At 73.8% G+C, this 56447-nt stretch carries 58 protein-coding genes (2 of these 58 only partly in view); 45 read left to right on the top strand and 13 right to left on the bottom strand.

The genetic code is table 11. The features are described 5' to 3' along the window. Positions 1–453, top strand: the end of a protein-coding gene (locus RB614_RS04645; protein WP_308711080.1) for a CaiB/BaiF CoA transferase family protein. It extends 753 nt beyond the left edge of the window; 453 of the gene's 1206 nt are visible here — the last part of the coding sequence; its start codon lies off the left edge, out of view; it ends in the stop codon at positions 451–453. 7 nt (positions 454–460) lie between these two features. Here RB614_RS04645 and RB614_RS04640 read toward each other — a convergent pair whose 3' ends face one another. Beyond that, positions 461–1228, bottom strand: a complete 768-nt coding sequence (locus RB614_RS04640; RefSeq protein ID WP_308711079.1) for an SDR family NAD(P)-dependent oxidoreductase — start codon at positions 1226–1228, stop codon at positions 461–463. Between the two features lie 38 nt (positions 1229–1266). Between RB614_RS04640 and RB614_RS04635 the strand changes: the two genes are divergently transcribed. From RB614_RS04635 to RB614_RS04625, 3 genes are read left to right on the top strand one after another with little or no spacing between them, the layout of a single operon-like run. After that, positions 1267–2487, top strand: coding sequence for an acyl-CoA dehydrogenase family protein (locus RB614_RS04635; protein ID WP_308711078.1), 1221 nt, complete (start codon positions 1267–1269; stop codon positions 2485–2487). A gap of 2 nt (positions 2488–2489) precedes the next feature. Then, a complete protein-coding gene (locus tag RB614_RS04630) occupies positions 2490–3500 on the top strand; it encodes an LLM class flavin-dependent oxidoreductase (protein WP_308711077.1) in 1011 nt (336 codons plus the stop codon). Between the two features lies 1 nt (position 3501). Continuing rightward, entirely contained in the window at positions 3502–4266 is a 765-nt protein-coding gene (locus tag RB614_RS04625) for an enoyl-CoA hydratase/isomerase family protein (protein WP_308711076.1), read from the top strand. 224 nt (positions 4267–4490) lie between these two features. Here the strand turns inward: RB614_RS04625 and aceB are convergent, their stop codons facing one another. From aceB to RB614_RS04610, 3 genes are read right to left on the bottom strand one after another with little or no spacing between them, the layout of a single operon-like run. Further along, complete coding sequence (gene aceB, locus RB614_RS04620) at positions 4491–6056, bottom strand: malate synthase A (RefSeq protein ID WP_308711075.1); 1566 nt, start codon at positions 6054–6056, stop codon at positions 4491–4493. 53 nt (positions 6057–6109) lie between these two features. Then, positions 6110–6838: an IclR family transcriptional regulator gene (locus RB614_RS04615; protein ID WP_308711074.1), complete on the bottom strand. Its 729-nt coding sequence runs from the start codon at positions 6836–6838 to the stop codon at positions 6110–6112. After that, on the bottom strand, positions 6831–7502 hold the full coding sequence (locus tag RB614_RS04610) for a TetR/AcrR family transcriptional regulator (RefSeq protein WP_308711073.1): 672 nt from the start codon (positions 7500–7502) through the stop codon (positions 6831–6833). The genes RB614_RS04615 and RB614_RS04610 overlap by 8 nt, the downstream gene beginning before the upstream one ends. 176 nt (positions 7503–7678) lie before the next feature. On the opposite strand from RB614_RS04610, the gene RB614_RS04605 reads away from it, so the two are divergent. The 19 genes from RB614_RS04605 (at position 7679) to RB614_RS04515 (ending at position 24874) form a co-directional block, all read left to right on the top strand. Next, positions 7679–7885: a ferredoxin gene (locus RB614_RS04605; protein WP_308711072.1), complete on the top strand. Its 207-nt coding sequence runs from the start codon at positions 7679–7681 to the stop codon at positions 7883–7885. Beyond that, positions 7882–9156: a cytochrome P450 gene (locus RB614_RS04600; protein WP_308711071.1), complete on the top strand. Its 1275-nt coding sequence runs from the start codon at positions 7882–7884 to the stop codon at positions 9154–9156. The genes RB614_RS04605 and RB614_RS04600 overlap by 4 nt, the downstream gene beginning before the upstream one ends. Before the next feature lie 10 nt (positions 9157–9166). Beyond that, positions 9167–10009 carry an acetoacetate decarboxylase family protein gene (locus RB614_RS04595; protein ID WP_308711070.1) on the top strand — a complete coding sequence of 281 codons (843 nt, stop codon included), beginning with the start codon at positions 9167–9169 and terminating at the stop codon, positions 10007–10009. Between the two features lie 95 nt (positions 10010–10104). Beyond that, positions 10105–11394 carry a cytochrome P450 gene (locus tag RB614_RS04590; RefSeq protein WP_308711069.1) on the top strand — a complete coding sequence of 430 codons (1290 nt, stop codon included), beginning with the start codon at positions 10105–10107 and terminating at the stop codon, positions 11392–11394. 19 nt (positions 11395–11413) lie between these two features. Then, positions 11414–12607, top strand: coding sequence for a cytochrome P450 (locus RB614_RS04585; RefSeq protein ID WP_308711068.1), 1194 nt, complete (start codon positions 11414–11416; stop codon positions 12605–12607). Positions 12608–12611: 4 nt separating this feature from the next. Then, positions 12612–13817: an NAD(P)/FAD-dependent oxidoreductase gene (locus RB614_RS04580; protein WP_308711067.1), complete on the top strand. Its 1206-nt coding sequence runs from the start codon at positions 12612–12614 to the stop codon at positions 13815–13817. Between the two features lie 47 nt (positions 13818–13864). Further along, on the top strand, positions 13865–14092 hold the full coding sequence (locus RB614_RS04575; protein WP_308711066.1) for a ferredoxin: 228 nt from the start codon (positions 13865–13867) through the stop codon (positions 14090–14092). After that, positions 14089–14928: an SDR family NAD(P)-dependent oxidoreductase gene (locus RB614_RS04570; RefSeq protein WP_308711065.1), complete on the top strand. Its 840-nt coding sequence runs from the start codon at positions 14089–14091 to the stop codon at positions 14926–14928. The genes RB614_RS04575 and RB614_RS04570 overlap by 4 nt, the downstream gene beginning before the upstream one ends. Then, on the top strand, positions 14928–15878 hold the full coding sequence (locus RB614_RS04565; protein ID WP_308711064.1) for a ketopantoate reductase family protein: 951 nt from the start codon (positions 14928–14930) through the stop codon (positions 15876–15878). Before RB614_RS04570 ends, RB614_RS04565 begins: the two co-directional genes overlap by 1 nt. Positions 15879–15985: 107 nt before the next feature. Continuing rightward, positions 15986–16873, top strand: coding sequence for a branched-chain amino acid ABC transporter permease (locus RB614_RS04560; RefSeq protein WP_308711063.1), 888 nt, complete (start codon positions 15986–15988; stop codon positions 16871–16873). Next, positions 16870–17817, top strand: coding sequence for a branched-chain amino acid ABC transporter permease (locus RB614_RS04555; RefSeq protein ID WP_308711062.1), 948 nt, complete (start codon positions 16870–16872; stop codon positions 17815–17817). The genes RB614_RS04560 and RB614_RS04555 overlap by 4 nt, the downstream gene beginning before the upstream one ends. Further along, entirely contained in the window at positions 17814–18608 is a 795-nt protein-coding gene (locus RB614_RS04550) for an ABC transporter ATP-binding protein (protein WP_308711061.1), read from the top strand. Before RB614_RS04555 ends, RB614_RS04550 begins: the two co-directional genes overlap by 4 nt. Continuing rightward, on the top strand, positions 18595–19326 hold the full coding sequence (locus RB614_RS04545; RefSeq protein WP_308711060.1) for an ABC transporter ATP-binding protein: 732 nt from the start codon (positions 18595–18597) through the stop codon (positions 19324–19326). Before RB614_RS04550 ends, RB614_RS04545 begins: the two co-directional genes overlap by 14 nt. Positions 19327–19493: 167 nt before the next feature. Next, complete coding sequence (locus RB614_RS04540; RefSeq protein ID WP_308711059.1) at positions 19494–20669, top strand: ABC transporter substrate-binding protein; 1176 nt, start codon at positions 19494–19496, stop codon at positions 20667–20669. Next, entirely contained in the window at positions 20669–22039 is a 1371-nt protein-coding gene (locus RB614_RS04535; RefSeq protein WP_308711058.1) for a phenylacetate--CoA ligase family protein, read from the top strand. The genes RB614_RS04540 and RB614_RS04535 overlap by 1 nt, the downstream gene beginning before the upstream one ends. Then, entirely contained in the window at positions 22032–22763 is a 732-nt protein-coding gene (locus RB614_RS04530; protein WP_308711057.1) for a VOC family protein, read from the top strand. The genes RB614_RS04535 and RB614_RS04530 overlap by 8 nt, the downstream gene beginning before the upstream one ends. 4 nt (positions 22764–22767) lie before the next feature. Then, positions 22768–23964, top strand: a complete 1197-nt coding sequence (locus RB614_RS04525; RefSeq protein WP_308711056.1) for a CaiB/BaiF CoA transferase family protein — start codon at positions 22768–22770, stop codon at positions 23962–23964. Then, positions 23961–24455: a MaoC family dehydratase gene (locus tag RB614_RS04520; RefSeq protein WP_308711055.1), complete on the top strand. Its 495-nt coding sequence runs from the start codon at positions 23961–23963 to the stop codon at positions 24453–24455. Before RB614_RS04525 ends, RB614_RS04520 begins: the two co-directional genes overlap by 4 nt. Continuing rightward, on the top strand, positions 24452–24874 hold the full coding sequence (locus tag RB614_RS04515) for a hotdog family protein (RefSeq protein WP_308711054.1): 423 nt from the start codon (positions 24452–24454) through the stop codon (positions 24872–24874). Before RB614_RS04520 ends, RB614_RS04515 begins: the two co-directional genes overlap by 4 nt. 83 nt (positions 24875–24957) lie before the next feature. Here RB614_RS04515 and RB614_RS04510 read toward each other — a convergent pair whose 3' ends face one another. From RB614_RS04510 to RB614_RS04485, 6 genes are all read right to left on the bottom strand, one after another. Further along, entirely contained in the window at positions 24958–25722 is a 765-nt protein-coding gene (locus RB614_RS04510) for a FadR/GntR family transcriptional regulator (RefSeq protein ID WP_308711053.1), read from the bottom strand. 66 nt (positions 25723–25788) lie between these two features. Then, positions 25789–26256: a nuclear transport factor 2 family protein gene (locus RB614_RS04505; RefSeq protein WP_308711052.1), complete on the bottom strand. Its 468-nt coding sequence runs from the start codon at positions 26254–26256 to the stop codon at positions 25789–25791. Between the two features lie 110 nt (positions 26257–26366). Further along, positions 26367–27431 carry a Gfo/Idh/MocA family protein gene (locus RB614_RS04500; protein ID WP_308711051.1) on the bottom strand — a complete coding sequence of 355 codons (1065 nt, stop codon included), beginning with the start codon at positions 27429–27431 and terminating at the stop codon, positions 26367–26369. A gap of 82 nt (positions 27432–27513) precedes the next feature. Further along, complete coding sequence (locus RB614_RS04495) at positions 27514–28719, bottom strand: alanine racemase (protein WP_308711050.1); 1206 nt, start codon at positions 28717–28719, stop codon at positions 27514–27516. Continuing rightward, on the bottom strand, positions 28709–30286 hold the full coding sequence (locus RB614_RS04490) for an N-acyl-D-amino-acid deacylase family protein (protein WP_308711049.1): 1578 nt from the start codon (positions 30284–30286) through the stop codon (positions 28709–28711). The genes RB614_RS04495 and RB614_RS04490 overlap by 11 nt, the downstream gene beginning before the upstream one ends. A gap of 49 nt (positions 30287–30335) precedes the next feature. Continuing rightward, complete coding sequence (locus RB614_RS04485) at positions 30336–31100, bottom strand: IclR family transcriptional regulator (RefSeq protein ID WP_308711048.1); 765 nt, start codon at positions 31098–31100, stop codon at positions 30336–30338. Positions 31101–31278: 178 nt separating this feature from the next. Here RB614_RS04485 and RB614_RS04480 point away from each other — a divergent pair, with 178 nt between their 5' ends. The 13 genes from RB614_RS04480 (at position 31279) to RB614_RS04420 (ending at position 46514) form a co-directional block, all read left to right on the top strand. Continuing rightward, a complete protein-coding gene (locus RB614_RS04480; protein WP_308711047.1) occupies positions 31279–32766 on the top strand; it encodes a M81 family metallopeptidase in 1488 nt (495 codons plus the stop codon). Positions 32767–32914: 148 nt separating this feature from the next. Next, positions 32915–34114 (top strand): sugar ABC transporter substrate-binding protein, encoded by a 1200-nt coding sequence (locus RB614_RS04475; protein ID WP_308711046.1) that lies wholly within the window; start codon positions 32915–32917, stop codon positions 34112–34114. A gap of 19 nt (positions 34115–34133) precedes the next feature. Next, on the top strand, positions 34134–36044 hold the full coding sequence (locus tag RB614_RS04470) for an ABC transporter permease subunit (protein ID WP_308711045.1): 1911 nt from the start codon (positions 34134–34136) through the stop codon (positions 36042–36044). A gap of 1 nt (position 36045) precedes the next feature. Continuing rightward, a complete protein-coding gene (locus tag RB614_RS04465) occupies positions 36046–36819 on the top strand; it encodes an SDR family NAD(P)-dependent oxidoreductase (protein WP_308711044.1) in 774 nt (257 codons plus the stop codon). 66 nt (positions 36820–36885) lie between these two features. Beyond that, positions 36886–38163, top strand: a complete 1278-nt coding sequence (locus RB614_RS04460) for an aspartate aminotransferase family protein (protein ID WP_308711043.1) — start codon at positions 36886–36888, stop codon at positions 38161–38163. A gap of 2 nt (positions 38164–38165) precedes the next feature. Then, the gene (locus tag RB614_RS04455) at positions 38166–39374 is read left to right on the top strand and encodes an enolase C-terminal domain-like protein (RefSeq protein ID WP_308711042.1); all 1209 of its coding nucleotides are present in this window, start codon (positions 38166–38168) and stop codon (positions 39372–39374) included. After that, a complete protein-coding gene (locus tag RB614_RS04450; protein ID WP_308711041.1) occupies positions 39374–40144 on the top strand; it encodes an SDR family NAD(P)-dependent oxidoreductase in 771 nt (256 codons plus the stop codon). Before RB614_RS04455 ends, RB614_RS04450 begins: the two co-directional genes overlap by 1 nt. Then, positions 40144–41631 carry a M81 family metallopeptidase gene (locus RB614_RS04445; RefSeq protein ID WP_308711040.1) on the top strand — a complete coding sequence of 496 codons (1488 nt, stop codon included), beginning with the start codon at positions 40144–40146 and terminating at the stop codon, positions 41629–41631. The genes RB614_RS04450 and RB614_RS04445 overlap by 1 nt, the downstream gene beginning before the upstream one ends. Next, complete coding sequence (locus RB614_RS04440) at positions 41628–42689, top strand: class I mannose-6-phosphate isomerase (protein ID WP_308711039.1); 1062 nt, start codon at positions 41628–41630, stop codon at positions 42687–42689. Before RB614_RS04445 ends, RB614_RS04440 begins: the two co-directional genes overlap by 4 nt. A 3-nt stretch (positions 42690–42692) precedes the next feature. Continuing rightward, positions 42693–43685 (top strand): zinc-dependent alcohol dehydrogenase, encoded by a 993-nt coding sequence (locus tag RB614_RS04435; RefSeq protein WP_308711038.1) that lies wholly within the window; start codon positions 42693–42695, stop codon positions 43683–43685. Continuing rightward, on the top strand, positions 43682–44779 hold the full coding sequence (locus RB614_RS04430; RefSeq protein WP_308711037.1) for a zinc-binding dehydrogenase: 1098 nt from the start codon (positions 43682–43684) through the stop codon (positions 44777–44779). The genes RB614_RS04435 and RB614_RS04430 overlap by 4 nt, the downstream gene beginning before the upstream one ends. Continuing rightward, the gene (locus RB614_RS04425; RefSeq protein WP_308711036.1) at positions 44779–45777 is read left to right on the top strand and encodes an alcohol dehydrogenase catalytic domain-containing protein; all 999 of its coding nucleotides are present in this window, start codon (positions 44779–44781) and stop codon (positions 45775–45777) included. Before RB614_RS04430 ends, RB614_RS04425 begins: the two co-directional genes overlap by 1 nt. Next, positions 45774–46514 carry an SDR family NAD(P)-dependent oxidoreductase gene (locus RB614_RS04420; RefSeq protein WP_308711035.1) on the top strand — a complete coding sequence of 247 codons (741 nt, stop codon included), beginning with the start codon at positions 45774–45776 and terminating at the stop codon, positions 46512–46514. The genes RB614_RS04425 and RB614_RS04420 overlap by 4 nt, the downstream gene beginning before the upstream one ends. A gap of 17 nt (positions 46515–46531) precedes the next feature. Here RB614_RS04420 and RB614_RS04415 read toward each other — a convergent pair whose 3' ends face one another. The 3 genes from RB614_RS04415 to RB614_RS04405 all read right to left on the bottom strand — a co-directional run bounded on the left by RB614_RS04415 (position 46532) and on the right by RB614_RS04405 (position 49884). Further along, complete coding sequence (locus RB614_RS04415; protein WP_308711034.1) at positions 46532–48004, bottom strand: MFS transporter; 1473 nt, start codon at positions 48002–48004, stop codon at positions 46532–46534. A 38-nt stretch (positions 48005–48042) separates the two neighbouring features. Next, positions 48043–49203 carry an acetyl-CoA C-acyltransferase gene (locus RB614_RS04410; RefSeq protein WP_308711033.1) on the bottom strand — a complete coding sequence of 387 codons (1161 nt, stop codon included), beginning with the start codon at positions 49201–49203 and terminating at the stop codon, positions 48043–48045. 87 nt (positions 49204–49290) lie between these two features. Further along, positions 49291–49884: a TetR/AcrR family transcriptional regulator gene (locus RB614_RS04405; protein WP_308711032.1), complete on the bottom strand. Its 594-nt coding sequence runs from the start codon at positions 49882–49884 to the stop codon at positions 49291–49293. Positions 49885–50049: 165 nt separating this feature from the next. On the opposite strand from RB614_RS04405, the gene RB614_RS04400 reads away from it, so the two are divergent. The 9 genes in view from RB614_RS04400 to RB614_RS04360 are tightly spaced (at most 60 nt apart) and all read left to right on the top strand, a layout consistent with a single transcriptional unit that may run on beyond the window. Beyond that, on the top strand, positions 50050–50898 hold the full coding sequence (locus RB614_RS04400; RefSeq protein WP_308711031.1) for a CoA transferase subunit A: 849 nt from the start codon (positions 50050–50052) through the stop codon (positions 50896–50898). Continuing rightward, positions 50895–51653, top strand: coding sequence for a CoA-transferase subunit beta (locus RB614_RS04395; RefSeq protein WP_308711030.1), 759 nt, complete (start codon positions 50895–50897; stop codon positions 51651–51653). Before RB614_RS04400 ends, RB614_RS04395 begins: the two co-directional genes overlap by 4 nt. A 2-nt stretch (positions 51654–51655) precedes the next feature. After that, complete coding sequence (locus tag RB614_RS04390; RefSeq protein WP_308711151.1) at positions 51656–52741, top strand: NAD(P)H-dependent flavin oxidoreductase; 1086 nt, start codon at positions 51656–51658, stop codon at positions 52739–52741. A gap of 60 nt (positions 52742–52801) precedes the next feature. After that, the gene (locus RB614_RS04385) at positions 52802–53560 is read left to right on the top strand and encodes an SDR family oxidoreductase (protein WP_308711029.1); all 759 of its coding nucleotides are present in this window, start codon (positions 52802–52804) and stop codon (positions 53558–53560) included. Between the two features lie 13 nt (positions 53561–53573). Further along, positions 53574–54002 (top strand): FAS1-like dehydratase domain-containing protein, encoded by a 429-nt coding sequence (locus tag RB614_RS04380; RefSeq protein WP_308711028.1) that lies wholly within the window; start codon positions 53574–53576, stop codon positions 54000–54002. Beyond that, positions 53999–54397 (top strand): MaoC/PaaZ C-terminal domain-containing protein, encoded by a 399-nt coding sequence (locus RB614_RS04375; protein ID WP_308711027.1) that lies wholly within the window; start codon positions 53999–54001, stop codon positions 54395–54397. Before RB614_RS04380 ends, RB614_RS04375 begins: the two co-directional genes overlap by 4 nt. Then, positions 54394–55125: an enoyl-CoA hydratase family protein gene (locus tag RB614_RS04370; protein ID WP_308711026.1), complete on the top strand. Its 732-nt coding sequence runs from the start codon at positions 54394–54396 to the stop codon at positions 55123–55125. The genes RB614_RS04375 and RB614_RS04370 overlap by 4 nt, the downstream gene beginning before the upstream one ends. Next, positions 55122–56270 (top strand): acyl-CoA dehydrogenase family protein, encoded by a 1149-nt coding sequence (locus RB614_RS04365; protein ID WP_308711025.1) that lies wholly within the window; start codon positions 55122–55124, stop codon positions 56268–56270. The genes RB614_RS04370 and RB614_RS04365 overlap by 4 nt, the downstream gene beginning before the upstream one ends. Position 56271: 1 nt before the next feature. Continuing rightward, a protein-coding gene (locus RB614_RS04360) for an acyl-CoA dehydrogenase family protein (RefSeq protein ID WP_308711024.1) crosses the window boundary here: on the top strand, positions 56272–56447 show its beginning. It continues 802 nt past the right edge of the window; 176 of the gene's 978 nt are visible here — the first part of the coding sequence; the start codon lies at positions 56272–56274; its stop codon lies off the right edge, out of view.

Below are 56447 nucleotides of genomic sequence, written 5' to 3'. Positions count from 1 at the left end.
TCCAACCAGACCATCGCCGAACGCCTCTTCGCCGCGATGGGCCGCCCGGACCTGCTGCTCGACCCGCGGTTCGCCACCAACGTCGCCCGGATGGCCAACAACGACGCGATCCAGGCCGAGGTGAGCGCCTGGGTGGCGAGCCGCCCGCGGGACGAGATCCTGGCCGTACTGGAGAAGCACGAGGTGGTCACGTCCGCGGTCAACGACGCGCGGGACATCGTGGCCGACCCCCACTTCCGCGAACGCACGCTCGTCGAGCTGACCGGCAACGACGTGCTCGGCCGCGTCCTGATGCCCGGCCCGGTGTTGCACCTGGCCGGCTCGGCACCGCCCGGGTACGACGGCGTCCCGGAGATCGGCCAGCACACCGACGAGATCCTGGCCGAACTGCTCGGCCTGGACGAGGGGGAGCGGGCCACCCTCCGCGCCGCCGGCGTAACCGCCCCGGCGTGACGCGGCCTCAGGGTTGGCCGCCGTCGACGGTGATGAGGGCGCCGGTGGTGAAGCTGGAGGCGGCCGAGGCGAGGTAGAGGACGGTGCCGACGATCTCCTCGGGCTGCCCGCCGCGGCGCAGGGCGAACGTGGCGGCCCGCGCGGCGAACGCCTCCGGGTCCCAGTGCCGGCTGACGTCGGTGAGGAACGTGCCGCAGACGACCGCGTTGCAGCGCACCGACGGGCCGTACGTGTGGGCCAGCCCGACGGTGAGGTTGTTGAGCCCCGCCTTGGCCGCCGCGTACGGCAACACGCCGGCCCGCGGCCGTACGCCGACGCCGCTGGAGACGTTGACGATGCTGCCGCCCGCGCCGGCGGCCATCCTCGCGCCGACCAGGGCGGAGAGGCGGAACGGGCCCTTGAGGTTGACCCCGATCACCTTGTCGAACAGCTCCTCGCTGACCGATTCGAGGGTGTCGTAGACCGGTGACATCCCGGCGTTGTTGACCAGCACGTCGATCCGCCCGAACCGCTCGTACGCGGCGTCGACCAGGCCGGGCAGCTCGGCCCAGTGTCCGACGTGGACGCCGTACGGCAGCGCCGCCCGCCCGGTCTCGGCGGTGATCCGCTCGGCCTGGTGCCGGCACGAGTCCAGGTCGCGGCTGGCCACCACGATGTCGGCACCGGCCCGGGCGAGGCCCAGCCCGATCCGCGCGCCCAGGCCGCGGCTGCCGCCGGTGACCAGCGCGACCTTCCCGGTGAGGTCGAAGGGGGTGCCGGCGTACGGCGCGGTCATGGCTCTCCTTCCGGCCGGTATTCCTTGTTATGGTAATCATGATTCGCGTCGAGGCACAGCAAGCGGCCGGCCCGGACGGGCGGCAGCCCGCCGCGATCGGCGTCACGTCGAAAGGGGATGGGGTGCTCTTCGAGCTGCCGGAGCCGTACCTGGCGCTGCGGGCCGAGGCCCGGGCCCTCGCCGACTCGGTGCGCGACCGGGCCGCCGAGGCGGACGAGCGCGACGACGTCGACCCGCACATGCGCGCCGCCCTCGCCGGGAGCGGCCTGGTCGCGCTGACCGTCCCCGGGGAGTACGGCGGCCGCGCCGAGCGGGTCGACTCGCTCGCCGTCACCGTGGTCCGTGAACAATTCGCCGCGACCAGCGCCCACCTCGACTCGCTCTTCGTGATGCAGGGCATCGGCAGCCACGCGATCGGCGTCGGCGGCTCCCCGGCGGTACAGCGGCGGTGGCTCGGCCCGATCGGGCGGCTCGACGCGATCGCCGCCCTCGGGCTGACCGAGCCGGACGTCGGCTCCGACCTGCGCGCGATCACCACCACCCTGACCCGGGACGGCGGCGAGCTGGTGGTCGAGGGGCGCAAGTCGTTCATCACCAACGCCGGCGACGCCGACCTCTACACGGTGCTCGCCCGCGACGGCGACGGGTACTCGCTCGTGGCGGTTCCCGCGCGGACCCCCGGCGTCACCGTCGAGAGGCCGCACCAGATCATCGCCCCGCACGTGCTCGGCGACGTCGTCCTGGACCGGGTACGGGTCCCGGCGGACCACCTGGTCGGCACGGCGGGCAAGGGGTTCCGGCCGGTGCTCGACACGCTCGCCACGTTCCGGGTCTCGGTCGCCGGGGCCGCGGTCGGGCTCGCCGAGGCGGCGCTGCGCGAGGCGGTGCGGCACACCGCCGGCCGGGAGCAGTTCGGCACGCCGCTGGCCCGGCTCGGCCCGGTACCCGCGATGCTCGCCACCTGCTGGACGGAGATCGAGATGGCCCGGGCGCTCACCTACCGCGCGGCCGCCGCGGCGGCCCGCGACCCGCGCGAAGGGCTGCACCTCTCCTCGATGGCCAAGGTCGGCGCGACCGAGGCCGCCGGCCGGGTGGTGGACCGCTGCGTACAGGTGATGGGGCGCTTCGGGCTGGTCCGCGGCTCGGCGATCGAACGGCTCTACCGCGAGGCCCGCCCGATGCGCGTCTACGAGGGCTCGACCGAGGTGCTGCTGGACTCGCTCGCCAAGCAGCTGATCCGCCGGTACACGGAGGTGTAGGCGTGCGCTTCGGACTGGCGATCCAGAACGACTTCCCCCCGAACCTGCGCCCGGCCGACCGGGTCGGCCCGATGCGCGAGCAGGTGGCGGCGGCCGCCGAGGCCGGGTTCTCCTCGGTCTGGATGCTGCAGCACTACCTGGGCAACCTGCCGACGCTGCAACCGATCCCGACGCTCGCCGCGATCGCCGCGGAGGCCGGCGACATGGCGGTCGGCACCAACATGCTCATCCTCCCGCTGCACCACCCGGTCGAGGTCGCCGAGACGTACGCGACGCTCGACCACCTCAGCGGCGGCCGGGCCGTGGCCGGGTTCGGGCTGGGCTACCGGGAGAACGAGTTCGAGTCCTTCGGCGTGCCGCTGTCCGAGCGGGTCACCCGGTACGAGGAGTCGGTGGCGATCGTCCGTGCACTGTGGACGGCCGAGCCGGTCGACTTCACCGGGCGGCACTACGCGCTGAAGGGGCAGCGGATCAGCCTCCCGCCGGTACGCCCGGGCGGGCCGCCGATCTGGGTCGGCGCCGGCGCGCACCGCACCGGGGCCCGGCGGGCGGCCCGGCTCGGCGACGCCTGGATCGTCCCGCCGCACGTCACCCCGGAGCGGCTGACGACCGTGCTGCGCTGGTACCGCGACGCCGGCGGCCAGGACGTGGTCGTACGCCGGGAGCTGGTGCTCGACCCCGACCCGGAGCGGGCGATGGCGGTCGGCCGGGCGGCGCGGGGTGCCCTGACCCGGGCCTACAGCGCGTTCAACGCGCCGGACGCGACCGAGAGCTACCGGCAGCTCTCCGACGCCGGGGCGGCGCAGGACGTGGCCGCCCACTCGTACCTGTTCACCACGCCGGAGGAGTGCGTGCGCCGGCTCGGCGAGCTGGCCGACCTCGGCGTCACCTACGTGATCCTGCGCATGCAGTGGTACGACCTGCCGCAGGAGCGGATGCTCCGCACGCTCGCCCTGTTTCGGGACGAGGTGCTGCCCCACTTCCAGACGACCTTCCCGAAGACCGGAGGCTGACGTGGCGGATGTCGAGGTCGAGCGGCGCGGCTCGGCGGTGTGGATCCGGCTCAACCGGCCCGAGCGGCGCAACGCGTACGACGCCCCGATGGCCCACGCGGTCGCCGACGCCCTGGAGGCGGCGAGCGGCGCGCGTTCGGTGGTCGTCACCGGCTCGGGCGGCAGCTTCTGCGCCGGCGGCGCCCTCACCGGCCTGGCCCGCCCGACCGTCGCGGAGATGCGCGGGCTGTACCGGGCCTCGCTGCGCCTCTTCGACGCCGTCCGGCAGTGCCCGCGCCCGGTGATCGCCGCGGTCGGCGGGGCGGCGGCCGGCGGCGGCAACGAGCTCGTCGTCGCCTGCGACCTGGCGGTGGCGGCCCGCTCGGCGACGTTCGGGCAGACCGGCCCGCGGGTGGGCAGCGCCCCGGTCACCGGCGCCACCAACGTCCTGTCGCTGCAGATCGGCGAGAAGCGGGCCAAGGAGATGGCCATGCTGTGCCGCCGGTACAGCGCCGAGCAGGCCCTCGCCCTCGGCCTGGTCAACGAGGTGGTCGACGACGGCGCGCTGGAGGAGCGGGTCGCCGAGATCTGCGCCGAGCTCGAGGCGCTCAGCCCGCGCTACCTGGAGATCACCAAGACCAGCTCGAACGTCTGGTGGAACGCCGCCCGCGACTCGTTCAGCACCGGCGTGGGCATGCTGATCCAGGCCGTGGGTAGCCCGGACATGGTCGAGGGCGCCAACGCCTTCCTGGAGAAACGCCCGCCCCACTTCCCCGACCCCGAGTGAGCTCCAGGCCCGCGGAGCCCGGGTCCAGCCGGTGATCGTGGTATTTCAGTGCCTCTCCGGGGGCTGTTGAGTCTCTCCGGGGGCAGTTAGGTACCACGATCTCAACGACCGCGCGGACCGCAGGTTGGGGGGTCTTGTGACGCGGAGGGTGACGTGGCGGGAGCAACGGTCCGGACCACGACGGGCGTCGCGGTAGCTCAGATCTTTGTCCTTGAACGGGCTTGTCAGGGCATGCGCTCGTAGGCGGGGATGGTGAGGAACTCGGCGAAGTCGTCGGCGAGGGCCATCTCGGTGAAGAGGGCGCGGGCGTCCGCCCAGCGGCCGCCCTCCTGGGGGAACCGGGCCAGCTCCTCGTCGAGCAGCCGCTCCACCAGGTCGCGGGTCACGACCTGGCCGCTGTCCAGCCGCACCCCGTTGTGCAGCCACTGCCACACCTGGGAGCGGGAGATCTCGGCGGTGGCGGCGTCTTCCATCAGGTTGTCGATGCCGACCGCGCCGGTGCCGCGCAGCCAGGACTCCAGGTAGCGCACGCCGACGCCGATGTTGCCGCGCAGGCCGGCCTCGGTGACCGCGCCCGGGGTGGCGCGCACGTCGAGCAGCTGCTCGGCGCTGACGCGGACGTCGTCGCGGGTGTTGCCGATCTGGTGCGGCCGGTCGCCGAGCACGGCGTCGAAGACCTCGGTGCAGAGGCCGACCATCGCCGGGTGCGCGACCCAGGAGCCGTCGAAGCCGTCGCCGGCCTCGCGGGTCTTGTCGGCGCGTACCTTCTCGAACGCGGCCGCGTTGACCGCCTCGTCCTTGCTCGGGATGAACGCCGCCATGCCGCCGATCGCGTGCGCGCCGCGGCGGTGGCAGGTGTGCACGAGCAGCTCGGTGTACGCGCGCATGAACGGCACGGTCATCGTCACCGAGTTGCGGTCGGGGAGCAGGAAGTCGGCGCCGCGGGTGCGGAACTTCTTGATGACCGAGAACATGTAGTCCCACCGGCCCGCGTTGAGGCCGGCGGAGTGGTCGCGCAGCTCGTACAGGATCTCGTCCATCTCGAACGCGGCCGGGTACGTCTCGATCAGCACGGTGGCGCGGATCGTGCCGTGCGGGATCCCGAGCGCGGACTGGGCGAAGACGAAGACGTCGTTCCAGAGCCGGGCCTCGCGGTGGCTCTCCAGCTTGGGCAGGTAGAAGTAGGGGCCGGCGCCGGCGTCGACCAGCCGGCCGGCGCAGTGGAAGAAGTGCAGCCCGAAGTCGACCAGCGCGCCGGCCATCCGCTCGCCGTCGACCAGGAGGTGCTTTTCGGTGAGGTGCCAGCCGCGCGGGCGGACCACGATCGTGGCGGGCTCGCCGCGCAGCTCGTAGACCTTCCCCTCGGGCGAGGTGAAGCCGATCGTGCGGTCGATGGCGTCGCGCAGGTTGAGCTGCCCGTCGATCATGTTTTCCCAGAGCGGGGTGTTCGCGTCCTCGAAGTCGGCGAGCCAGACCCGGGCGCCGGAGTTGAGCGCGTTGATCGCCATCTTGCGGTCGGTCGGGCCGGTGATCTCGGCGCGCCGGTCGACCAGGCCGGGCGCGTACGGCGCGACCCGCCAGGAGCCGTCCTCGCGGATGTCCTTGGTCTCGGGCAGGAAGTCGAGGGTGCCGCCGGCGGCCAGCTCCGCGTACCGCCGGTCACGCCCGGCCAGCAGCTCCCGGCGCCGCGGGTCGAAGCGGCGGTGCAGCTCGCCGAGGAACGCCAGCGCGTCGGGGGTGAGGATCTCGTCGTACCGGTCGTGGAGGGGGGCGGCAACCTGAGCGGACATGCCCCCATCCTCAGGGACGCCACACTTTTCCGCAACGAGGAACCACTTTTCCGCTACGTGGAAAACTCGATGCCCAGGGCGGATGCGGCCGACGCCAGCACCGGTACGGCCGAGCGGACCAGGTCGTCGGTCATCCGGGTCACCGGGCCGGAGATCGACACCGCCATCGGCACCGCCAGGTCGACCGGGGGCAGCGCCACGGCCACGCACTTGACCCCGGGCTCCTCTTCCTCGTCGTCGATCGCGAAGCCGTCGCGGCGTACCCGGTCGAGCTCGGCCCGGAGCGACTCGGGTGACCGCGGCCCGTGCGCGACCAGCGTGCGGGCCCGGCGCTCGGGCAGCTGGGCGAGCATCGCCTTGCCGACCGCGGTGGTGTGCACGCCGGCGTGCCGCCCGACCTCGGTGAACATGCGCATCGAGTGGCGGCCGGGCACCTGCGCGACGTACACGACCTGGAGGCCGTCGAGCTTGGCCAGGTTGGCGCTCTCGTCCAGCTTGTCGACGACGCGCTGCAGGTGCGGGGTGGCCCAGCGGGCGATCAGGTGGCCGGAGGCCTCGCCGAGCCGGGCCGCCTTCATGCCCAGCGCGTACGTCCGGTTGGCCTCCTGCCGCACGTACCCGGCGGCGACCAGCGTGCGCAGCAGGCGGTGGATGGTGGCGACCGGCAGGCCGGTCGCGTCGCGCAGCCCGGTGACCGAGGCCCGGCCGCCGGCCGACGCGAGCGCCTCCAGCAGCTGGAACGCGCGCAGGATCGACTGGACCGGCGCGGCGTCCTCAGGCATCGGCCACGCTCGGGTCGAGGTGGGCCTGCGGAACCCGGCGCGGCGGCAGCAGCTCGTCGGGCACGCCGAGTCCGATGAGGACGAACCGCGCGCTGCGCCGCCAGTCGTCCTGCGTGGTCGCGTGGTCGGTGGCCAGCCGCCAGGACATGCCGCTGCAGAAGAGCGCGACGTCTTCGTCGGTCACCTCGGGGCGGATCACGCCGGCCGCCCGGCTCTCGTCGGTCAGCTCGGCGATGGTGCGCCGCGAGGCGGTGTGCACGTCGAGCATCTCGGCCGTCGGGCGCCCCTCGAAGAGCTCCAGGTAGAGCCGGTTGGCCTGGTTGTACTCGAACGCGCCGAAGACGAAGTCGACCAGGCCGACCCCGCTGCCGGCCGAACGCTCCTGGGCGAGCAGGGCGATCCGGTGGATCTGCGCGAACTGGCTGGTCGCCACCGCGATCTGCAGGGCGCGGCGGGTGGGAAAGCTGCGGTACACGGTGGTGCGGCTGACGCCGGCCCGGGTCGCGATCTGCTCGACGGTGCCCAGCATGCCGTTTTCGCCGAAGATCTCCAGCGCGGCGCGGACCACCTGGTCGCGGTTGCGCTGCCCGTCGCTGCGCAGCAGGCGGCCGTCGCCGTTCGCGATGCTCCGCATGACGCCCTCGGCCGTGGCGCTCCGTTTCATGCCGTGAAGTATGGCCCACCCGCCGCCGGCCAGCGCGGCTCCGCCGATCGCCGCCGCTCCGGGTGGCCGTCGCGATCCGGCCCGGGGCTGGCGCGATCCGGCCCGGGGCTATTGCCCCGAACGGATCTTCCTCGTAGTCTCCGAAACGTACGGCTGTGTTCGTTTAGGGGGACGCGGTGAGAGTTCGTGTGGAGACCGAGCGCTGCCAGGGCCACGGCGTCTGCGTCGTGACGGCCCCCGCGCTCTTCGACTTCCAGGACGACGGCAAGGCGGTCGCCGCCGAGCGGGAGCTGAGCGCCGCCGACCTGGACGGGGCGCGCGCCGCCGAGGCGAGCTGCCCGGAGCTGGCGATCGTCATCGAGGGAAAGCTGAGGACGCGATGACCGAGGTGATCGAGGAGCACGCCGGGATGACCCGGGTCAGCGCTTACCACGAGGTGCAGGAGGTGCTGCGCTCGTCCGGGTTCTGGCCGTCGATGTTCGTGCGGGTCAGCGGGCCGCTGCTGGAGGGGACGCTGATGACGCTGAGCGTGGAGGAGCACCTCAAGCGCCGGCGTACCGAGGTGGTGATGTTCTCCCGGGCCCAGCTCATGGAGTACGAGCTGCGCACGGTGGTGCCGGCGCTGCGGGAGCGGCTCGACGCGGCGTTCGCCGGGCCGGACGCGCTGCCCCGGGTCGACATCATGCACGTCATGCGGGACGCGCTGCTGCGGGTGACCGCCAAGATCGTCGGGATCGACCACCTCTTCGGCCCGGCCGACGTGGACGAGCTGCGCGACCTGGCCGAGCACTTCGGCGAGGGCTCGTCCGCCGAGTGGGCCATCCACGACCGCGAGGCCGTCGTGGCCGCCGCCGTGGCCGCCAAGGACCGGTTCGGCGAGCGCTTCTTCGAGCCCGCCCGCCGGCGCCGCGCCGCCCTGCTGGCCGCCGCCGCGCGGGGCGAGATCGCCGACGCCGAGGTGCCGAACGACCTGATCACGCTGCTGCTGCGCAACTACGGCGACTGGGAGCCGGAGAAGCTGCTGCGCGAGGTGGTCTTCTACGTCACCGCCTCGGCGAACACCACCACCCACCTCGCCCCGCACGTGCTGCAGGAGGTGCTGCGGCACTTCGCCCGCAACCCCGGCGACCGGGCCAAGGCGGGCGACCTGTCGTTCCTGCAGCGGGCGGTGAGCGAGGGGCTGCGGCTGCACCCGACCGTACCGGCGCTGCTGCGGCTGGCGCTGGAGGACGTCACGCTGCCCGGCGGGCGCGCGTTCGCGGCGGGGGAGCAGCTCCTGCTCGACCTCAACGCGGCCAACCGGGACGAGCGCGTCTTCGGGCCGACCGCGGGGGAGTTCGACCCGTACCGGCCGCTGCCGCCGCGCACCACCGCGTACGGGCTGGCCTTCGGCGACGGCGCGCACACCTGCCTCGGCCGGCAGGTCGCGGTCGGCGCCGGCAACGGCTCGGTCGAGCGCGACGACGTCCCGGCCGGCGTGCTCACCCGGCTGCTGCAGGAGGTGCTGCGGTACGCGCCCGCCCTCGACCCCGCCGACCCGCCGATCTTCCGCGACAACACCGCCACCATGCGGTTCGCCCGCTTCCCGGTCGTGCTGCACGGCCGCCCGTCCGCCTCCGGCCGCAGCGGCGGTCGCTGCCCGGTGCACGTCTAGGAGGTACGCCATGACCGAGATGTACCGGATGCCGATCGGGTTCGGCCCGTCGCTGGGACCGCGGCAGGGGCCCGAGGGGCGGCGGTTCACCGGCGAGCCGATCCGCACCAACCTGGTCACCTGCGCGTACCGGACCGACCCGGCCGCCCTGGCCCGGGTGCTGCCGGCGCCGTTCGTACCCGCCCCGGACCCGGTGGTGACCGTGCGGGTGCTGCACAACCTCGGCTTCCCGTGGCTGGCCGGGCGCGGCTACAACTACTTCGAGGTGCTCTTCCGGGCCGTCCACCGGGGCGTCGCCGGCGAGACCGAGGGGGACTTCGCCGCGGTGATGTGGGAGAGCAAGGCCGACCCGATCATCGTGGGGCGGGACGAGGCCGGCCACCCGAAGCTCTTCGCCGACGTCCCCGCACCGGCCAATGTGGACGGTGACCTGGTCTGCACGGCGAGCTGGGAGGGCTTCGAGTTCGCCCGCCTCCGGGCCAGCGGGCTGACCCTCGGCGACTGGCCGTACGAGCGGGAGGAGGCGACCGGCTTCGCCGACCCGTCGACCGGCATCGCGCAGCGGCCGCGGTTCAACTACAAATACATCCCGAGTACGACCGAGGTCGGCAAGGCCGCCGTCGACGAGGTGATCATGATCCCGGCCGGCGTGTACCAGCAGAAGATCCTCGACCGGTGGAGCGGCGACGGGCGGGTCGAGTGGACCCGGGCCCGCTGGGCGGATCTGCCGACGTTCGCCCAGGTCGTCAACGGCCTCGCCGACCTGCCGCAGGTGGAGCCGCTCGGTGCGACGCTGACCCGGGTGGTCAAGCTGACCAACGACCTCCGCGACGAGATGAGCGTCCTGTACTGATCCGGCGTGCCCCGGGGCACGCCTGTCGAGGATGATCCTTGACCGCATTCTATGTGCATCATTAACCTGATCTAGTAGGCGAAGGGAGGGCACCCGTGAGCTTCGTCATCGACGCCGACCGCAGCGCGGCGAACCTCGACGGCAACGTGCTGCCCCGGTTCGACCTCGCCATCGACCACGCGACCGACCCGTTCCCGCTCTTCGCCGAGTACCGCCGCCACGACCCGGTGCACTGGGGGCTGCCCAGCGACCCGCGCCTGCCCGGCCTCTGGTACCTGTTCCGGCACGCCGACTGCGCGGCCCTGTTCCGGCTCAGCGTGGAGCAGCCGGACGCCCTCGGCGCGACGCCGGCCGGGCTCGGCTGGGACTTCGGGGCCGGCGCGCCGCCCGAGACGCAGTCCTACTTCGCGCTGCGCAAGTCGTTCCTGACCGCGATGAACGACCCGGACCACGCCCGGGTGCGGGCGGTCATCGCCGGGTACTTCACGCCGCAGCGGGTGGCGGCGTTCCGTCCCCGCCTGGAGCGGATCGTCAGCGGGCTCTTCGACGAGCTGGAGGAGCGGGGCGGGCGGGTCGACTTCGCCGCGACGGTGGCCCACAAGCTGCCGCTGATCGTGATGTCCGAGCTCATGGGCGTGCCCGAGGAGGACCGCGAGCACGTGCTCGGCCTCTCCGACCGGCTGATGCAGGGCTTCGACGTGGACGGCTCGTTCGACCGGGTGGTCGTCGCCGCGCAGGGCGCCGAGGGGTTCGCCGGCTACCTGGACGGGCTCTTCGCGGCCCGCCGGCGCGGCGGGGTCGACGACGTCATCGGCGCGATCGTGGCCGCCGCCGACGAGGAGCGGATGTCCGAGCCGGAGCTGTACGGCACCATCTCCACCCTGCTGCAGGCCGGGCAGTCGCCGGCGATGGGGCTGCTCGGCGTCGGCACGCTCGGCCTGCTCCAGCAGCGCGACCGCTTCGCGGAGCTCGCCGCCGACCCGGACCGGCTGGTCGTACCGGCGACCGAGGAGCTGCTGCGCTGGGCCAGCCCGGCGCAGGCCCCGCCGCCGCGGTGGATCTACGAGGACGTCGAGATCGGCGGCCGGCTGCTGCGCCGGGGCGAGGCGGCGGTGGCCCTGATCGGCGCCGCCAACCGCGACCCCGAGGTCTTCCCCGACCCGGACCGCATCGACTTCACCCGGCGCCCCAACCCGCACCTCGCTTTCGGCGGCGGCATCCACCGGTGCCTCGGCTCGACGCTGGCCCGGCTGGAGGGGCAGATCGTCCTCAAGCAGCTGGTGACCCGCTTCCCGACCGTCGACCTGGACCCCGCCGGGGAGCTGGTCTTCCAGGACCGGCACATCGCCCGGGCCCTGGTCCACCTGCCGCTGGTGATCCGCTAGGCATGGAAGGCAGAACGTCGTGACCTCGACCGACCAGTCCGGCTGCCCGATCAGCCACACCGACTACCGCCACGACGGCCCGATGCTGTCGCACTACGCGCTGGCGTCCGCGGAGCGCGAGGCCGCGCCGTTCCACCGCAACGACTCCACCAGCCACCCGTTCTGGATGGTCACCCGGTACGAGCACGTGCTGGAGGCCATCCAGATGCCGGAGTACTTCTCCAACGCGGTCTCCAACGCGCTCAGCCCGGACCGCAAGGTGCGCTTCATGCCCAACAACCTGGACGGCGAGGAGCACGTACGGCTGCGGCGGGTGCTCAACCGCTGGTTCTCGCCGGCGGCCGTGCGGGGCCTGGACGCCCTGGCCCGCCGGCGCGCCCGGGAGCTGGTCGAGGAGGTGGCGCCGCTGGGCGGGACCGACCTGGTCGACGGCTTCGCGCTCCGGTACCCCACCGAGATGTTCCTGGCCACGATCGGCATGCCGGTCGAGGACGGCCCGAAGTTCCTGGAGTGGGTCGGCGCGCTCTTCGCCAACCTCTACAAAGGACCGGAGGCGGAGGCGGCGGTCGCGTCCATCCTGGACTACTTCGACGGCGCGATCGAGGACCGGCGGCGGGCCCCGCGCGACCCGGAGACCGACTTCCTCAGCCGCATGCTGCACCCCGAGCACGGGCCGCGGTGGCTGAGCAAGGAGGACCTCAAGACGGTCTGCCTGTCGCTGGTCACCGCCGGGCTGGACACCACCCGCAGCGGCCTCGGGTACGTCTTCGCCCACCTCGCCACCCACCAGGAGCACCGGCGGCTGCTGCGGGAGGACCCCGACCTGGTGCCCAAGGCGATCGAGGAGTTCATCCGGCTGTACTCGCTGATCCTGCAGGAGGGGCGGCTGGTGGTGAAGGACGTCGACTTCCACGGCCTGCCGATGAAGGCCGGCGACATCGTCTGGCTCGGCATCGCCTCGGCCAACCGCGACCCGCGCAAGTTCGAGTGCCCGGAGGAGTTCCGGCTGGACCGCCCGAACACCGGCCACCACCTCGGCTTCGGCGCCGGCGTGCACCGCTGCCTCGGCATGCACCTGGCCCGCCACGAGATCGAGGTCGTGGTCCGCGAGTGGCACCGGCAGATCCCCGAGTACGCGCTGGCGCCCGGCACCGAGCTGGTCGAGCGCGGCCACCAGCTGAGCCTGCGGTCGCTGCCGCTGGTCTGGTCGTGACGCCGTGACGGGGGACCGGATCGTCGTCGTCGGCGGGGGACTGGGCGGGCTGCGTACCGTCGAGGCGCTGCGCCGCCTCGGCCACCGCGGCCAGATCACGCTGATCAGCGACGAGCGGCTGGTCCCGTACGACCGGCCGCCCCTGTCCAAGCAGCTGCTCGACGGGCAGCGGCTGCACGAGCCGCCGTACCTGCGCGCGCCGGACGCGTATGCGGACCTCTGCGACCTGCTCCTCGGGCGCCGCGCGGCCGGGCTCGACGTGGCCGGCCGGGCGGTCCTGCTCGACGACGGCACCGAGGTCCCGTACACCGCGGCGGTGCTCGCCACCGGTACCACCCCGCGCGGGCTCCCGCTGCTCGCCGACATGTCGCACACCGTCCGCACGTACGCGGACGCCCTGGAGCTGCGCGGGGCGATCCACCGGTACCGGAAGCTGGCCGTCGTCGGCGGTGGCTTCATGGGCTGCGAGATCGCCTCGGCGGCCGCGGCGAACGGCACGCCGGTGACGCTGGTCGAGACCGCGCCGACGCCGCTGCACGGGGTGCTCGGGGCGCAGGTCGGTGGCCACGTCCGGGACCTGCAGGCCGCCGACGGCGTGGACGTGCGGTGCGGCGTCACGGTCACCGGCGTCCTGCGGCTCGGCGAGGAGCGCCATCTGGTGCTCTCCGCCGCGGGCACCGTCGACGCGGCGGTGGTGGCGGTCTGCGTCGGCGTACGGCCGGCCGTGGACTGGCTGGCCGACTCCGGCCTGGAGCTGGCGGACGGCATCGTCTGCGACGCGTTCGGCGAGACCTCGGCCCGCGACGTGTACGCGGTCGGCGACGCCGCCGCGTGGCGCTACCCCGGCTCGGACGTGCCGGTCCGGGTCGAGCACTGGACCACCACGGCCGCCCAGGCGCAGGCGGTGGCCGGCAACCTGCTGGCCGCCCGGGACGCCCGCCAGCCGCTGGACCCGCTGCACTACTTCTGGAGCGACCAGTGCCGCACCAAGCTGCAGTGCTTCGGCCTGCCCCGCCCCGGCGACGAGGTCGAGACCCGGGCCGGCGCGGACGGCCGCTCGCTGCTGGCCGCGTACGGCGACGGGAAGCGGGCCACCGCCGTGCTCGGCATCGGCCGGCCCAAGCAGGTGCTGGCCCTGCGCGCCAAGCTGGCCGCCAAGGCGCCGTTCCGCGAGGTCGCCGGCGCCGTCCGCGAGCTGGCGGCGGCCTGATGGAAGCTCACCCGCGGCCTGACGATCCGAAGTGGAGGGTGTGACCGATGACGACAGGTGACGACTTCAGCGTGGAGGTCGACCGCGTCGCCTGCGAGGGGCACGCGCTCTGCCTCGTCTACGCGGCCGAGGTCTTCGACGTGGACGACGAGGAGCGCGCGGTCGTCCTGCGCGACCCGGTGCCGGCCGCGCTGCGCGGCGTGGTCGAGGACGCCGCCGGCAACTGCCCGGTGCAGGCCATCCGCCTGCGCGACCACACCGCGGCCACCTCGTGAGCGACCGGCGCGACGGCGACGTCGCGGTCGTCACCGGGGCGGCCAGCGGGATCGGGGCGGCGACCGCGCGGCTGCTCGCCGACCGGGGCTGGCGGGTCGTGCTCGCCGACGTACAGGCCGAGCGGGCGGAGGAGCTCGCCTGGCGGATCGGCCCCGCGGCCCGGGCGCTCCGCGTCGACGTGGCCCGCGAGGACGACATCGCCGCCGCGGTCGACCTGGCCGTCGAGGCCTTCGGGCGGCTCGACCTGATGTTCGCCAACGCCGGCGTCTTCGGCGCGTACGGGCCGATCCACACCGCCGACATGGCCGCCGTGGACGCCACGTGGGCGATCGACCTGCGCGGCGTGTTCGTGTCGATGAAGCACGCGGCCCGGGTGATGCGCCCCCGGGAGAGCGGCGTGATCATCGCGACCACCAGCCCGGCCGCGGTCGCCGGCGGGGTGGGCAACCACGCGTACAGCGCGGCGAAGGCCGGCATCCTCGGCCTGATGCGCTCGGTCGCCGGCGAGCTGCGCCCGTACGGCATCCGGGTCAACGCGGTCATGCCCGGCCCCACCGCCACGCCGATGAACGCCGACCTCGCCACCGGCGACGCCACCGCGATCGAGCGGACCGTCGAGCTGCTCAAGGCGCGTACGGACGGCAAGCGCCCGGCCTACGCCGAGGACATCGCCGAGGCGGTGGCGTTCCTGGCCGGCCCGGCCGCCGAGATGATCACCGCGCACACGCTGGTGGTGGACGGCGGCTTCACCGCGATACCGGGCAACTCGTACTGGACCAAGGGCGACAACGCGGCCGGCGGAGCGATCTTCGAGGCGGGACGGCGGGCACCCTGATGCCGGCCCGGGTCCGGGTCGCGGTGGTCGGTGCCGGCGCGCTCGGGCAGCTCGTCGGCGCCCTGCTGGCCCACGACGGGCGGACCGCGGTGACCGTGGTCAGCCGCCGGCCGGAGGCGGTCGAGGCGATCCGGGCGCGCGGCGTCGAGGTGCGGCGGCTGGCCACCGGGGAGCCCTCGCTGCGCGCCCGCCCGGCGATCGTCGCGGCCACCGCGGCGCCGGCCTCCGCGTACGACGTGGTGCTGTTGCTGCACAAGAGCTACGACACCGGGTGGGCGGTCGGGCTGGGCTGCTCGCTGGCCGCGCCGGACGGCGCGATCGTGGCGCTGCAGAACGGCCTCGCCAGCGCGGACGCGGTCGAGAAGGCGGACCCGCGCGGCGTCGCCGGCGTGATCTACCAGGGCGCCGCGTACGTCGGCCCGGGGGTCGTCGACCACACCGTGCTCGGGCCGCTCGTGGCCGCCCCGCCGCCCGACCGGGCCGGCCGCGTCGCGGCGCTGCTGGAGCCGCTGGCGTCCCCGGCGCTGCCCGTGCGCCTGCACCCCGACCGGGACGCGATGCTCTGGGAGAAGGCGGTGAACGCGGTCTCGAACGCGGTCGCCGGCGCGCTGTTCCTGCCGGTCCGGGCGATCACCCGGAGCCCGTCCGCGTGGGAGGTCATGGAGCGGGCCCGGGCCGAGGTGCTCGCGGTCGCCGAGGCGCTCGGGGTACGCCCCGACCGGGCCTTCCTCAGCGCCCGGTTCGCCGGCCGCCCGGTCGCCCGGGACAACCTCGGCTCCACGTACCAGTCGCTGCGCGGCGGGCGGCCGACCGAGATCGGCGAGTACGCCGGCGAGATCGAGGCGCTCGGCGCCCGGCTGGGCGTACCCACGCCGGTGCTCGGCGCGCTGCGGCTGCTGGTGGCCGCCCGCGAGGAGGCCGGCCGCGAGGGGACCGCCGCCGGTCGGTGACCGCGCATGTCACGGGATTGTTTCCGTTCCTTGACAGCGCATTTCATTCCTACCATTATCAGTGATTACAAGATCGCCCCCTGATCGACATCGCGAGGGGAGCCCCCATGACCCAGCAGATGATCAACGGCGCGGTGCTCTGTGCGGTCTACGTGCTGTTCAGCCTGGGGCTCACCCTGTCCTGGGGCGCACTGGACGTGCTGAACCTGGCCCACGGAGCGCTGATGATGTTCAGCGCCTTCACCGCGTACGTCGTCACCCAGCACGTCGACCTGCCGCTCGGGCTGCTGTTCGTGATCGGCGTCGGCACCGCCGGCGTCTGCACGCTGCTGCTCGACGTCATCGTCTTCCGACATATCCGCGCCAAGGTCACCGACAAGAGACAGGCGGAGCTGCTCACGCTGATCGCCGGGGTGGGCGCCGCGGGCATCCCGGTGACGCTCGCCGTGGCGTACACGCACGACAGCCCGTTCGGCATCGGGCACCTGGACTGGAGCGCGTACCGCCTCGGCGACAACGCCCAGATCTCCACGATCCAGATCGCGATCATCCTGCTCGGCGCCGCGCTCTGCACCGCGCTGGCGCTGTGGGTCTCCCGGAGCCGCACCGGCCGGGCCCTGCGGGCGGTCGCCTACGACGGCGAGACGGCCGAGCTGATGGGCGTGAACACCCGGGCCCTGTCCGCGGTGACCATGCTGATCGCCGGATCCCTCGCCGGCCTGGCCGGGATGCTGCTGGTGATCTACCTCGGGGCGCTGACCCCGGGCAGCGGCGAGCCCTTCATGCTCAAGGGCTTCGCGATCATCATCCTGGGCTCGGTCGGCAGCGTCTGGGGTACGGCGATCGGCGCGGTGGTCCTGGCCGCCACCGAGACCGCGGTCATCTCGCAGACCTCGGGCACCTGGGTCGACGCGATCTCGTTCGCGATCATCCTCCTGGTCATCCTGCTGCGCCCGCAGGGCGTGGTCGGCAAGGGATTGGCGGAGCGGGTATGAACAGCTGGTACTTCAGCCACCTCACGCTGATCCAGGGGATGCTGATCAGCGTCCCGCTGGCGTTGAGCGTCCAGATCGCGCTCCGCTCCGGCGTGTTCAGCTTCGCCAGCATCGGCTTCTACGGCGTCGGGGCGTACGGCACCGGCATCCTGACCATGCGCGGCTGGCCGGTCCTCCCGGCGATGCTGCTGATGATCGTCGTCTCCGGGCTCGTGGCGTACCTGATGTCCGCGCCGCTGATCCGCCTGCGCGGCCTCTATCTCGGCATGGTCACGTTCGCGTTCGACCTGATCCTCACGGTCGTGGCGACCAACGGGGGAGAGCTGACCGGCGGGGCGCTCGGCCTGCTCGGCGTGCCGCTCGGCATCGGCACCGGCGGGCTGCTCGCCGCCGCGCTCGTCGCGATCCTCGCGGTCAGCCAGCTCGAACGGCGCGCGGTCGGCCGGGCGCTGGTCGGCATCAAGGCGAGCGAGGAGCTCGTGATGAGCGTCGGCGTCGACCTGAAGAGCCGCAAGCGCACCGTCTTCGCGATCTCGGCCGCGCTCGGCGCGCTCTCCGGCTCGCTGTACGTGCTGACGTTCAGCACCGTGCAGCCGACCTCGGCCGGCTTCACGCTGATCATCACGACGCTCACGATGGCGGTCATCGGCGGCACCTCGTCGTGGATCGGCGCGGTGATCGGCACGGTCATCATCACCTGGCTGCCCACCCTGGCCGCCACCATCGGCGAGTACCAGCACCTGGTGTACGGCGTCGTCCTGGTCCTGGTCGTGATGTACGCGCCGGAAGGCGTGCTCGGCGCGCTGCGCTGGCTCTGGCGCCGGCTCGCCCCGCGGCTGCGGCCGGCGCGCCCGCCGGCGCTCGTACCCTCCGGCGGCCCACCGCCCGACCGGGGCGCGGCCGCGCGGGCCGAGCCGGTCCCGGCCGACCGGGTGAAGGGGTGAGCGCGGTGACCGGCGTGCCGAGCCTCGAGGTCCGCGACGCCGCGGTGAACCTCGGCGGGGTCAAGGCGCTCGACGGGGTGTCGCTGACCGTGCAGGAGGGGCGGCTCTACGGCCTCGCCGGCCCGAACGGCTCCGGCAAGAGCACCCTGCTCGCCGCCATCTCCCGGCTGCTCGACCTGACCAGCGGCAGCATCCTGGTCGGCGGCGCGGACGTCATGCGCCGCTCGCCGTTCGAGGTGGCCCGGATGGGGCTGGCCCGCACGTTCCAGACGGTCCGGCTGATGCCGCAGTTCTCCGTGCTGGAGAACGCGATGCTCGGCGCCGACCAGCCGGTGTACGGGTCCTCGTTCGTGCGGCAGTGGCTGATGCCGTGGTGGACCCGGAGCCGGGAGGCGTCGGTACGCGCCCGCGCCGAGGCGGCCCTGGAGCGGCTGCACCTGATGGACCTGCGCGACGAGCCGCCGCTCAGCCTCTCGTACGGCGTGCAGCGCAAGGTGGAGATCGCCCGGGCGCTCGCCGCCGAGCCGCGGCTGCTGCTGCTCGACGAGCCGACCGCCGGCATGAACCGCGCCGAGCGCGACGAGATCGGCGAGCTGCTGCTGCGGCTGCGCAACGAGGGCGTCACGCAGGTGCTGGTCGAACACGACCTGAAGATGATGGTCGACATCTGCGACCACCTGTACGTGCTGGACAGCGGGCACCTGATCGCCTCCGCCCGCCCGGCCGAGTGCATCCGCGAACCGAAGGTCGTCGAGGCGTACCTGGGAAGGGGGCGTCGTGCCGCTGCTTGAGATCTCGCACGTGTCCGTCCGGTACGGCGCGGTCACCGCCGTCCGGGACTTCTCCGGTACGGTCGGCGACGGCGACGTGGTCGTCGTGCTCGGCGCGAACGGCGCCGGCAAGAGCTCGCTGCTCCGCTCGATCGTGGGGCTGGCGCCCAAGGCGGGCGGGCGGGTCGTCTTCGACGGCCACGACATCACCCGCTGGCGTACCAACCGGATCAGCCGGGCCGGCATCGCGCTCGTACCCGAGGGGCGGCGCATCTTCAGCCCCCTGTCGGTGCAGGACAACCTCCTGATCGGCGGGTACGCGCGCACCGGCCGCACCGAGAAGGCGCGGCTGCTGGGCGACATCTACGACCGCTTCCCGGTGCTGGCGCAGCGCCGGCACCGGCAGGCGGGGCTGCTCAGCGGCGGCGAGCAGCAGATGCTCGCGTTCGGCCGGGCGCTGATGAGCTCGCCGAAGCTGATGATGATGGACGAGCCCTCGATGGGGCTCGCACCGGTCGCGGTCGACAGGGTGATGAGCACCGTACAGTCGATCTCCGCGTCCGGCATCGCGGTGCTCATGGTCGAGCAGAACGCCGCCATGGCACAGGAGCTCGCGACCAGCGCGATCGTGATGGAGCGCGGGGAGATCACCGAGGTGGACCCGACCGGGCGGATCAAGGCCGGCGTCGGCACCCTCAGCGGCTTCGTCGACCTACCCGACGAGCCGGCGGGTCGCTGAGCGGCCGCGCCACGCCGCCGGCGACGGCGGACCGGGCGCACGCGGCGACCGAATCTATGCGCATGTTATGAACGGATTGTCATTGCGTTACGACCGAGATCAAACTTATGATGCAGATCATAGTCCTAGATACGGTCGGGGCTCACTCAAAGATGAGGACGATGCTCGTGGACAGGTTCTATAGGCGCTCGTGGCGGCCGCGGATGCTGCTCGCCGCCGGTGCCGCTGTGGCCCTCACCGCCGCCGGGTGCGGCGGCGGGGATTCCGCGGGAGGCGGCGCCGGCGCCGGCCTGCCCGACACCATCAAGGTCATCGCGATCTCGGAGACCACCGGGTTCGCCGGTCCGGCCGGCAAGGCCAGCGAGAACGGCCAGCGGGTCGCGCTCGAGGAGATCAACAGCAGCAAGTTCCTCGGCGAGTCCAAGCTCGAGATCGACTTCAAGGACACCGGCAGCCAGCCCGCCCAGGGCGTCGCGCTGCTCAACCAGGCGATCCAGTCCAAGGCGAGCGTGGTGCTCGGCTCGATCCTGTCGACCGTCGTGGCCGCCGAGGCGCCGCTCGCCGAGCGCTCCCGGGTACCCATGATCTACCTGTCCAGCAGCGGCGAGTTCGCCCAGGGCACCAAGTACGTCTGGGCCGCCACGCCCCCCGCCGACCAGTACTTCCACTGGGAGACGGAGTACCTGCGCGACAAGAACGCCAAGAACGTCGCCATCATCTACAACTCCGACGTCTCCAGCACCCAGAAGTGGGCCGACTCGGTCTGGCCGCCGCTGGCCCAGCAGGCCGGGCTCACCATCGTGGCCAAGGAGGCGTCGCCGACCTCCGCCACCGACGCCTCCGGCGTGGTGTCCAAAGTGGTCGCCAAGAACCCGGACGCGGTGGTGGTGCTCGCCTCCGGTACCGCCAACAACGCCATCGTGCTGGCCCTGCGCCGGGCCAACTACGGCGGGATCATCGCCGGTTCGATCGGCATGGCCGGCGCGATCAACCCGCTCAAGGACCAGGGGTACGGCGTGTTCTGGCCAACCAACTTCAGCAACCTGGTGCAGGCCCCGGAGGCCAAGAACTTCGTCGACCGGTACCAGAAGATGTTCAACGCGCTCCCCAACAACTACGCCGCCGCCGCGTACGACGAGGTGTGGTTCCTGGCCCGCGCGCTGAAGCAGGCCGACAGCACCGACCGCGAGGCGATCAACACGGCGCTGGGGGAGGTCGGCTCGGCCGGCTTCGACGGCGCCCTCGGCAAGATCACCTACAAGGACAACGTGTCGCAGGCACCCGGTCTGCTGATCGAGTGGCGCGACGACAAGGAGGTACCGGTCGAGGGGTACGGCGGCTGATGCCGGTCGCCAACCCGGTCGTCGAGGGGATGGACGAAGCCGAGCTGCTCGGCTTCGTCTCCCGCGCCGCCGTCGCCGCGGTCCGCCGCGCCGCCGCGACCTCGCCGCTGTACCGGTGGTTCTACGCCCGGACCGACCTGCGGCCCGAACGGTTGCGCACGCTCGACGACGTACGCCGCCACGTGCCGATGGTGACCAAGCGGGACCTGCTGGACTTCCAGCGGACCCTGCCCGGCGGCGGGGCCACCCCGGCGGACCCGTCGGTGCGGCAGCTCCACCTGACCAGCGGCACCAGCGGGGCGGGACGGGAGATCTACCCGCGCGACGCCCGCGACCTGGCCGGGCTCGGCATCCCCGGCGCGTACGAGTACCTCTGGGCCGGCCTGGCACCGGGAGACCGGCTCATGCTGACCATCCCGTACAGCCAGACCATGGCCGGGCCGTACTTCCAGGAGACCTGCGCCGCCGCGGGGCTGGTACCGGTCAACGCGTTCGCCGGCAGCACCGCCGACCGGCTGCGCGACCTGTACCGGTTCGCCTGCGCCGGCATCTCCGCCACACCGTCCTATGTGCACCGTCTCACGCTGGAGGCCAGGGCGGCCGGGCGGCGGCCGGCCACCGACCTGCCTTCGCTGAAGGCCATCTTCCTCTCCGGCGAGCCGTACGGCGCGGCGTGGGCGCACGACACCGCGGCCTTCTGGGGCGCCACCGTCTGCGAGGGCTGGGGCGCGACCCAGACGCTCGGCGTCGCCATGTGCACGTGCGAGCGGGGAGCGGTCACCGCGGACGGTGACGGCACGCCGCGGCACGCGGTGCTGCACGGCCTCGACCACCGCTGCTGGATCGAGGTGCTCAACCCGGACGGCAGCCCGGTGGCGCCCGGCGAGACCGGCGAGATCGTGGTGACCCTGCTGCGCCCCAGCGCCCAGCCGGTGGTCCGCTTCCGGATGGCCGACAAGGTGCGGCTGCTCGCCCGGGGATCCTGCGGCTGCGGGCGCCCGACGTCCTGCTACGCCGCCGGCACCATCGGCCGGGTCGACGACATGATGAAGATCCGCGGCATGAACGTGTGGCCGGACGCGATCGACGCGGTACTGCTCCGCTCGCCCGTGGTCGACTACCGCGGCCGGGTCTACAGCGACGAGCGGGGCCGGGAGGCGGTCGACGTGACGATCGCGTTCGCGGCCGGTACGCCGCCGGAGTCGGTGGCGGACCTGCCGTCCCGGTTGCGGCAGGCGGTGAAGCAGGCGGTCGGGATCAGCGTCGACATCGCCGTCGTGGAGCCCGGGCAGATGCCCGAGGAGCAGTTCAAGTCGCGGCGCTGGCGGGACGAGCGGGCGGTACGGGCGGTGGGGGTGGCCGATGGCTGACGCCGGTGAGCTGCGCGCGGCGACCGCGGACGCGTGGCGCGCGGTCGAGCGGATCCGCGCCCACCTCGGCGACGACCGCGGCGTGCTCGGGGTGCTCGGCGAGCGGATCGCCGGGCTGCTCGGCGAGTTCGCCTGGGAGGTCGGCATGCTCGACCCGGCGGACCCGGGCGGCCCGGGGACCCGGCTCGACCACGTGGGCATCGTGGTGCGCGACCTGCGGGCCGCCGCCACCCTCTACGGCGACCTGCTCGGCGGCACGCTCGTCGCCGGCGGCGGGCACGCGGGCATGGGCATACGCAGCCTGCACTACAGCTACGCCGGCGCAGGCGCGAAGGTCGAACTGCTCCAGCCGGTGCGGCCCGGTCCCGTGGCCCGCTTCCTGGAGGCCCGCGGCGGTGGCCTGCACCACCTGACCTTCTTCGCCGCCGACCTGACCGCGGCCCTCGACGGGCTCACCGGGGCCGGGCTCACCGTGGTCGACGTCGACCGCCGGGCACCCGAGTGGCAGGAGGCGTACCTGAGCCCGCGCGGCACCCAGGGCTGCCTCATCCAGGTCGTGCAGGGCGCCGATCTCGCCCCGGCTGCCGGGATCACCGTCGACTCCGTGCTCCGCGACGAGTGGGAGTGGCGGGACCACCGGCCGCGGCGGGTCACGGCGGCTCCCCCGAATCCGCCGGCTCCGGCGGCTACCGAGGCTCCTGCGGCTACCGAGGCAAGGCGGTGAGGACGTGTACGACGTGCTGAGCGGCGTCCGGGTGGTGGAGCTCTCCACCTGGACGATGGTCCCGTCCTGCGGCGCGGTCTGCGCCGAGTGGGGTGCGGAGGTCATCAAGGTCGAGCACCCGAAGGGCGACCCGCAGCGCGGCATCCGGTTCACCCCGTCCCGGGACGAGCCGGCCGCGATGACCATGACCCACCTGCCCAACCGCGGCAAGCGCAGCGTCGCGCTCGACCTGCACGCGGAGAGCGGCCGGGAGGTGCTGCTGCGGCTCGTCGCCTCCGCCGACGTGTTCCTCACCAACTTCCTCGCCCCGGCCCGCCGCAAGCTCCGCATCGACGTCGACGACCTGCGCGCCGCCAACCCGGGGCTGGTCTACGCGAAGGCCACCGGCCAGGGGCCCAAGGGACCGGAGGCCGACCTCGGCGGGTACGACATCTCCGCCGGCTGGGCCCGCCCCAGCATGGTCGACCAGATGATGGCCTTCGGCGCCGACGAGCCGCCCGCGATGCCGCCCGGCATGGTCGACCTGCAAGCCGGCTTCAACCTCGCCGCGGGTATCGCCGGCGCACTGCTCAAGCGGGAGCGCACCGGCCAGCCGTCGGTCGTGGACGTGTCGCTGCTCTCCGCCGCGCTCTGGATGCTCGGGCCCAACCTGTCGGCCGCCGCGTACGGCTCGGAGATCCTGCACGCCACCGGCCGGTACGACCCCGCGCACGGCGCCCTCACCAACAGCTACCGCACCCGGGACGGCCGCTGGCTGTACCTGGTCTTCATCGAACCGGACCGGTACTGGCACGACTTCTGCCGCCGCGTCGACCGGCCCGACCTGGCCACCGACCCGCGCTTCGCGACCGCGGAGGTACGCGCCCGGCACGTGCGGGAGTGCGTGGAGGCCCTCGACGCGGTCTTCGCCAGCCGGACGCTGGAGCAGTGGCGGGCCGCGTTCGACGGGATGGAAGGTCCCTGGGCGGCGGTGCAGACCGCGGCCGAGACGGTACGCGACCCGCAGGTGCTCGCCAACGACTACCTCGGCGACGCCGGCGGCTTCACGCTCGTCTCCAACCCCGTGCAGTTCGACGGTCGGTCGGTCGGCGAGGTGGCGCCGGCACCGGCGGTGGGGGAGCACGGCGACGAGGTGCTGGCCGCCCTCGGCTACGACGCCGGCGAGATCCAGGCCATGCGCGACAAGGGGGTGCTCGGATGACGGCCGGCGAGATCGTCGCCAGGACGGTCGGCGCGGAAGAGATCTCGGAGTCCGCGATCCGCCGCTACGTCGAGGCGCACGAGATGGAGTGGCCGCTCTACAGCGACGCCGAGGCCGCCCGGGCGCACGGCCACGACACGGTGATCGCGCCCTGGTCGATGCTGCTCACCGCGGCGATGCCGGCGTACTGGGCACCGGGGCAGGAGCCGCTGCGGCCGGGCGCGCTGCCGCCGTTCATGTGGACCAAGCTCGACCTGCCCGGCTCCGAGATGGTGACGACCAGCGTCGACCTGGAGTTCCTGGAGCCGCTGCGGGTCGGCGACCGGATCGAGACCACGTACCGGATCGTCCGCACCACCCCCAAGACCACGCGTGTGGGCGAGGGCGTCTACGTCGACTTCGAGCTGGAGTTCCACCGGCAGGACGGCACGCTCGTCGCGGTCGAACGCACCTCCATCTACAGCTACACCCCCTTCCGGAGCGAGCCGTGAACCCACCCGCGGTCGGCGACGCCGTCACCCCGCTCACCCTGCACCTGTCGCTGCAACGGCTGATCATGGTCTCCGGCGCCAACCGCGACTTCGCACCGACCCACATCGACCACGAGGCCGCGCGCGAGGGCGGCGCCCCGGCCGCCTACGCCGACATCATGTTCGTCTTCACGATGGTCGACCGGCTCCTGCTCGAATGGGCCGGCCCGGCCGCGCTCCTGCGCCGCATCGGCCCGGTCAAGCTGCACGACTTCGTCCTCGCCGGCGAGGACCTCACCGTCACCGGAACCGTCACCGCCCTCACCCCGGCCGCCGCCGACGGCCGCCCCGGCACCGACATCGACGTCGAGGTTGCCTTCACCCAAGACACCCGCCACCCGGTAACCGGCCACGCCCGAGTCTGGACCCCCCGCCCGTGATCCCTACCCACCCGTGATCGAAGCTCCCCTCACGTCGTTCTAGCGACATGGCGGGAGCTTCGATCACGGAGAATTCGGGGGGCCTAGACGGCGGCGCGGTCCCAGCGGATGACCTGGTCGAGCACCTCGGGGAACTTGCGCTCGGCGTACTTGACGTAGGCGTTGATGTGGTCGCGCATGCGATCTTCGGAGGCCTGCGGGTCGCGCGACAGCAGGGCCTGGTGGATCTCCTCGTGCGCCTTGAGGATCGCGGCGCGGCGGGGGCTCGGGTAGTCGATGCCGATCACCGTGCCGTCGAGGATGCCGAGCAGGGAGTCGACGATGTAGCCGAACAGGGTGTTGCCGGACGACCAGGCGATGATGTCGTGGAAGCGCTGGTTGGCCTCCAGGAACAGGTCCTGGTTGTCGAGGTGGTCGCGCATCTGGTCGATGGTGCCGCCGAGGTCGGCCAGCGACTCGTCGGAGATGCGCTCGGCGGCCAGCCGGCTGATCATCGGCTCCAGGGCGGTGCGGACCTCCACGATGTTGCGGAACGGGGCCTGCTTGAGCTCCATCAGCAGCACCAGCGTGCTGGCCAGGTGGGACGCGGTCGGGTCGATCAGGATCGGGCCGCCGCGCGGGCCTGGCTTGATCACGATGACGCCCTGGAACTCGAGGAACCGCAGCGCCTCGCGCAGCGTGCCGCGGCCGGTGGCGTAGCGCTCCAGCATGTCGCGCTCGGGCTCGAGGTGGTCGCCCGGCTTGAGGCGCTCGCTCTGCACGTCGCGGATGATCCGCTGGGCGAGGAGCATCGCCGCTTTCTGCGGCCGGTGACCGCCGTTGGCGGTCGAGGACATCCTGGGCGCCATGGCTCCTCCGGGCTCACTTTTCCTGACAAAGATTACCAGCGTTACGCGTCGGCCGCCGACCCCCGCTCAGCCGGGCATGGCGTCGAGTGCCCACCCGGTGGCGAGGTCCGTCGAGAGGTGCACGGTTATCGTCATCGATCGAAACACGGCCCGCTCGTCATCGGCGACATCGACACGGACGTCGTAGGCGCCCCACCCGATGACGGAACGCTCCGACCCGCGGCCGACGTACAGGAAATGTGCCGCCGCGCCGACGATCTCGTCGCTCTGCGCCGCCAGCTTCGGCGTGGCGATGAAGTGCCGCTTCTGCGACGGCTCGGCCGCCCAGGCGGTACGGAACGCGCCGGCGATCTCGGCGGTGCCGGTGAACACGCCGCGCGCGTTGCGCAGCACCGCCTCCGGGTGGAAGAGGGCGGCCACGGACTCGACCGAGCGCTGGTCCACCGCCGCGGCGTACTCGTGCAGCAGGCCGCGCGCCCGCTCCATGCGCTCCAGGCGGCGGAGCCGCGCCGCCAGCGCCTTGACGTCGTCCACGATGGCTCCGATCGTTCCGCTGTGCCGATCCCACCATCGTACCGGTAAATCCTGCATACCATTACTATGGTCGCCGGCACATCACGCGGACGCGCGGCCGCCGGTGCGGCTCAGGTCCCGGCGAGGCCGAGTCCGCGCAGGTCGGCGACGGTGCCGTCGCGCTCGGCGGCGTAGAGCCGCCAGATCACCCGCAACCCCTGCAGGCTTCCCGGGCCGTCGGTGAGCGGGGCGGCGCCGCTGTCCAGGCAGTCGACGAAGTGGGCCAGCTCGCCGCCGAGGTGCTTGGAGTCGGCCGGCACCGTCATCAGCACCTCGGCGTTCTCCGGGTCGGGGGAGAGGCGGCCGGAGAGCCCGCCGCGCGGCGCCTCGCCCGTCCACGGGTGGTGGGCGTAGAGGACGCCGCGGGTGAGGTCGGCCTCGATCATGCCGCCGGTGCAGTGGGCGTGGATGGCGTACCCGTGGCGGGTGGCGCGGGCGCCCCAGGTGCCGAAGTGGTAGCCGACGGCACCGCTGGCGAACTCGATCACCGCGTTGCTGGTGCCCTCCCACTCCATCCACGGCGTGCCGCGCCGGGTGCCGGTGTGGGTGCCGCGCACCGGGTCGCCGAGCATCCAGAGCAGCAGGTCGACGTAGTGGCAGCCGTGGCTGAACAGCTGCCCGCCGCCCAGCCGCGCGGCGGACCGGATCCAGTGCCCTTCGGGGTGTTCGGTGTGCTGCTCGGTGTAGATCGACACCTGGAACACCTCGCCGTACGCCGCCGAGACGACCAGCTCGCGGAGCCGGGCGACGAGCGGGTGGAAGCGCATCGGGTACGCGGTCATCAGCGTCCGCCCGGTGGCCCGCGCGGTGTCGATGAGCTCGACGCACTGCCGCTCGGTGACCGCCACCGGCTTCTCCATCAGCACGTGCTTGCCGGCCCGCAGGCAGGTCATGCCCATCTCGTGGTGCAGGTCGTGTGGCGTGACGACCAGGCAGGCGTCGGCCTCGTCGAGCAGCTCGGTGTAGTCGGTGACGGCACGGGGCGCGCCGAGCGTGGCGGCGGCGCGCTCGGCGCGTTCCAGGACGACGTCGGCGGTGCCGACCACGGTGATCCGGTCGCCGAGCTCGGCGAACACCTGGCGGTGCGCGTCCTCCATGTCGCCGCATCCGATGACGGCCAGCCGATGGGTGGTCACTGCGTCCTCCAAAGAAGCCGTGTGCGAATCAGAAGCCGTGTGCGAAATCAAAGCCGAGTGCGGGTCGGGAGCCGGGTGCGGGTCAGAAGTGTGTGTGGGCGACGTCGATGACGGTGCCGTCCGGGTCGACCACCGGGATCGCGTGCCATTTGTCGAACGTGGTGCACGGGTGCGAGATGCCGAACCGGACCAGGTCGCCGACCGCCAGCGCGTCCGGCGGGGCGAGGTGGAGGTAGGCGTGCTGGTCGTTCACGGCCGTGACCACAGTGGACGGAAGGGGGCCGGCCTCACCGGTGCGCCGCCGGACGAGCTGCGGCACGGGCAGGCCGGCGTCGGCGGAGGCGTCCCGGCGCCCCAGGCCCGCGATCGCCAGCTCCGGCTCGGGCCGGGACAGCACCGGCGCCCACACGTGCAGCGCCTCGCGCAGCCGCGGCGCCTCCCGCCCGCCGGCCCCGAACGGGGAGAGGGCGTGGTAGCTGCCCGCGTCGTGGGTGAGGTAACAGCCGCTGCGCAGCACGGTGCGGAACCCGGTGCCGGCCAGCGCCCGCGGCAGCAGCCGGACCACCCGGTCGAAGTAGGCGCTGCCGCCGACGGTGGCGATCGGGGCGGGGCCGGCCAGGCCGGCGGCGTCGATCTCCCGGCACAGCCCGGCGATCCGGCGCAGGAGGGCGTCGACCCGGGCCAGGCCCGCGCCGAGGTCGGGCTCGTCGATGATTCCCTCGAACGCGGCGACGCCGGCCAGCGGCGCCGGGCCGGCGGCGATCCGGCGGGCCAGGGCGAGCGCCTCCCGGTCGTCGCGCAGTCCGGTGCGCCCGCCGGCGACGCCGATCTCGACCAGCACCCGCAGCCGGCCCAGGTGGCCGGGGGCGAGCCCGCCGAGGAGGGCGTCGAGCGCCGCGGTCGAGTCGGCGTAGCAGTAGAGCTCGATGTCCGCGCGGGCCAGCAGCCGGTCCAGCACCGCCAGCGAGCCGGCGTCCACCACCTGGTTGGCGATCAGAATCCTCGGTACGCCGAACGCGGCGAGCACGCCCGCCTGCCAGGCCGTGGCGGCGGTGACCGCCCACGCCCCGTGCTCCAGCTGCCGGCGGACGAGCTCCGGCGACATGGTGGTCTTGCCGTGCGGGGCGAGCAGCACCGCGTTGTCCGCGCAGTAGCGGGCCATCGTGGCCAGGTTGTGGTCCAGCGCCGCGCCGTCCAGCACCGCGACGGGCAGCGGGAACGTGCCGTCGAAGAGGTTCGCGCCGCGCGGGTCGGTGCTGGGAAGGCCCTTGGGCGGTTCACCGGCCACGGCGCAGCACCTTTCCGGGCCGGGCGGCGCCGACCACGCCGTCCCGTACGACGATCCGCCCGCCGACCACGACGAGGGGGATCCCGTCCGGCGCCCGCCGGGGTTCGGCGAAGGTGGCCCGGTCGGCGACCGCGTCGGGGTCGAAGGCGACCAGGTCGGCGACGGCGCCGGCGGCGATCCGCCCGCGGTCGGTGAGGCCGAGCCGCCGGGCCGGTGCGAGGGTCATCTTGCGTACCGCGGTGGCGAGCCCGAGCTGCCCGGCGTACCGGCGCAGGACGCGCGGGAACGTGCCGAACGCGCGCGGGTGCGTCAGGTCGGCGCCGGCCAGCGGCAGGGCGTTGCCGTCCGAGCCGACGATCGACAGCGGGTGCGCCAGGAACGCGGTCATGTCGGCCTCGGTGCGGTAGTGGAGGACGACCTGGGCGGCGTCGCCGAGCTCGACGCAGAGGTCGAGCACGACCTGTTCCGGCGGTTCGGCGCGGCTGGCGGCGATCGCCGCGACGCTCTGCCCGACCAGGGCGCGGTGCGGGCCGGCGGCGATGAGCGTGACCCGTTCCCAGTGCCAGGGGATGCCGCCGAAGAACCCCTCCCGCACGGCCTCGAGCGCCCGCGCCCGCCACCCCGGGTCGGCGGCGTTGGCCCGCAGCCCCGCGCCGCCGCCCCGCTGCGCCCAGGGCGGCAGGTACTGGATCAGGGCGGAGGAGGAGGCGTCGTACGGGTACACGTCGAAGGCGACGTCGAGCCCCTCGGCGCGGGCGGTGTCGAAGCGCTCCAGCGCCGCGCCGGCGCGTCCCCAGTAGGCGGGGTCGTTGAGGGCGAGGTGGGAGAACTGGAGCCGGCCGCCGGCCGCCCGGGTGGTCTCGACCGCCTCGTCGATCGCGGCCAGCTCGCGCCCGGCGGCGGCGCGGGCGTGGGTGGCGTACAGGGCACCGTGCCGGGCGCAGACCTCCACGAGCGCGGTGACCTCGGCGGTGCCGCCGAGCGCGGACGGGGTGTGGGTGAGCCCGGTGGAGAGCCCGTACGCCCCGGCGGCCAGCGCCGCGTCGAGCAGCCGCCGCATCCGCTCGACGTCCTCCGGCCCGGCCGGCGCGTACGGGTCGGCCATCGCGGCGATCCGCAGCGCGCTGTGCCCGACCAGCGCGGCGACGTTGACGGCCGGCCGGGCGGCGTCCAGCGCGTCCGCGTACCCGTCGAAGTCGGTCCAGAGTGGAGTCCTGGGCGGGTCGCCGAGCCGGGCCAGGTGGTCGCGGAGCATCGCCCGCCGGTCGGGGTGCACCGGGAAGGCGGAGAAGCCGCAGTTGCCGACGACCTCGGTGGTGACGCCCTGCAGCACCTTGCTCTGCCCGGCCGGGTCGTGCAGCAGGCTGACGTCGGAGTGGGTGTGGATGTCGACGAAGCCGGGGGCGAGGACCAGCCCGGACAGGTCGAGCGTACGGGTGGCCGGCGGGTGCCCGGTGACGCCCAGGAACCGGATCCGGTCGCCGGACACGCCGACGTCGAGCCGGCGCGGCCGCGCGCCGGTACCGTCCACAGTGGTCGCGCCGCGCAGCAGCAGGTCGAGGCTCATCCCCGGCCACCGCGGGGCAGCCGGGCCCGGGCGAGCGCGGCCCGGACGGTCAGGTCAGCGCGTCGCCCACCCGCTTGCACGTCTCGACCAGCCGCGCGCCGATCGTGGCGAGCGTCTCGTCGGTCATCCGCGGCGTCGGCGCGGAGACGCTGATCGCCGCGACCGGCCGGCCGGCACTGTCCAGGATGGACGACGCCACGCAGCGGGAGCCGACCTCGTTCTCCTCGTCGTCGATCGCGTAACCCTGGGCCCGGAACCGGGGCAGGTCGGCCAGGAGCGCCTCGGCGGAGCCGAGCGTGTTCGGCGTGATCGGGGACCAGTCGGCCTCGGCGAGCTGCTCGCGTACCTCCTGCTCGGGCAGCGCCGCGAGGATGGTCTTGCCGAGCGCGGTGGTGTGGATGTTGTCCCGGAGCGCGATCTGGACCGTGGTGCGCAGCCGCTGGACGCTCTCGATCGCGTCCAGGTAGACCACCTGGCCGTGGCTGACCACGCCGAGGTTGACCGTCTCGCCGAACTCCTCGTGCAGCGCCTGCATCGCCGGGCGGGCCAGCCGGACCAGGTCGGTGGAGTTTCGCGCGGCGCGGCTCAGGCCGTACAGTGCGGGGCCGAGGGAGTACTCCCGGCGTACCTCGTCGCGGACCACGTAGCCACGCTGGTCCAAGGTCTTGAGGATGCGGTAGGCCGCCGGCTTCGTCACGCCCGTGTGCTGGCAGAGCTGCGCCACCGTGCAGGGTGCGTCGGTCGCCATCCGGTCGAGGATGTCCAGTGCCTTGACGAGGACGTTGACCTCGTCCGAGCGCCGTTCGTTGGTCACGGTCGCCGAGCTCCGTTCCGGATCCGCTGGTGCCACCAATTCCGCAATGAGGACCGATTGTACGTAGTGCGGACATCTCCCGACCAGCCATACCCGCCTCCGCCGAGATCGTTGTCTAGTCCGCTTCGCGGAACTAGATTTCGCGTAGCGTACACGATCAAGGGGTCGGTGATCGATCATGAGAATCGGGCTCGGTGGCATCTGGCAGGAGACCAACACCTTCGCGCCGCGGCCGACGACGCTGGACGACTTCCGCCGGTACCAGCTGTTCGAGGGGGCTGACCTGGTCGCCGGCCTCGCCGGCACCGGCACCGAGCTGGGCGGCGCGATCGCGGCCGCGCGCGAGCACCGGGTCCAGCCGGTGGGGCTGCTGTTCGGCGCCGCGCTGCCGGCCGGGACGGTGGACCGGGGCGCGTTCGAGGGGATGCTGCGCACGCTGGTCGAGCGGGCCCGGGCGGCACCGCCCCTGGACGGGCTGGTGCTCTCGCTGCACGGCGCGATGGTGGTCGACGGCCACCCCGACCCGGAGGCGGAGACCGTGGCCGCGCTCCGCGCCGTCCTCGGCGAGCTGCCGATCGGCGTCACCCTCGACTACCACGCCAACGTCGGGCCGGCCCTGGCCCGCGCGGCCGACGTGCTCTGCGGGTACCGCAGCTACCCGCACGTGGACATGGCCGAGCGCGGCGCCGAGGCGCTGGAGCTCGTGGTCCGGATGGCCCGCTCCGGCGCCCGCCCGGACCGGCACCTGGTCAAGCTCCCGCTGCTGACCGTGCCGCACGCGCAGGAGGACGCCGTGGCCCCGATGCGGCACCTGCTGGCCGCGACCGACGCGCTCCGCGCCGACCCGGACGTCTGGGCCGCCAGCGCGCTGCCCGGCTTCGCGTACGCGGAGACCGACCGGCTCGGCTTCGCCGTCTACGTCGCGGCCCGGGCGAGGGCGGCCGAGCGGGCCCGCGAGCTGGCGGCGCTGGTGTGGGCCCGGCGGGCCGAGTTCGCCGCGCCGCTGGTCGGCCCGGACCAGGCGGCCGCCGCCGCGATCGCGGCACCGCACCCGGTGGTCCTCGTCGACGTGGCCGACAACGTCGGCGGCGGCTCGCCGGGCGACGGCACGGCGCTGCTGCACGCGCTGGCCCGGGCCCGGGCCACCGGCGCGGTCGCGGTGATCTGGGATCCGGCCGCGGTCGCCCGGGCGCACGAGGCGGCAGGGGCGTCGCTGGCGTTGCCGGTGGGCGGGCACAGCGACCCGCTGATGGGCCCGCCCTACCCGGCCGCCGGCCCGGTCCGCCGGTACGGCGAGGTCAGCTACCTGCGCACCGGCTCGTACATGCGCGGCCAGCGGGTGCGGATGGGGCGCGTCGCGGTGGTCGAGGACCGGATCGGGGAGCTGGTGCTGACCGAGCGGCGGGTGGTGCCGTTCGACGACGACCACCTGGCCGCGGTGGACGTACGCCCGCGGTCGGCGCGCGCCATCGTCGCCAAGGGGGCGATCGCCTGGAAGGCCGCCTTCGCCGGGTACGCCGCCCGGGCCGTCTACGCCCGCACGCCCGGCTACTGCCCGGCCGCCGTCGACCAGCTCGGCTACCGCTCCCGGCCGGAGCCGCTGTACCCGCTGGAACGCGACCCGCGCTGGGAGGCCGAGGTGGCCGCCGCGCTCGCCGCGACCTGATCCGCCCGATTCGCGCTGGTCACAGCTTGGTTGCGGAGACGATCAAGGCGATCCGGCCGGTTGACAGATCACGAGCGCTGTCCCTAGCGTGTCCGCATAGCAAAATCGGAGTCCGCAATGCGGACCCGATGACAGAGGAGTCGCACACATGCCTGGTGACACAACAGCGGGGCGGGGGCAGCTCAACCGGCGTAACCTTCTGCGAATCGGCGCGCTCGCGGGCGCGGGTACCTTTGTCGGCCTGCCACTGCTGGGGGCCTGTTCGGTCGACGACGGCTCGGACTCCGGATCCGGCTCGGGCTCCGGCGAGAAGGTGATCGGCAACGGGATCACCGAGAAGAAGCAGCTGGCGCCCTTCGACTTCAACGGCGCGGCGGGCGAGAAGCCCGACCTGCCCAAGCGGATCGCCTGGGCCAACACCTCCGACGCGGAGTTCTTCCTCCAGATCACCCGGGCCATCGAGTCGGCCGCCACGGCCCGCGGCCTGGAGTTCATCACGGCCATCGCCAACGACGACTCGGCCAAGAACGTCGAGCAGATCGAGACGTTCCTGCAGCGCGGCATCGCGGCGCTCTGCATCCAGCCGCTGGACGCCAACGCCCAGGCGCCGCTGCTGAAGCGGGCGATCGAGGCCGGCGCGGCGGTGCTCTCCCTGGTCACCCCGCCGTGCACCTCGCAGGTGGCGGCCGACCAGTACAAGGTGGGCAACGCGCAGGGGATGGCGGCCGCAAAGTACATCACCGAGAAGCTCGGCGGGCAGGCCAACGTCGTCTACTTCAACACCGACACCATCGAGGTGCTCAAGGCCCGCCACCAGGGCGCGCTCGACGGGCTCAAGACCGCCGGTTCGGGCGTGAAGATCGTCACCGACATCCAGCCGCCGGCCATCACGCAGGACGGCGGGTTCAAGGCGATGAACACCGTCCTGCAGGCCAACCCCGACGTGAACGTGGTCATCGGCGGCGACACGTACTGCCTCGGCGCGCTCGCCGCCCTCCAGGCCGCCGGCAAGGCGAAGCCGGAGATGTACCTGTCCGGCATCGACGGCGACGAGCAGGCGCTCGCCGAGATCCGCAAGGGCGGCGCGTACAAGGCCAGCTTCGCCTTCGCCTACCCGCTGATGGGGTACGCGTGGGGGCAGTTCGCCGCCGACTGGCTGGAGGGCAAGCCGGTCCCGCAGGTGATGCAGTTCAACGCGATCGAGCTCAACTCGGCCGCCACCATCGACAAGTACCAGGCCGACATGAAGGCCGTGGCGGAGACCTGGAAGAACTCCGCCGAGTACTTCACCATGCTCGGCTCGATCCGCTACCAGGATCGCGAGCAGTTCATCAACTACGCCGCCTGAGTCTGGCGAGGGGGTCGAGTTGTCGATCGCGTCCGTGGCGGCCAACCGCCGATACCTGGTACCCGGAGAACCCAGCCGGCGCACGGGGCTCGCCCTGCTCTGCGCCGTCCTGGTCGCCTACTTCGGAATCTCGTTCGACAATTTCTTCACCGTCTCCAATGGACTGACGATCCTGATGAACATCTCCGCGATCGCGATCGCCGCGATCGGCGCGATGTTCCTGCTCGTCTCCGGCAACGTCGACCTCTCCATCGGCGGGCAGTACGCGCTGATCTCCGTGATCACCGCGCAGTTCGCCAAGGACTCGGGAAACGTGGTGCTGGCGGTGGCGGTCGGGCTCCTGGCCGGCCTGGTGCTCGGCCTGACCAACGGCATCCTGGTCCGGTACATGAAGATATCGCCGCTCATCGTGACGCTGGGCACGATGGCGGTCTTCAAGGGACTGGCCTACCTGGTCAGCGAGGGGCGCTCGGTCTTCGGCTTCTCCGAGGCGTTCATCTTCCTCGGCCGGGCCCGGATCAACGAGGTGCCGCTGCCGGTGATCGTCGCGGCGGTGCTCTTCGTGCTCGGCGGGTTCTGGCTGCTGCGTACCCCGGGCGGCCTGCGGCTCTTCGCGATCGGCGGCAACGCGCAGGCGGCCCGGCTCACCGGCGTCAACGTCGACTGGGTGATCGTCCGGCTGTACGTGCTCAACGGCCTGCTGATGGGTGTCGTGGCGGTACTCACCACGGCCCGGCTGGGCAGCGGCACGCCACAGATCGGCACCTCGTTCGAGCTCGACGTGCTCACCGCGGTGATCCTCGGCGGCGTCGGGTTCGCCGGCGGCAGCGGCCACCCGGCCGGCGTCTTCGTCGGCGTGGCCACGATCGGCGTACTCAGCTCCGGGCTCATCTTCGCCGGCCTGGAGGACTGGTGGCAGCAGATCAGCAAGGGCCTGGTACTGCTGCTGGCCCTCGGCGCCGACCAGATCGCCGAGCACCGGCGGGCCCGCTCGGTGCGCCGTGAGGCACCGGCCGAGCCGGACCCGACGCCGGGGGCACCGCCGGGCGCTGGGGCGTCCGCGGCGCAGGAGTACGGCCTGGACCGGGAGACCGGCCACCAGCCGGGCCCGGTGGTGCTGCGGGTCGAGGGGCTGGCCCGCCGGTTCGGTCCGGTCTTCGCGCTGCGCGACGGCACGTTCTCGGTCCGCGCCGGGGAGGTGGTCTGCCTGGTCGGCGACAACGGCGCCGGCAAGTCCACGCTGATCAAGCTGATCTCCGGGGTGCACCGCCCGGACGCCGGCCGGATCGAGCTGGGCGGCGCGCCGGTGGACTTCGGCGGCCCGATCGACGCCCGCCGCGCCGGCATCGAGACCGTGCACCAGGACCTCGCCGTCTGCCCCAACCTCGGGGTGGCGCACAACCTGGTCCTCGGCGACGAGCCGCGCCGCCGGCTGTTCGGCTTCATCCCGGTACGGGACGACGGCGCCGCCCTGGCTCGCACCCGCGAGCGGCTCGCCTCGCTCGGCATCACGCTGACCGACCTCAACCGCTCGGTCGGCCGGCTCTCCGGCGGCCAGCGCCAGTCGGTGGCGATCGCCCGGGCGATGAAGGAGGGCGTCAAGCTGATCATCCTGGACGAGCCGACCGCGGCGCTCGGCGTCACCCAGACCCGCAACGTGCTGCGGATCGCCCGCCAGGCCGCGGACAACGGCGCCGGCGTGATCCTCATCAGCCACGACATCCGGACGGTCTTCGCCGTCGCCGACCGGGTCGTGGTGCTGCGCCTGGGCCGGGTGGTCTACGACGACACGATCGAGCGGGTGACCCACACCCGGCTGCTGCACCTGATGGCCGGACTGGAGACGGTCGACGGCCCGGACGGGCCGGCCGGGGACGAGGCCACGCTCGACGCGGCCGAGTCCGGAACCACCGTACTGAAAGGACACTGAGGTGACCGTGGACGACTTCGACCTCACCGGGCGCCGGGTCCTGGTCACCGGTGGCGGCGACGGCCTGGGCCGGCAGATGACCGAGGCGTTCGTGGACGCCGGCGCGGAGGTGGTGATCTGCGGGCGGCGGCCGGAGCCGCTGGAGCGTACCGCCGCCGAGCTGGCCGCCCGCGGCACGGTGGTACCGGTCCGCGCCGACGTGACCGAGCCGGCCGAGATCGACGTGCTGGTCGCCGCCGCCGGCGAGATCGACGTACTGGTCAACAACGCCGGCCTGGCCCACCGGGCGCCCTGGCCGCAGGCCCGCTCCGAGGACTGGCGCTGGATCATGACGCTGAACGTGGAAGCGCCGTTCTGGCTGTTCCAGCGCTTCGTCCCGGGCATGATCGAGCGGGGCTGGGGCCGGGTCATCAACGTCGCCTCGGTGTACGGGGTGGTCGGCGGCGACGCCTCCCGCTACCCCGGCATCGACCTCGACATCGCCTCGTACTTCGCCAGCAAGCACGCCCTCGTCGGGTTGACCCGCTTCCTGGCCGCCCAGGTGGGACCGACCGGCGTGACCGTCAACGCGCTCTGCCCGGGCATGTTCCCCAGCCCCGCCAACGACGACGCGCTCCGCCCGGAGGTGATCGCCGCGCTGGAGGAGGGCACCCCCATGCGCCGGCTCGGCACCGACCGGGAGCTCCGCTCGGCGGTGCTGTTCCTGGCCGCGCCGGCGTCCTCGTTCGTCACCGGCCACAGCCTCGTGGTCGACGGCGGCTGGACGGTCTGGTGACCTGAACCGCCCATCGCCGACCGGACCGTCCCTTCGGTGCCCCCACCGCCGCCAAGGAGCAGCACAATGCCATTCCACGCCTCGCGACAACGGATCGAGGAAGCCTCCGCGCTGGTCGCCGGCGGCGTCAACAGCGCCTTCCGGCTGGGGATCGCACCGCATCCGCTGGTCTTCACCGCCGCGGACGGCCCGATCCTGACCGACCTGGACGGCAACCGCCTCATCGACTACTTCCTCGGCATGGGGCCGATGCTGCTCGGCCACCGCCCGGCCCCGGTGGTCGAGGCGGCCCGCGCGCAGCTCGACCGGAGCATCCTGGTGGCCGGGCAGACCGAGCTCGAGTACGCCGCTGCGCGGCTGCTGGCCGACCTCGTACCCTCCGCCGAGCTGGTCCGGTTCTCGGTCTCCGGCAGCGAGGCGGTGCAGGCCGCGTTCCGGGTCGCCCGGGCGGTCACCGGACGCTCCACAGTGGTCAAGTTCGAGGGGCACTACCACGGCTGGTTCGACAACGTGCTGTGGAGCGTCTCCCCGCCGCTGGAGGAGGCCGGCCCGGCCGAGGCGCCGGTACCCGTGCCCGGCTCCGCCGGCCAGCAGCCGGCCACCGACATCGAGGTGCTCCCCTGGAACACGCCGGAACCCCTCGCGGCGCGCCTGGCCGCCGGCGACGTCGCGGCGGTGATCATGGAACCGGTGATGTTCAACAACGCCGGCATCCTGCCCCGCCCCGGATACCTCGAAGCGGTCCGGGCGGCCTGCGACGCCACCGGTACGCTGCTCGTCTTCGACGAGGTGATCACCGGCTTCCGGGTCGCGCCCGGCGGCGCCCAGCAGCTGTACGGGGTCACACCCGACCTCACCGTCCTCGGCAAGGCCCTCGCCAACGGGTTCCCGGTCGCCGCCCTGGTCGGCCGGCGGGAGCCGATGAGCGTGCTGGCCGGGCCGGTGCTGCACGGCGGCACGTACAACACCCAGTCGGTCGCGATGGCCGCCACCCTGGCCACGCTCACCGAGATCGCCGGCGGCGAGCCGCACCGGCGGGTCGGCGCCACCGGGACGCGGCTGATGGAGGGGCTGCGCAAGGAGTTCGCCGACGCCGGGGTGGAGGCCCAGATCGTCGGCTTCCCGGCGGTGTTCCAGGTGCGGTTCGACACCGGCCAGCCGCGCGACTACCGGGAGGCGCTCCGCGCCGACCGCGCCGGGTACGCCCAGTTCGCCGCCCGGCTGCTGGAGCACGGGGTACGGATCCTGCCCCGGGGCACCTGGTTCGTCTCCACCGCGCACGAGGACCGGCACGTCGACGAGACGCTCGCCGCGGTGCGCGCCGCGCTCGCCGAGGGGAAGTGACCATGAAGATCGTCGACATCCGGGCGACCGCGGTGACGGTACCGCTGCGCCGCCCGCTGCGCTGGTCGTTCGGGGTGGAGGTCGCCACCACCCGCACGATCGTCGAGCTGGTCACCGACGAGGGGCTGGTCGGGATCGGCGAGACCCGGGGCGGCGACGAGGTCGTCCAGGCGCTGCACCTGCACCGGGACCTCTACATCGGGCTCGACCCCACCGAGGTCGGCCGGGTCGCCCGGCGCTTCGCCGTGTTCCGGATGACCAGCGAGCAGCTCGCCCTCGTCGGCGCCGCCAAGCTCGCCGGCGCGGCCGTCGAGATGGCCTGCTGGGACCTGGTCGGCAAGGCGCTCGGCAAGCGCTGCGGCGACCTGTGGGGCGGTATCGCCACCGAGCGGGTGGAGTTCGCCGCCTACGTCTTCTACCGGTACGAGTCGATGACCGAGATCGGCCGCGGCGACACCGTCGAGGACGCCGCGGACCACGCGCAGGAGCTCTTCGAGACGCACGGCTTCCGGGACGTGAAGTTCAAGAACGGGGTACTGCCGCCGGAGAAGGAGATCGCCAGCGTCCGGCTGATCCGCGAGCGGCTCGGCGACCGGCTGCGCTACCTGCGGATCGACCCCAACGGCGTCTGGTCGGTGGAGACCAGCATCCGGGTGCTGCACGCGGTCAACGACTACGGCCTGGAGTTTTGCGAGGACCCGACCTGGGGCATCGAGGGCATGTCGCTGGTCCGCGAACGGACCCCGGTGCCGCTGGCCACCAACATGTGCTGCGTCGCGTTCGAGCAGATCCCCCTCGCGGTGCGGCAGCGGGCCGTCGACGTCATCCTCGGCGACGTGCACTTCTGGGGCGGCCCCTCGGCCGTGCTCCAGCTCGCCAAGATCTGCGAGACCTTCAACCTGGGCCTCGGCATGCACAGCGACCGGGAGCTGGGCATCTCCACCGCCGCCGTGCTGCACCTCGCCTCCGCCGAGACGATGCTCAGCCACACCGCCGACTCGCACCTGCCGGAGCAGGCCGACGACATCATCACCACGCCGTTCACGTTTCGCGACGGCTGCCTGGACGTGCCGGCCGGGCCCGGCCTCGGCGTCGAGATCGACCAGGACAAGCTGCGGTTCTACGCCGACCACCACCGCAGGGTCGGCGAGGGCAGCGAGTTCGCCGACGCGGCGCGGGCCGGCTTCCGGGCGACGTTCCCGAGGTTCTGATGGCCACCCCGCACCTGGCCGGCCGGGTCGCGCTGGTCACCGGCGCCACCGGCGGCATCGGCCGCCGGGTGGCCGCCCGGCTGGCCGCGGACGGCGCCGCGGTCGCGGTCAACCACCTGCCCGGCGAACGCCCGGAGGCGGACCGCATCGTCGAGGGGATCACCGCCGCCGGCGGGCGGGCCGCGGCGGTCCAGGCGGACATCGGTGAACCGGACCAGGTCGCCGCGATGGTCGAGGCGGTACGCGACCGGCTGGGCCCGGTCACCGCGCTGGTCTGCAACGCCGCCACCTCGGTCGCCGCGCAGCGGCCGTGGCACACGCTCACCGCGGCCGACTGGCAGCGGGTCCTGGCGGTCAACGTCACCGGCAGCTTCCTCTGCGTCCAGTCGGCGTACCCGGACCTGGCCGCCGCCGAGCACGGCGCGGTGGTGGTGATGTCGTCGGTCACGCCGCTGCTCGGGCGGACCGGCAACCTGCACTACGTCACCTCCAAGGCCGCCCTCGTCGGCTTCACCCGGGCGCTGGCCCGCGAGGTCGGCCCGGACGGGGTACGGGTCAACGCGATCGCCCCCGGCGCCATCCGCACCCCGGACGAGGCGGTCTACGGCGACCCGGACGAGCTGGCCGCGACGATGGCCGCCCTGCAGTCGCTGCGCCGCCGCGGCGAACCGGACGACGTCGCCGCCGCCACCAGCTTCCTGCTCGGCCCGGACGCCTCGTTCGTCACCGGGCAGCTGCTGGTCGTCGACGGCGGATGGGTGATGCACTGATGGCCGCACAGCCACGGGTCGCGGTCGCCAGCGTCATCCAGGAGACCAACACGTTCGCCGCTCGACCCTCCACACTGGACGACTTCACGGCGCAGGGGCTCTGGGTCGGCGCGGAGGCCGCCGAGCGCTCCGCCGGCACCAACACCGAGATCGCCGGCGCGCTCGCCGAGATCGCGGCCGGCGGCGCCGGGGCGGTACCGGTGGTCCGCGCCTGGGCGATGTCCGGCGGGGTGCTGGACAGCCACGCGTTCGCGTACCTGCGCGGTCTGCTCTTCGACGGGCTGGTCGCCGCCGGGCCGCTGGACGCCCTCGTGCTCTGCCTGCACGGCGCCCTGACCGCGGAGGGTGAGCCGGCCGCGGACGCCGCCCTGGTCGAGGCCGCCTGGGCGGTGCTGCGGCCGGGCACGCCGCTGGTCGTCACCCACGACCTGCACGCGAACGTCACCGCGCGGCTGGTCGGCCAGGTCGACGCGCTGGTCGGGTTCCGCACCTATCCCCACGTCGACCAGGGCGACACCGGCCGGCGCGGCGCCCGGATCGCGCTGCGGGCGCTGGGCGAGGGGCCGCGCCCCGGTACCGTGCTGGCGAAGCGGCCGATGCTGGTGCCGGCCGAGTCCCAGGCGGTCGCCGACCCGCCGATGGCCCTCCTGCGCCGCCTCGCCGACGACGCGACCGGCGGGCCGATCCTCGACGTCTCGCTCTTTCCCGTGCAGCCCTGGCTGGACGTGCCCGAGCTCGGCTTCGGCGTGACCGTCACCCATTCCGGCGACGCCTCCGCCGCCCAGGCGGTCGCGGACGCCGTCGCCGCCGCGGCGTGGGAGCGGCGCGGCGAGTTCGCGGTGCACCCGGTGCCGGTGCCCGCCGCGGTCGCCTCGGTCCGGGCCGGCACCGGCCGCGGCCCGGTGCTGCTCGTGCAGTCCGCCGACTCGCCGACCGCCGGCGCCGCCGCCGACAGCGCCACGGTCATCGCCGCCCTCCTGGAGCGCGCCGGGCGGATCCGGTCGTACGCCACCGTCGTGGACGCCCCGGCCGTCGCCGCCTGCCACGCGGCCGGCGCCGGCGGCACCGTCGAGACGATGGTCGGCGCCACAGTGGACCCCCGCTGGTCCGCGCCGGTACGGGTCACCGGCACGGTCACCCGGCTCGGCGCCGATCCGGTTACCCTCACCGGCTCGGCGATGACCGGGCAGGCGGTCGGGATGGGGCGATGGTCCACACTGGACACCGGCACCGGGCTGACCGTGCTGCTCACCGAGCGGCCGGCGCCGACGTTCGACCCGGCGGCGTACCGGCACGCCGGCCTCGACCCCGCCGGCGCCGACGCCGTCCTGGTCCGCTCGGCCACCCTCTACCGGGCCGGCTACGGCGGCGGCTACAGCGAGGCGATCCTGCTCGACCTGCCCGGCGCGAGCACCCCGCGCCTGGACTACCTCGACTTCCAGCACGCGCCCCGGCCGCTGTACCCGATCGACGGAGGTGTTTCGTGACCGCACCGCTGCTCCTGGGCGACAACCGGGTCCCGGTCTACTACGCCGGCGGCGCCGGGATCGACGACTTCCGGGGCACGTCCGGCGCGGGACGGCCGTCCGGGTCGTCCAGCCAGAGCGTCGAGCGGGGACCCGAGGACTGGGTGGGGTCGATGACCGCGCTGCCGGCGGCCATCCTCCCGCCCGGCCACCCCGCCGACACCGGCGTCTCCCGCACCCCGCTCGGTTCGCTGGCCGACCTGGTGGCGGACGACCCGGTCGGATGGCTGGGGGAGCGGCTCGCGGCGACGTTCGGCGGCCACAGTGGACTGCTGGTGAAGCTGCTCGACGCGGGCGAGCGGCTGCCGGTGCACTGCCACCCGAGCCGCGCCTTCGCCCGCGAGCACCTGGAGTGCGTCTTCGGCAAGACCGAAGGCTGGATCGTGCTCGCCACGACCGGCGACGCCAAGGTGTGGCTCGGCATGCGCCACCGCGTCGACCGCGCGGACCTGCGCCGCTGGATCGCCGACCAGGACACCGCCGCGATGCTCGCCGCCATGAACGAGCTCACCGTGCGGCCCGGGCAGGTGCTCTACGTACCCGCCGGGCTGCCCCACGCGATCGGCCCCGGCGTCACGATCGTCGAGCTGCAGGAGCCGACGTCGTTCTCGATCCTCGCCGACCACACCGCCTTCCGGGTCGACGCGGACGCCGCCACGCTCGGCCTCGGCTGGGACCTCGCGCTGTCCTGCTTCGACCTGGAGAGCTACGCCTACCGCCTGGACGACCTGCTCCCCACCCCGCGCCCGCTGCCCGGCGTACCCGGCGTCGCCAACCTCTTCGGGCCGGCCGCCGACACGTACTTCCGGGCCTGGCTGGTCGAGTGCGCCGGTACGGTCACGCTCCCCGACGCGGGCTTCGCGGTCGTCGTGGTCACCGCCGGCCGGGGCGAGCTGCGCTGGGCCGGCGGGAGCCTGCCGATCGACCGCGGCAAGACCCTCGTCGCCCCGTCCGCGGCCGGGGCGCTGGAGTTCCGCGGCGAGGTGGCCGCGATCGTCTGCCGGCCCGCGGAGGTCTGAGCGATGAGACAGGTGTGGATCACCGGGCCGGGCGCGGTCGAGGTGCGCGAGGTGCCGGAGCCCGAGCCGGCCGACGGCGAGGTGCTGGTGCGCACCGCGTACGCCGGGATCTGCGGCTCCGACCTGCACACCCTCCACCGTGGACACCCGTGGCTGCCGTACCCGATCGCGCCCGGCCACGAGGCCTCCGGCCTGGTCGGCGACGAGCGCTTCTACCTGCGCCCCGCGGTCGCCTGCGGCGACTGTTTCTACTGTGGACGCGGTCGCCCCAACCTCTGCGCCAACCTGGTCGGCGTCGGGTCGCACCGGCCGGGCGGCTTCGCCGACGCGTTCACCGTACCGGCCGCCGCGCTCGCCCCGGTGCCGCCCGGCGTCAGCCTGGCCGCGGCCGCGATGACCGAGCCGCTGGCCACCGCCGTGCACGCCACCACCGTCGCGGGTGGGGTCGGCGGCGCCACCGTGGCGGTCCTCGGCGGGGGGAGCATCGGCCAGTGCGTGCTGCTCGCCGCGCTCGCCGGCGGAGCCGCGCGCGTGGTGGTCACCGACCCGGTCGCCACCAAGCGCGACCTGGCCGCCTCCCTGGGCGCGGCCGCCGCGCTGGACCCCGCCTCCGAGGACGGGATCGCGGCGGCGCTCGACGGCCGGCCCGACGTCGTGTTCGACTGCGTGGCCTCGCGCGGCTCGCTCGGATCCGCGCTGCGCCTGGCGATGCGCGGCGGCACCGTGGTGGTCGTCGGCGTGGGGCACGGCCCGGTCGACCTCACCGTGGAGACGATCCAGGACCACGAGATCCGCCTCGCCGGCTCCGCCATGTACGTCCCGGACGACTTCGCCGCCGCCGAGCGGCTCATCGCCGCGGGCGCGCCGGTGCACCGGCTCGTCACCGCCGTACGCCCCCTCGCCGACGCGCCCGCCGCGCTGCGGGCCGCGGCCGGCGGCGGCGAAGTCAAGATCCACCTGGCCGGTCCGGCCGCTGACCCGGGAGGTACGCCATGATCGTCCCCACGCCGGTGCTGACCGGGGCGCGGACACCGCACCGCCTCCTCGACCTCGACGTCGACGAGCCCCGGGCCGGCGAGGTACGGGTCCGCATGGCCGCCTCCGGCGTCTGCCACAGCTGCCTGTACGCGATCGACGGCGAGCACGCGGCCATCCCCATGCCGATCGTGCTCGGCGACGAGGGCGCCGGCGTCGTAGAGGCGACCGGCCCCGGAGTGTCCACTGTGGCACCCGGCGACCACGTGATCGTCTCCTGGGCGCCCGGCTGCGACCGCTGCCGCACCTGCCGCCAGGGTTACCCGGCGCTCTGCGCCCACCAGCCACCGCTGGGCCGGATGGCCGACGGCACCACCCGCTTCCACCACGGCGGCACCGAGGTGTTCCACTATGGACCCGCCACCAACGCGCCGCTGACCGTCGTCGCCGAGCGGGCCGTCGTACCGGTCGACCCGGCCATGCCGCTCGACCTCGCCGCGCTGATCGGCTGCGCGGCCGCCACCGGCGTCGGCGCGGTCCGCAACACGGCCCGGGTCCGCCCCGGCGAGGCCGTCGCGGTCGTCGGCTGCGGCGGGGTCGGCATCAGCGCCCTGCACGCCGCCGCGCTCGCCGGCGCCTACCCGGTGATCGCGGTCGACGTGCGCACGGACAAGTTCGCCGCGCTCACCCGCATGGGCGCCACGCACTGCGTCGACGCCGCCGCCCCGGACGCCGCCGACCGGATCCGGGACGCCGCCGGCCGGGGCGTCGACCACGCGTTCGTCACCACCAGCGCGGCCCCGGCGTTTCCGCTCGCCATGGCCAGCCTCGCGGTCCGCGGCACCTGCGTGGTGATCGCCGGCTACCCGGACGGCGCCACCCTCACCTTCGACCCCGGCCACCTGCTCAACGGCGAGCGCCGGGTCATCGCCTCCAAGTACGGCTCCTCCAACCCGCCGGTCGACTTCCCCGACCTCGTCGACCTGTACCTCGCCGGCCGCCTCGACCTCGCCGCGATGGTCTCCCACCGGTGGCGGGTCGACCAGATGGACGAGGCGTACGACGCGCTGCGCTCCGGCGCCGCCACCCGCGGCCTGATCGTCTTCGACGCCTGATGCGCGCCGTCCTCGCCACCGGGCCGGGCGAGCTCGCCGTCACCCGGGTACCCGACCCCACGCCCGGCCCCGGCGAGGTGGTCGTCGCGGTCCGCTCCTGCGGCATCTGCGGCACCGACCTGCACCTGCTCGCCGGCGATCTCGGCACCGACCGGTTTCCGCTGGTCCCCGGGCACGAGCCGTGGGGCGAGGTGGTCGCGGCCGGCGCCGGCGTCACCGGGTACCGGACCGGCGACCTGGTGGCTGTCGACCCCTCGCTGCACTGCGGTGCCTGCGACCCGTGCCGCCGCGGGCAGGGCAACATGTGCGAGCGGTGGGCGGCCGTCGGCGCCACCCGGGACGGCGCCTGGGCCGAGTTCACCGCGGTACCCGCCGCCAACCTGCACCGGCTGGAACCGGGGTTCCCGATCGAGGTCGCCCCGCTGGCCGAGCCGGTCGCCTGCGCCGTGCGCGGGCTGCGCCGCCTGGACCCGCCGCCGGACCGGCCCGCGATCGTGTACGGCGCCGGCACCATGGGGCTGCTCATGGCGGTCCTGCTGGAGGCCCGCGGGGTCGGACCGGTGACGCTGGTGGAGGTCAACCCGGCCCGCCGCGCCCTCGCGGCCCGGCTCACCGGCGCCGACGTCCGCACGCCGGAGGAGGCCGCCGGGCTGCGCGCTCCGTCCGTGGTCGAGGCGACCGGCAACCCCGCCGCGTTCGAGCGGGCGCTCGCCGGCGTGGCCCGCGCCGGCACGCTGCTGGTCTTCGGGGTGGCCCGGCCGGAGGCCACCGTCCCGGTCCCGCCCTACCGCCTCTACGCCGACGAGCTGACCATCGTCGGTTCGATGGCCATCCTGCACAGCTTCCCGGCCGCGGTCGACACCCTCCGCCGGCACGCCGGCCGGCTCGCCCCGCTGGTCACCGACCGGTTCCGGCTCGACGACGCGGCGGCGGCGCTCGCGCTGGTCCGCTCGGGTGAGACGATCAAGACCGTGCTGACCCCGGAGGAACCCTCGTGACGCACCGCATCCTGGTCACCGGCGCGCGGCGGGGCATCGGCGCCGCGCTCGCCACCGGCCTCGCCCAGCCGGACCGCACCCTGCTGCTGCACCACCTGGCGGCCCCCGACGAGGTGGCCCAGGTGGCGCGGCAGTGCCGGGAGCGCGGCGCCGAGGTGCGCACGCTCGAGGCCGACCTCTCCGACCCCGGCGCGGTACGGGATCTGGCCGTCCACGCGGGCCCGGTGGACGTGCTCGTCAACAACGCCGCCCGGGCCTCCAACGTGGACATCCGCGGGCTGGAGCTGGGGGAGTGGCAGGCGACGTTCGCGGTGAACGTGACCGCCCCGATGCTGCTGGCCCAGGCCTTCGCCGCCGGCATGGCCGAACGCGGCTGGGGCCGGATCGTCAACATCACCTCGGCGACCGTCCGCCTCGGCGGCCCCTCCGGCCCGTCGTACGTCTCCAGCAAAGCCGCCCTGGTCGGCCTCACCCGGTCGCTGGCCCGCGCGCTGGGCCGCTCCGGCATCACCGTGAACGCGATCTCGCCCGGCGCGATCCAGACCCAGGGCGAGGTCGAGCTCGCCGGCGGGCGCGAAGACCCGGAGGCCGTCGCCCGGACCCTGGCCGCCCAGGCGGTACCGCGCCGGCTGGTGCCGGACGACCTGGTCGCCGCCGTCCGCTTCCTGGTCTCCGACGGCGCCGCCGCGACCACCGGCCAGGTCATCGAGGTCGGCGGCGGCCTCGTCCACCGCTGACCGGTCGCCGGCGGTCCCTACGCGGGTACGGTGGCCGGCTGGCGCAGCGGGCGTCCGGTGGCGGTCGGGATCAGCAGCGCGGCGGCGCCGGCGAGCAGGTAGCTCGCGCCGAGCACGGCGAAGCCGGTCGTGTACCCCCACTCCGCCGGCGGCCCGCCCGAGTCCACACTGGACTGTACGATGCTCGCCATCAGCGCGGCGCCGATGCTGCCGCCGATCATGCGGACGTTCGCGTTCATGCCGCTCGCGACGCCGATCTGCCCGGCCGGCACCGCCGTGACGATCAGGCCGGCGAGCCCGGAGAGCGAGAGCCCCACGCCGAAGCCGAGCACGGCGCTCGCCACGTACAGCGGCGCGGCGTCGTGGTGCGCGAACGCGATCGCGGTCATCGACGCGGCGCAGGCGAGGCAGCCGGCGACGACCAGCGCCTTGCCGCCGAGCCGGCGTTCGAGGCGGGTGTTGAGGAGCCCCACCGCGACCTGGGTCACGCACGACGGGAAGATGATCATGCCGGATTCGGCGACCGTGGCGCCGAACCCGTACCCGACCTCCGGCGGGGTCTGCACGAGCTGCGGCAGGAAGCCGAACGTGGCGAAGAGCCCGATGCCGACGAGCAGCGCGACGAGGTTGGTCGTCCAGACCGCGGTCATCCGCATCATGCGCAGGTCGATGAGGGGCCGCCGGGCCCGCGACTCGGCCGCCGCCCAGAGCGCGCCGGCGGCGACCGCGCCGGCGAGCAGGGCCACGATCGCCGGGGAGAGCCAGCCGCGTTCCGGGCCGAAGCTCAGCGCCAGCAGGAGCGCGACCAGCCACGCGGTCAGGAAGAGCGCCGGCAGCCAGCCGATCCCGCCGCGCTCGCTCCGCTCGCCGGCGGCCGCGGGCCCGTCGCGCCGCTCCTCGGCCGCGACCTTGCCGGCGCCGGCGGGCGGCTCCGGGACGAACAGCCACGCCGCGACCGCGGTCAGCCCGATCACGATCAGCGGAAACCAGAAGAGCCAGCGGTACCCGAGGGTGGCCACGATCGGGCCGGTGAGCACCACGCCCAGCCCGGCGCCGATCGCGGTGAGCGAGGCGATCGCGCCGACCGAGGCGGCCACCTTCTCGGGCGGGAACTCGTCGCGGACGATGCCGAACGAGAGCGGGAGCACGCCGCCGCCGACCCCCTGGACCACCCGCGCGAAGATCATCACGCCGATGCTGTCGGCGACCGCGGCGAGCAGCGAGCCGGCGACGAGCAGAACGAGCGTGACGACCAGGATCCGCTTGCGGCCGACCAGGTCGCCGATCCGGCCCATGATCGGGGTACAGACGGCGGCGGAGAGCAGGCAGGCGGTGAGGATCCAGGTGGCCGCGCCCTGCGTGGTGCCGAACGCGGCCTGCAGCGTCGGCAGCACCGGGATCACGAAGGACTGGAGCATCGCGAACGCGGCCGCGGCGCACGCCAGCACGGCGAACGTCACCCCTTGGCGGGCGGTACCGGTGGCGCGCAACGCGGGCGCCTAGCGGCCGGCGCGGTGGCGCCGCCCGCTCACGAGCACCGTTCCAGGACCATCGCCAGGCCCTGGCCGCCGGCCGCGCAGAGCGTGACCAGGGCCAGGCTGCCGTCCCGCTCGCGCAGGCCGTTGACGGCCGTGCCGATCATGCGGGCGCCGGTCATGCCGTACGGGTGGCCGACCGCGATCGCGCCGCCGAACGGGTTCACCTTGGACAGGTCCGCGCCGAGGTCCGCGCAGCAGGGCAGCACCTGCGCGGCGAACGCCTCGTTGATCTCGACGAGGTCGATGTCGTCGATGGTCATCCCGGCGGTCGCCAGCGCGCGCCGGCTCGACTCGACCGGCCCCAGCCCCATGATCTCGGGGGAGAGGGCGGAGACGCCGGTGGCGACGATCCGGGCCAGCGGCGTGATGCCGAGGTCGGCGGCGCGCCGGTCCGACATGATCACCAGCGCCGCCGCGCCGTCGTTGAGCGGGCAGCAGTTGCCGGCCGTGACGGTGCCGTCCTCGCGGAAGACCGGCTTCAGCGCGGCGAGGCCGGCCTCGGTGACCCCCGGGCGTGGGCTGTCGTCCTGGGTGACCAGCGTGCCGTCGGGCGCCTTCACCGGGGTGATCTCGCGGGCCCAGAACCCGCTCTCCCGGGCCCGCTCGGCCCGCTGCTGGCTCAGCGCCGCGAACGCGTCCTGCTCGGCCCGGCCCACCCCGCGCAGCCGGGCCACGTTCTCCGCGGTGAGCCCCATCGGCAGGTACACGTCGGGGAGGCCGCCGGCGGCGAAGAGCGGGTTGCGGGTGTCCGGCATCCCGTCGGACTTCCCGGCGGCGTACCGGGAGATGGACTCGACCCCGGCGGCGACGACGGCGCTGGCCTCGCCGGCGACGATCGCGTGGAACGCGGAGCGGGCCGCGCTCAGGCTCGACGCGCAGTACCGCTGGACGGTGGCGGCCGGCACGGCGTCGAGGCCGAGCAGCACGGCGACCACCCGCCCGATGCCGTACCCCTGCTCGCCGGCGGGCTGGCCGCAGCCCATGACGATCTCGTCGAGGTCGCGGGGGTCGAGCTCGGGCACCTGTTCCAGCGCGGCCGTGACGATCGTGGCGGCCAGGTCGTCGGCGCGGACGTCGCGCAGCGAGCCCTTGACCGCGCGGCCGATCGGGGAACGCGCGGCGGCGACGACCACCGCGGAAGGTGCGCCCACCACATGCCCCTTCCGTCACCGCTCGCCAACCAAGCGCTTGCTACACCCTAGGTCGCGGGCCGCCGCAAGGTCAAGAGCCGGGAACGGTCAGCGGGGAGCCTGGGTCAGGCCGTCCAGGAAGATCGACGTGCAGTCTTCGGCCAGCCGGGCGCGCGGGTACTCCCGGGTGGGCTTGAACCACCGGACCGACATCCAGAGCGCGTCGCGCATCAGGCGGTAGAGGATCTTGGGATCGATGTCGGACCGGAAGGCGCCCGCGTCGATGCCCGCCTGGATCACCTGCAGCCAGGCGTTCTGCACGTCCCGGCCGGCCTTGCGCAGGTACGCGAAGCGGTCGAGCTGGCTCAGGTAGTTGACGTCGTTCTGGTAGATCTCGGTGGCGTGCGGGTGCGCCTCGACCGCTTCGAGGGAGGCGACGACGAGGTCGTGCAGCCGCGCGCGGGCGTCCAGGTCGCTGGCGAGGACCTTCTCGTACCGGGTGCGCAGGTCGGTGAGGAACGACGAGACCACCTCGTCGACGATCGCCTCTTTGGAGTCGAAGTGGTGGTAGAGGCTCCCGGAGAGGATGCCGACCTCGTCCGCGATCTGGCGGACCGTCGTCGCCGCCACGCCGTTGCGGGCGAACAGCTTGGCCGAGCTGGCCAGGATGCGTTCGCGGCGGTCCACGGGCTCACGCGCCACCGGTTCTCACCTACTAGTTCGGGGCCGGTCGATGGGGACATTGGAGTGTACTTCCCGGGGCCGCCGCGTGCGGTACCGGCGGTGTCGAAGCGCCCCGCGGACCCGGGGTATGGCGCTACCAACCAAGCGCTTGCTATCTTGGCGGCCTACCGGCGAGAGGCGGCGATGGCAGACAAGCGCATGACGGAGAGCGAGGTCGTCGCGGAGCTGCGCTCCGGGATGACCATCGGCATCGGGGGCTGGGGCTCGCGGCGCAAACCGATGTCGCTCGTACGGGCGATCCTCCGCTCCGACCTGACCGACCTGACCGTGGTCACCTTCGGCGGCCCCGACGCCGGCTTCCTGCTGGCCGCCGGCAAGATCCGCCGCCTGGTGTACGGCTTCGTCTCGCTGGACAGCATCCCGCTGGAGCCGCACTTCCGGGCCGCGCGCCAGGCCGGCACCCTCGCCGTCAGCGAGTACGACGAGGGGATGCTCCAGCTCGGGCTCCACGCCGCGGCGTGCCGGCTGCCGTTCCTGCCCACCCGGGCCGGCCTCGGCTCGGACGTCATGCGGGTCAACCCGGAGCTGCGCACGGTCGGCTCGCCGTACGAGGACGGAGAGGAGCTGGTGGCCATGCCCGCGCTGCGCCTCGACGCCGCGCTCGTCCACGTCAACCGGGCCGACGCGCTCGGCAACGGCCAGGTGCTCGGCGTGGACCCGTACTTCGACGAGCTGTTCTGCATGGCCGCCGACCGGGCGTACGTCTCCTGCGAGCGGATCGTGCCGACCGAGGAGCTGACCGTCACCGCGCCGGTGCAGACGCTCCGGATCCAGCGCTGGATGGTCAGCGGCGTGGTCGAGGCGCCGGGCGGGGCGCACTTCACCGCCTGCGACCCCGACTACGGGCGGGACGAGGCGTTCCAGCGCGAGTACGTGCGGGCGGCCGCCGACCCCGCCGCGTGGGCCGAGTTCACCGCCCGCTACCTGGCGGGGGAGGAGCCCGCGTACCGGGCCGGGGCGGTGGCCGGATGAGCGGCGTCACCCGGGCCGAGGTCTGCGTCGTGGCCTGCGCCGAGGTGTGGCGCGGCGACGGCGAGATCCTGGCCAGCCCGGTCGGCGTGATCCCGACGATCGGCGCCCGCCTCGCCCGCGCCACGTTCGCGCCCGACCTGCTCCTCTCCGACGGCGAGGCGCTGCTGGTACAGGGGACCTGGGCGCTCGGCGACAAGCCACCGGTGATCGAGGGCTGGCTGCCGTTCCGGACGATCTTCGACCTGATTTACACCGGCCGCCGGCACGTGATGATGGGACCGAGCCAGGTCGACCGGTACGGCAACGCGAACATCTCGGCCGTCGGCCCGTTCGAGCGCCCCACCGCGCAGCTGCTCGGCGTGCGCGGCGCGCCGGGCAACACCGTCCACCACCCGACCAGCTACTGGGTGAGCCGGCACCGCCCCCGCTCCTTCGTCGAGCGGGTCGACATGGTCTCCGGCGTCGGGTACGACCGGGCGGCCGCCGCCGGCCCCTCCGCGAGCCGCTTCCACGAGATCCGCCGGGTGGTCAGCGACCTCGGCGTCTTCGACTTCGCCACGCCGGATCACCGGATGCGGCTGGTCTCGGTCCACCCGGGCGTTACCGTCGAGCAGGTGGTGGCGGCGACGGGGTTCGACCTGGTCATGGCCGGCGAGGTGGCCCGGACGCGGCTGCCGACCGACCGCGAGCTGGAGCTGATCCGCACGGTCATCGACCCGCAGGACCTGCGCTCCCGGGAGGTGCCCGCGCCGTGAGGCTGCACACCGCCATCTGCGACCTGTTCGGCGTCCGGTACCCGATCGTCCAGACCGGCATGGGGTACGTCTCCGGCGCCCGCCTGACCGCCGCGACCTCCGCCGCCGGCGGCCTCGGCGTCATCGGCAGCGCCACGATGAGCCTCGCCGAGCTCGAGGCGGCCATCCGCGCGGTCAAGGAGCGGACCCCGGCGCCGTTCGGGGTCAACCTGCGCGCCGACGCCACCGACGCCCGCGACCGGGTCGACCTGCTGATCCGCGAGGGGGTACGGGTCGCGTCGTTCGCCCTCGCGCCGAAGCCGGAGCTGATCGCCCGGCTCAAGGACGCCGGCATCGTGGTCGTACCCTCGATCGGCGCCCGCCGGCACGCCGAGAAGGTGGCCGCCTGGGGCGCCGACGCGGTGGTCGTGCAGGGCGGCGAGGGCGGCGGGCACACCGGCGGCGTGGCGACCTCGCTGCTGCTGCCCCAGGTCGTCGACGCGGTGGAGATCCCGGTGATCGCGGCCGGCGGCTACTTCGACGGGCGGGGGCTGGTGGCCGCGCTCGCGTACGGCGCCTCCGGCATCGCCATGGGCACCCGGTTCCTGCTGACCAGCGACAGCGAGGTGCCCGAGGCGGTCAAGCGGGCGTACCTGGCCGCGAGCGTGTACGACACGGTCTGGACGGACGTGCTCGACGGGCTGCCGCAACGGCTGCTGCGCACCCCGTTCGTCGACCGGCTGGCCCGGGCCGGGCGCGCCCGCCGGCTGGCCCGGTCGGTGCGGAGCGCGGCGGCGCTGCGCCGGCACACCGGCATGAGCTGGCGCGACATGGTCAGCGAGGGACTGTCGATGCGCCGCTCGCACGAGCTGCGGCTCAGCCAGGTGCTGCTCGCCGCCAACACGCCGGCGCTGCTGCGTTCGGCCATGGTGGACGGTCGCACCGACCTGAGCGTGATGGCGACCGGGCAGGTGGTCGGGCTCATCGACGACCTGCCCTGCTGCGCCGAGCTGGTCGAGCGGATCATGGAGCAGGCCCGGGACGTGGTGGCCCGGCTGGCCTGCCCCGCCCCGGCGGCGTCCGAGGAGCGCGGCGATGCCGGCGTATGAGATCGACCGCCCCCGGCTGCCGGTCGACAAGAGCGTGGCGGTACCCCGGCGGGAGGCGCGATGACCGGACATGGACTGTTGGCCGGGCGGACCGTGCTGGTGACCGCGGCCGCCGGCACCGGGATCGGCTTCGCCACCGCCCGCCGCTGCGCCGAGGAGGGCGCCCGGGTGGCGATCAGCGACCGGCACGAGCGGCGGCTCGCCGAGGCGGCCCGGACGCTCGCCGGGATCGCCGGCGAGGAGCCGCTCGCGGTGCCCTGCGACGTGACCGTCGAGGAGCAGGTTCAGCGGATGGTCGACACGGTCGTCGACGAGTACGGGCACCTCGACGTGCTGGTCAACAACGCCGGCCTCGGCGGCACCGCGCAGGTGGTCGAGATGACCGACGAGCAGTGGCACACGGTGCTGGACGTGACGCTGACCGGCACGTTCCGCTGCACCCGGGCGGCGCTGCGGCACATGATCCCGCGGGGCGGCGGCGTGATCGTCAACAACGCGTCGGTGATCGGCTGGCGGGCGCAGGAGGGCCAGGCGCACTACGCCGCCGCGAAGGCCGGCGTGATGGCGCTGACCCGCTGCTCCGCGCTGGAGGCGGCCAAGGCGGGCGTACGGGTCAACGCGGTCGCGCCGAGCATCGCGATGCACCCGCACCTGGCCAAGGTGACGACGGAGGAGCTGCTCACCACGCTCGCCGGGCGCGAGGCGTTCGGGCGGGCGGCCGAGCCGGAGGAGGTGGCGAACGTCATCGTCTTCCTCGCCAGCGACCTCGCCTCGTACCTCGCCGGCGAGGTCATCTCCGTGAGCAGCCAGCATCCGTGACGGGGAGGTCGTGATGGTCGACACCGGGGCGCTCGGCGCCGCCGGCACGCCGTTCGAGATGGAGATCGAGCGCGGGAAGGTACGCGAGTTCGCCCGCGCGGTCTTCGCCACCGACCCGGCGTACCTGTCCGATGTGGAGCCGGTGATCCCGCCGACGTTCCTGACCACGGCGTTCTTCTGGCAGCACGGCGACAGCGACCCGTGGGAGAAGGTCGCCATGGACCAGTCCCGCGGCCTGCACGCCGAGCAGGAGTACGTCTTCCACGGCCCGCCGCCGCGCGCCGGCGACCGGCTGACCGCCCAGTCGGCGGTCACCGAGATCTACACGAAGACGAGCCGGGGCGGCGGCACGCTGACGTTCGCCGTCATGGTCACCGAGTTTCGCGACGCGTCGGGGCGGCTGGTCGCCGAGGCCCGACAGACCGGGGTCGAGACGTCGTGACGCCGCCCGCCCCGCTCGTCGTCGGCCCGCTCACCCGTACCGACCTGGTGCGCTACCAGGGCGCGTCCGGCGACTTCAACCCGATCCACCACGACGAGCCGTTCGCCCGGGCGGCCGGGCTGCCGGCACCGCTGGCGCTCGGCATGCTCCAGGCCGGCCTGATGGCGACCTGGGCCACCGGCTGGCTCGGCGCCGCCGCGGTACGCCGGTTCCGGGTCCGCTTCGCCGCGAAGGTCTTCCCCGGCGACACGCTCACCTGCGCCGGCGAGGTCGCCCGCCGGTACACGCGGGACGGTGAGCCGCGGGTGGACCTGGAGCTGACCTGCACCACCCAGGCCGGGGTGGTCGCCGCCCGCGCGTGGGCGACCTTCGTCACCCAGGGAGCAACCGCATGATCAGTTCTTCGGTATCGGCCGGCGTCGCCGAGGTCGTCATGGACAACCCGCCGGTGAACGCCCTGCCGGTGGCCGGCTGGTTCGCGCTGGCCGAGGCGCTCACCGCGGCCGGCGCCGACCCGGAGGTATGCGCGGTCGTGCTCCGGGCCCGGGGGCGCGGCTTCAACGCCGGCGTCGACGTCAAGGAGCTCAACCGCGCCACCGACTTCGCCGCGATGGTGTCCGTCAACCGGGGCTGCGCGGCGGCGTTCGCGGCCGTCTACGACTGCCCGGTACCGGTGATCGCGGCGGTGCACGGCCACTGCCTCGGCGGCGGCATCGGCCTGGCCGGCAACGCGGACATCGTGGTGGCCAGCGAGGACGCCACGTTCGGCCTGCCCGAGGTGGACCGGGGCGCGCTCGGCGCCGCCACCCACCTCGCCCGGCTGGTGCCGCAGCACCGGATGCGCGCCATGGTGTACACCTCCCGCACCGCGACCGCCGCCGAGCTGCACGGGTACGGCTCGGTGCTGGCGGTGGTACCCCGGGACGGGCTGCGGGAGGCCGCGCTGGAGCTGGCCCGGGAGATCGCTGCCAAGGAGCCGGCCGTGATCCGGGCTGCGAAGCAGTCGCTCAACGGCATCGACCCGGTCGACGTCAAGCGCAGCTACCGGTACGAGCAGGGGTTCACCTTCGAGCTCAACCTCTCCGGCGTGGCCGACAAGGTACGGCGGGAGTTCGGCACATGACCGTCGACCTGACCGACACCGCGAGCGAGGCCGCGTTTCGCGCCGAGGCCCGCGCCTGGCTCCGGGCGAACGTACCGGCGCAGCCGCTCCCTTCCGGCGACACCCGCGAGGGCTTCGCCCGGCACGTCGATTGGGAGCGCCGGCTGCACGAGGCGCGCTGGTCGGCCGTCTCCTGGCCCGAGCGGTACGGCGGGCGGGACGCCTCGCTCTGGGAGTGGCTGATCTTCGAGGAGGAGTACCACGCGGCCGGCGCGCCGCAGCGGGTCACCCAGAACGGCATCTTCCTGCTCGCCCCGACGCTCTTCGAGTTCGGCACGGACGGGCAGCGCGACCGGCTGCTGCCCCGGATGGCGGCGGCCGAGGACCTGTGGTGCCAGGGCTGGTCGGAGCCGGAGGCGGGCAGCGACCTCGCAGGCATCCGCAGCACGGCGGTACGCGACGAGGCGGCCGGCGGCTGGCGCCTGTCCGGGCAGAAGACGTGGACCACCCGCGGGGCGTTCTGCACCCACCTCTTCGGGCTCTTCCGCACCGACCCGGCCGCCGCCCGGCACCGCGGCCTCACCTACTTCCTGGTGCCGCTGGACGCGCCCGGCGTGACCGTACGGGGGTTCGGCCGGCTCGACGGCGACGAGGGCTTCGCCGAGGTCTTCCTCTCCGACGTCTTCGTACCCGACGCGGACGTGCTCGGCGGCGTGGGGGAGGGATGGCGGGTCGCGATGGCCACCACCGGCTCCGAGCGCGGGCTCACGCTCCGCTCGCCGGGGCGCTTCCTCGCCGCCGCCGACCGCCTCGTCGCGCTGGCCCGCTCCCGCGGCTCCTTGGCACCGCGGCTGCGCGAGCGGGCGGTGCGGGCCTGGATGGGCGCCCGGGCGTACCACCTCTACACCCTCCGTGACGTCGACGCGCTGCTCGCCGGCGTGCCGGCGGGCGCCCGCTCCAGCATGAACAAGCTCTTCTGGTCCGAACTGGACGTCGACATCCACGAGGCGGCGCTGGAGATCCTCGGACCGGAGGCGCGGGTCGACGCGGCGTGGAGCCGGGGCTTCCTCTTCTCGCTCTCCGGACCGATCTACGCCGGTACCAACGAGATCCAGCGCACGATCGTCGCCGAACGGGTGCTCGGCCTACCGCGCGGGGGAGGCTGAGATGCGGTTCGGGTGGACGGCCGACCAGGTCGCGCTCCGCGAGGCGGTACGCGACCTGCTGGCCAGCGCCTGCCCGCCTTCTGTGGTGCGGGCCGCCTGGCCGGGCGGGGACGAGTCCAGTGTGGAGGCACTGTGGAGCGCCCTCACCGGGATGGGGATCCCCGGGGCGGTCGGCGA

Source organism: Phytohabitans maris (assembly GCF_031085175.1).
In the GTDB taxonomy this organism is placed as follows: Bacteria; Actinomycetota; Actinomycetes; order Mycobacteriales; family Micromonosporaceae; genus Phytohabitans; species Phytohabitans maris.
The sequence above is the reverse complement of the archived record's forward strand: the minus strand, read 5'-3'. Positions and strand labels throughout refer to the sequence as shown.

Bases quoted from the DNA above. Each gene is read 5' to 3' on its own strand.
- RB614_RS04510 (WP_308711053.1), bottom strand. From the start codon at position 25,722: ATGGCGCCCAGGATGTCCTCGACCGCCAACGGCGGTCACCGGCCGCAG.
- RB614_RS04425 (WP_308711036.1), top strand. From the start codon at position 44,779: ATGCGCGCCGTCCTCGCCACCGGGCCGGGCGAGCTCGCCGTCACCCGG.
- RB614_RS04380 (WP_308711028.1), top strand. From the start codon at position 53,574: ATGGTCGACACCGGGGCGCTCGGCGCCGCCGGCACGCCGTTCGAGATG.
- RB614_RS04400 (WP_308711031.1), top strand. From the start codon at position 50,050: ATGGCAGACAAGCGCATGACGGAGAGCGAGGTCGTCGCGGAGCTGCGC.
- RB614_RS04450 (WP_308711041.1), top strand. From the start codon at position 39,374: ATGGCCACCCCGCACCTGGCCGGCCGGGTCGCGCTGGTCACCGGCGCC.
- RB614_RS04365 (WP_308711025.1), top strand. From the start codon at position 55,122: ATGACCGTCGACCTGACCGACACCGCGAGCGAGGCCGCGTTTCGCGCC.
- RB614_RS04575 (WP_308711066.1), top strand. From the start codon at position 13,865: ATGACGACAGGTGACGACTTCAGCGTGGAGGTCGACCGCGTCGCCTGC.
- RB614_RS04475 (WP_308711046.1), top strand. From the start codon at position 32,915: ATGCCTGGTGACACAACAGCGGGGCGGGGGCAGCTCAACCGGCGTAAC.
- RB614_RS04535 (WP_308711058.1), top strand. From the start codon at position 20,669: ATGCCGGTCGCCAACCCGGTCGTCGAGGGGATGGACGAAGCCGAGCTG.
- RB614_RS04640 (WP_308711079.1), bottom strand. From the start codon at position 1,228: ATGACCGCGCCGTACGCCGGCACCCCCTTCGACCTCACCGGGAAGGTC.
- RB614_RS04555 (WP_308711062.1), top strand. From the start codon at position 16,870: ATGAACAGCTGGTACTTCAGCCACCTCACGCTGATCCAGGGGATGCTG.
- RB614_RS04395 (WP_308711030.1), top strand. From the start codon at position 50,895: ATGAGCGGCGTCACCCGGGCCGAGGTCTGCGTCGTGGCCTGCGCCGAG.
- RB614_RS04560 (WP_308711063.1), top strand. From the start codon at position 15,986: ATGACCCAGCAGATGATCAACGGCGCGGTGCTCTGTGCGGTCTACGTG.
- RB614_RS04565 (WP_308711064.1), top strand. From the start codon at position 14,928: ATGCCGGCCCGGGTCCGGGTCGCGGTGGTCGGTGCCGGCGCGCTCGGG.
- RB614_RS04385 (WP_308711029.1), top strand. From the start codon at position 52,802: ATGACCGGACATGGACTGTTGGCCGGGCGGACCGTGCTGGTGACCGCG.
- RB614_RS04460 (WP_308711043.1), top strand. From the start codon at position 36,886: ATGCCATTCCACGCCTCGCGACAACGGATCGAGGAAGCCTCCGCGCTG.
- RB614_RS04595 (WP_308711070.1), top strand. From the start codon at position 9,167: ATGACCGAGATGTACCGGATGCCGATCGGGTTCGGCCCGTCGCTGGGA.
- RB614_RS04370 (WP_308711026.1), top strand. From the start codon at position 54,394: ATGATCAGTTCTTCGGTATCGGCCGGCGTCGCCGAGGTCGTCATGGAC.
- RB614_RS04490 (WP_308711049.1), bottom strand. From the start codon at position 30,286: ATGAGCCTCGACCTGCTGCTGCGCGGCGCGACCACTGTGGACGGTACC.
- RB614_RS04600 (WP_308711071.1), top strand. From the start codon at position 7,882: ATGACCGAGGTGATCGAGGAGCACGCCGGGATGACCCGGGTCAGCGCT.
- RB614_RS04435 (WP_308711038.1), top strand. From the start codon at position 42,693: ATGAGACAGGTGTGGATCACCGGGCCGGGCGCGGTCGAGGTGCGCGAG.
- RB614_RS04445 (WP_308711040.1), top strand. From the start codon at position 40,144: ATGGCCGCACAGCCACGGGTCGCGGTCGCCAGCGTCATCCAGGAGACC.
- RB614_RS04455 (WP_308711042.1), top strand. From the start codon at position 38,166: ATGAAGATCGTCGACATCCGGGCGACCGCGGTGACGGTACCGCTGCGC.
- RB614_RS04635 (WP_308711078.1), top strand. From the start codon at position 1,267: ATGATTCGCGTCGAGGCACAGCAAGCGGCCGGCCCGGACGGGCGGCAG.
- RB614_RS04530 (WP_308711057.1), top strand. From the start codon at position 22,032: ATGGCTGACGCCGGTGAGCTGCGCGCGGCGACCGCGGACGCGTGGCGC.
- aceB (WP_308711075.1), bottom strand. From the start codon at position 6,056: ATGTCCGCTCAGGTTGCCGCCCCCCTCCACGACCGGTACGACGAGATC.
- RB614_RS04430 (WP_308711037.1), top strand. From the start codon at position 43,682: ATGATCGTCCCCACGCCGGTGCTGACCGGGGCGCGGACACCGCACCGC.
- RB614_RS04520 (WP_308711055.1), top strand. From the start codon at position 23,961: ATGACGGCCGGCGAGATCGTCGCCAGGACGGTCGGCGCGGAAGAGATC.
- RB614_RS04480 (WP_308711047.1), top strand. From the start codon at position 31,279: ATGAGAATCGGGCTCGGTGGCATCTGGCAGGAGACCAACACCTTCGCG.
- RB614_RS04610 (WP_308711073.1), bottom strand. From the start codon at position 7,502: ATGAAACGGAGCGCCACGGCCGAGGGCGTCATGCGGAGCATCGCGAAC.
- RB614_RS04615 (WP_308711074.1), bottom strand. From the start codon at position 6,838: ATGCCTGAGGACGCCGCGCCGGTCCAGTCGATCCTGCGCGCGTTCCAG.